The 49301-nt window shown below is 40.5% G+C and carries 41 protein-coding genes, 3 tRNA genes and 1 other RNA gene; 33 read left to right on the top strand and 12 right to left on the bottom strand.

The window, feature by feature from the left end:
* Nucleotides 1-97 precede the first annotated feature (97 nt).
* The 3 genes from uxuA to uxaC are packed head-to-tail and all read left to right on the top strand — an operon-like array spanning nt 98 to nt 4185.
* Nucleotides 98-1180, top strand: coding sequence for a mannonate dehydratase (gene uxuA, locus ACZYT3_RS09575; protein WP_294560617.1), 1083 nt, complete (start codon nt 98-100; stop codon nt 1178-1180).
* Nucleotides 1167-2780 (top strand): mannitol dehydrogenase family protein, encoded by a 1614-nt coding sequence (locus tag ACZYT3_RS09570; RefSeq protein ID WP_464088483.1) that lies wholly within the window; start codon nt 1167-1169, stop codon nt 2778-2780. Before uxuA ends, ACZYT3_RS09570 begins: the two co-directional genes overlap by 14 nt.
* A gap of 4 nt (nt 2781-2784) precedes the next feature.
* The gene (gene uxaC / locus ACZYT3_RS09565) at nt 2785-4185 is read left to right on the top strand and encodes a glucuronate isomerase (protein ID WP_464088482.1); all 1401 of its coding nucleotides are present in this window, start codon (nt 2785-2787) and stop codon (nt 4183-4185) included.
* A gap of 146 nt (nt 4186-4331) precedes the next feature.
* Here the strand turns inward: uxaC and ACZYT3_RS09560 are convergent, their stop codons facing one another.
* Nucleotides 4332-6932, bottom strand: a complete 2601-nt coding sequence (locus ACZYT3_RS09560) for a transglycosylase domain-containing protein (protein ID WP_464088481.1) — start codon at nt 6930-6932, stop codon at nt 4332-4334.
* Entirely contained in the window at nt 6922-7527 is a 606-nt protein-coding gene (gene recU / locus ACZYT3_RS09555; RefSeq protein WP_294562508.1) for a Holliday junction resolvase RecU, read from the bottom strand. Before recU ends, ACZYT3_RS09560 begins: the two co-directional genes overlap by 11 nt.
* A gap of 111 nt (nt 7528-7638) precedes the next feature.
* On the opposite strand from recU, the gene gpsB reads away from it, so the two are divergent.
* From gpsB to ACZYT3_RS09510, 9 genes are all read left to right on the top strand, one after another.
* On the top strand, nt 7639-7953 hold the full coding sequence (gene gpsB, locus ACZYT3_RS09550) for a cell division regulator GpsB (protein WP_294562506.1): 315 nt from the start codon (nt 7639-7641) through the stop codon (nt 7951-7953).
* Between the two features lie 3 nt (nt 7954-7956).
* An RNA gene (gene rnpB, locus ACZYT3_RS09545) (RNase P RNA component class B) lies at nt 7957-8286 on the top strand.
* Between the two features lie 228 nt (nt 8287-8514).
* Complete coding sequence (locus tag ACZYT3_RS09540; RefSeq protein WP_464088480.1) at nt 8515-9426, top strand: helix-turn-helix domain-containing protein; 912 nt, start codon at nt 8515-8517, stop codon at nt 9424-9426.
* The gene (gene pgsA, locus ACZYT3_RS09535; RefSeq protein ID WP_464088479.1) at nt 9410-10003 is read left to right on the top strand and encodes a CDP-diacylglycerol--glycerol-3-phosphate 3-phosphatidyltransferase; all 594 of its coding nucleotides are present in this window, start codon (nt 9410-9412) and stop codon (nt 10001-10003) included. The genes ACZYT3_RS09540 and pgsA overlap by 17 nt, the downstream gene beginning before the upstream one ends.
* Complete coding sequence (locus ACZYT3_RS09530) at nt 10003-10479, top strand: CinA family protein (protein WP_294562501.1); 477 nt, start codon at nt 10003-10005, stop codon at nt 10477-10479. The genes pgsA and ACZYT3_RS09530 overlap by 1 nt, the downstream gene beginning before the upstream one ends.
* Nucleotides 10480-10501: 22 nt before the next feature.
* Nucleotides 10502-11503: a recombinase RecA gene (recA, locus tag ACZYT3_RS09525; RefSeq protein WP_294562500.1), complete on the top strand. Its 1002-nt coding sequence runs from the start codon at nt 10502-10504 to the stop codon at nt 11501-11503.
* Between the two features lie 2 nt (nt 11504-11505).
* Nucleotides 11506-11925, top strand: coding sequence for a hypothetical protein (locus tag ACZYT3_RS09520; RefSeq protein WP_464088478.1), 420 nt, complete (start codon nt 11506-11508; stop codon nt 11923-11925).
* A 25-nt stretch (nt 11926-11950) separates the two neighbouring features.
* Entirely contained in the window at nt 11951-12832 is an 882-nt protein-coding gene (locus tag ACZYT3_RS09515; RefSeq protein WP_464088477.1) for a DUF1848 domain-containing protein, read from the top strand.
* A 1-nt stretch (nt 12833) separates the two neighbouring features.
* The gene (locus tag ACZYT3_RS09510) at nt 12834-14060 is read left to right on the top strand and encodes a 5-formyltetrahydrofolate cyclo-ligase (protein ID WP_464088476.1); all 1227 of its coding nucleotides are present in this window, start codon (nt 12834-12836) and stop codon (nt 14058-14060) included.
* A gap of 192 nt (nt 14061-14252) precedes the next feature.
* Here the strand turns inward: ACZYT3_RS09510 and ACZYT3_RS09505 are convergent, their stop codons facing one another.
* Nucleotides 14253-14648, bottom strand: coding sequence for a hypothetical protein (locus tag ACZYT3_RS09505; protein ID WP_464088475.1), 396 nt, complete (start codon nt 14646-14648; stop codon nt 14253-14255).
* The gene (locus ACZYT3_RS09500; protein ID WP_464088474.1) at nt 14632-14925 is read right to left on the bottom strand and encodes a hypothetical protein; all 294 of its coding nucleotides are present in this window, start codon (nt 14923-14925) and stop codon (nt 14632-14634) included. Before ACZYT3_RS09500 ends, ACZYT3_RS09505 begins: the two co-directional genes overlap by 17 nt.
* 943 nt (nt 14926-15868) lie before the next feature.
* Here ACZYT3_RS09500 and ACZYT3_RS09495 point away from each other — a divergent pair.
* On the top strand, nt 15869-20194 hold the full coding sequence (locus ACZYT3_RS09495) for a hypothetical protein (protein WP_464088473.1): 4326 nt from the start codon (nt 15869-15871) through the stop codon (nt 20192-20194).
* A 674-nt stretch (nt 20195-20868) separates the two neighbouring features.
* On the opposite strand, the gene ACZYT3_RS09490 is transcribed toward ACZYT3_RS09495, so the two are convergent.
* The 3 genes from ACZYT3_RS09490 to ACZYT3_RS09480 all read right to left on the bottom strand — a co-directional run bounded on the left by ACZYT3_RS09490 (nt 20869) and on the right by ACZYT3_RS09480 (nt 21111).
* A tRNA-Gly gene (locus ACZYT3_RS09490) sits at nt 20869-20942 on the bottom strand.
* Nucleotides 20943-20951: 9 nt separating this feature from the next.
* Nucleotides 20952-21027 (bottom strand) — tRNA-Thr (locus ACZYT3_RS09485).
* An 8-nt stretch (nt 21028-21035) separates the two neighbouring features.
* Nucleotides 21036-21111, bottom strand: a tRNA-Val gene (locus ACZYT3_RS09480).
* 104 nt (nt 21112-21215) lie between these two features.
* Here ACZYT3_RS09480 and ACZYT3_RS09475 point away from each other — a divergent pair.
* From ACZYT3_RS09475 to alr, 4 genes are all read left to right on the top strand, one after another.
* Nucleotides 21216-21941 carry a carbon-nitrogen hydrolase family protein gene (locus ACZYT3_RS09475; protein WP_464088472.1) on the top strand — a complete coding sequence of 242 codons (726 nt, stop codon included), beginning with the start codon at nt 21216-21218 and terminating at the stop codon, nt 21939-21941.
* A 254-nt stretch (nt 21942-22195) separates the two neighbouring features.
* Nucleotides 22196-23554 carry a UDP-N-acetylmuramoyl-tripeptide--D-alanyl-D-alanine ligase gene (locus tag ACZYT3_RS09470; protein ID WP_464088471.1) on the top strand — a complete coding sequence of 453 codons (1359 nt, stop codon included), beginning with the start codon at nt 22196-22198 and terminating at the stop codon, nt 23552-23554.
* Between the two features lie 7 nt (nt 23555-23561).
* Nucleotides 23562-24620, top strand: a complete 1059-nt coding sequence (locus ACZYT3_RS09465) for a D-alanine--D-alanine ligase family protein (protein ID WP_464088470.1) — start codon at nt 23562-23564, stop codon at nt 24618-24620.
* 3 nt (nt 24621-24623) lie between these two features.
* Nucleotides 24624-25778 carry an alanine racemase gene (alr, locus tag ACZYT3_RS09460; RefSeq protein WP_464088469.1) on the top strand — a complete coding sequence of 385 codons (1155 nt, stop codon included), beginning with the start codon at nt 24624-24626 and terminating at the stop codon, nt 25776-25778.
* Nucleotides 25779-25803: 25 nt separating this feature from the next.
* Here the strand turns inward: alr and ACZYT3_RS09455 are convergent, their stop codons facing one another.
* Both ACZYT3_RS09455 and ACZYT3_RS09450 read right to left on the bottom strand, forming a co-directional pair.
* Entirely contained in the window at nt 25804-26025 is a 222-nt protein-coding gene (locus tag ACZYT3_RS09455) for a hypothetical protein (RefSeq protein WP_294562968.1), read from the bottom strand.
* 34 nt (nt 26026-26059) lie between these two features.
* Nucleotides 26060-27973 carry a BglG family transcription antiterminator gene (locus ACZYT3_RS09450; RefSeq protein ID WP_464088468.1) on the bottom strand — a complete coding sequence of 638 codons (1914 nt, stop codon included), beginning with the start codon at nt 27971-27973 and terminating at the stop codon, nt 26060-26062.
* Nucleotides 27974-28113: 140 nt separating this feature from the next.
* Between ACZYT3_RS09450 and ACZYT3_RS09445 the strand changes: the two genes are divergently transcribed.
* The 8 genes from ACZYT3_RS09445 (at nt 28114) to ACZYT3_RS09410 (ending at nt 35638) form a co-directional block, all read left to right on the top strand.
* The gene (locus ACZYT3_RS09445; RefSeq protein ID WP_464088467.1) at nt 28114-29514 is read left to right on the top strand and encodes a glycoside hydrolase family 1 protein; all 1401 of its coding nucleotides are present in this window, start codon (nt 28114-28116) and stop codon (nt 29512-29514) included.
* Complete coding sequence (locus ACZYT3_RS09440; protein ID WP_464088466.1) at nt 29511-29810, top strand: PTS sugar transporter subunit IIB; 300 nt, start codon at nt 29511-29513, stop codon at nt 29808-29810. Before ACZYT3_RS09445 ends, ACZYT3_RS09440 begins: the two co-directional genes overlap by 4 nt.
* An 11-nt stretch (nt 29811-29821) precedes the next feature.
* Complete coding sequence (locus ACZYT3_RS09435) at nt 29822-31105, top strand: PTS sugar transporter subunit IIC (RefSeq protein WP_464088465.1); 1284 nt, start codon at nt 29822-29824, stop codon at nt 31103-31105.
* Nucleotides 31106-31162: 57 nt separating this feature from the next.
* Entirely contained in the window at nt 31163-31510 is a 348-nt protein-coding gene (locus ACZYT3_RS09430; RefSeq protein WP_294562963.1) for a PTS lactose/cellobiose transporter subunit IIA, read from the top strand.
* A complete protein-coding gene (locus ACZYT3_RS09425) occupies nt 31491-32105 on the top strand; it encodes a YczE/YyaS/YitT family protein (RefSeq protein ID WP_294562962.1) in 615 nt (204 codons plus the stop codon). Before ACZYT3_RS09430 ends, ACZYT3_RS09425 begins: the two co-directional genes overlap by 20 nt.
* Nucleotides 32096-33508: a glycoside hydrolase family 1 protein gene (locus ACZYT3_RS09420; RefSeq protein ID WP_294562961.1), complete on the top strand. Its 1413-nt coding sequence runs from the start codon at nt 32096-32098 to the stop codon at nt 33506-33508. The genes ACZYT3_RS09425 and ACZYT3_RS09420 overlap by 10 nt, the downstream gene beginning before the upstream one ends.
* A 184-nt stretch (nt 33509-33692) precedes the next feature.
* Nucleotides 33693-34271: a TetR/AcrR family transcriptional regulator gene (locus ACZYT3_RS09415; protein ID WP_464088464.1), complete on the top strand. Its 579-nt coding sequence runs from the start codon at nt 33693-33695 to the stop codon at nt 34269-34271.
* Complete coding sequence (locus ACZYT3_RS09410; protein ID WP_464088463.1) at nt 34268-35638, top strand: MATE family efflux transporter; 1371 nt, start codon at nt 34268-34270, stop codon at nt 35636-35638. The genes ACZYT3_RS09415 and ACZYT3_RS09410 overlap by 4 nt, the downstream gene beginning before the upstream one ends.
* 62 nt (nt 35639-35700) lie before the next feature.
* Here the strand turns inward: ACZYT3_RS09410 and ACZYT3_RS09405 are convergent, their stop codons facing one another.
* Nucleotides 35701-37002 (bottom strand): alpha-amylase family glycosyl hydrolase, encoded by a 1302-nt coding sequence (locus ACZYT3_RS09405; RefSeq protein WP_464088462.1) that lies wholly within the window; start codon nt 37000-37002, stop codon nt 35701-35703.
* Between the two features lie 110 nt (nt 37003-37112).
* On the opposite strand from ACZYT3_RS09405, the gene polA reads away from it, so the two are divergent.
* From polA to nagB, 8 genes are all read left to right on the top strand, one after another.
* Nucleotides 37113-39692 carry a DNA polymerase I gene (gene polA / locus ACZYT3_RS09400; RefSeq protein ID WP_464088461.1) on the top strand — a complete coding sequence of 860 codons (2580 nt, stop codon included), beginning with the start codon at nt 37113-37115 and terminating at the stop codon, nt 39690-39692.
* Nucleotides 39692-40519: a DNA-formamidopyrimidine glycosylase gene (mutM, locus tag ACZYT3_RS09395; protein ID WP_464088460.1), complete on the top strand. Its 828-nt coding sequence runs from the start codon at nt 39692-39694 to the stop codon at nt 40517-40519. The genes polA and mutM overlap by 1 nt, the downstream gene beginning before the upstream one ends.
* Complete coding sequence (gene coaE, locus ACZYT3_RS09390) at nt 40480-41091, top strand: dephospho-CoA kinase (protein WP_294562955.1); 612 nt, start codon at nt 40480-40482, stop codon at nt 41089-41091. Before mutM ends, coaE begins: the two co-directional genes overlap by 40 nt.
* Nucleotides 41084-42247, top strand: coding sequence for a DnaD domain protein (locus ACZYT3_RS09385; RefSeq protein ID WP_464088459.1), 1164 nt, complete (start codon nt 41084-41086; stop codon nt 42245-42247). The genes coaE and ACZYT3_RS09385 overlap by 8 nt, the downstream gene beginning before the upstream one ends.
* Nucleotides 42247-43155 carry an ATP-binding protein gene (locus ACZYT3_RS09380; RefSeq protein ID WP_464088458.1) on the top strand — a complete coding sequence of 303 codons (909 nt, stop codon included), beginning with the start codon at nt 42247-42249 and terminating at the stop codon, nt 43153-43155. Before ACZYT3_RS09385 ends, ACZYT3_RS09380 begins: the two co-directional genes overlap by 1 nt.
* 59 nt (nt 43156-43214) lie before the next feature.
* Entirely contained in the window at nt 43215-44177 is a 963-nt protein-coding gene (pfkA, locus tag ACZYT3_RS09375) for a 6-phosphofructokinase (protein WP_294562952.1), read from the top strand.
* 18 nt (nt 44178-44195) lie between these two features.
* On the top strand, nt 44196-45611 hold the full coding sequence (pyk, locus tag ACZYT3_RS09370; RefSeq protein WP_294562951.1) for a pyruvate kinase: 1416 nt from the start codon (nt 44196-44198) through the stop codon (nt 45609-45611).
* A gap of 145 nt (nt 45612-45756) precedes the next feature.
* The gene (gene nagB, locus ACZYT3_RS09365) at nt 45757-46479 is read left to right on the top strand and encodes a glucosamine-6-phosphate deaminase (RefSeq protein ID WP_294562950.1); all 723 of its coding nucleotides are present in this window, start codon (nt 45757-45759) and stop codon (nt 46477-46479) included.
* Nucleotides 46480-46566: 87 nt separating this feature from the next.
* On the opposite strand, the gene ACZYT3_RS09360 is transcribed toward nagB, so the two are convergent.
* On the bottom strand, nt 46567-48234 hold the full coding sequence (locus tag ACZYT3_RS09360; protein WP_464088457.1) for a diphosphate--fructose-6-phosphate 1-phosphotransferase: 1668 nt from the start codon (nt 48232-48234) through the stop codon (nt 46567-46569).
* A gap of 80 nt (nt 48235-48314) precedes the next feature.
* On the bottom strand, nt 48315-49202 hold the full coding sequence (locus ACZYT3_RS09355; RefSeq protein WP_464088456.1) for a hypothetical protein: 888 nt from the start codon (nt 49200-49202) through the stop codon (nt 48315-48317).
* Nucleotides 49203-49301: the final 99 nt, after the last annotated feature.

Genomic DNA, 49301 nt, shown 5'->3' with positions numbered 1-49301 from the left:
TTAAAAAATTACCAGTATAAATTTTCAAAAAAGAGGTAAATCTTGATTTAATAATGGTAATATTATGATAAAATTTATGTGAAAGAGAGGGTTTTATATGGAAATGACATTGAGATGGTATGGTTCAAAATTTGATACCGTTACCTTAAAACAAATCCGACAGATACCGGGAGTAACAGGTGTCATTACTACTTTATATGATAAGCAGCCGGGAGAGGTATGGAGCCGTGAAGAGATTGCTGCCATGAAAAAAGAAGTAGAGGAGAGCGGACTTCATGTTGCCGGCATTGAAAGCGTTAATGTGCATGATGCAATCAAAACGGGAGCGAAAGAACGTGACCGCTATATTGCCAATTATATCGAAACATTAGAAAATCTTGGAAAAGAGGATATTCATCTGGTATGTTACAATTTTATGCCTGTTTTCGATTGGACAAGAACGGAATTGGCTCGTGTAAGAGAAGACGGTTCAACTGTTTTAGCGTATTCACAGGATGCGGTCGATCGTCTTGATCCTGAGAAAATGTTTGAATCGATCGCTTCGGATACGAATGGCAGCGTGATGCCGGGCTGGGAACCGGAGAGAATGGCTCATGTGAAGGAGCTTTTTGCCATGTATAAGGATATTGATGATGAAAAGCTATTTGAGAATCTAAAGTATTTTCTTGAAAAGATCATGCCGGTGTGTGATCAGTATGATATCAATATGGCCATCCATCCGGATGATCCTGCATGGTCTGTTTTTGGATTGCCAAGGATCATCATCAATAAGGAAAATATTTTGAGAATGATGAAGATGGTCGATAATCCGCATAATGGGGTTACTTTCTGCAGTGGTTCTTATGGTACGAATCCTAAGAATGATCTTCCGGATATGATCCGTTCTTTGAAAGGAAGAATTCATTTTGCCCATGTGCGTAATCTGAAGTTTAATTCAGATCGTGATTTTGAAGAAGCGGCACATCTTTCAAGTGATGGCAGCTTTGATATGTATGAGATCATGAGGGCCTTATATGAAATTGGTTTTGATGGCCCGATCCGTCCGGATCATGGACGTATGATCTGGGATGAGGTAGCGATGCCGGGATATGGTTTGTATGATCGTGCATTAGGTGCTGCTTACCTGAATGGTTTGTGGGAAGCTATTGAAAAAGGAGCAACGAGATATGGAATTAAATAAGAAAGGCTTAAAAGAGCGTCAGCAGTGGTTAGATAAGGGATATCATCTGAGTGATTATGACCGTGAAGAGGTTGCTGCTTCTACAAGAAAAAAACCGCTGTGGATCCATTTTGGGGCCGGTAATATCTTTCGTGCTTTTCAGGCAAATATCGTTGAGAAGCTTTTGAATGAGAAGATACTTGACCGCGGATTGATCGTTGCGGAAGGCTTTGATTATGAAATCATTGAAAAGATGAATCGTCCTCATGATGATTATTCGATACTGGTAACGCTGAAGGCAGATGGTACGGTTGAAAAGAGCGTGATTGGAAGCGTTGTTGAAAGCTGTATCCTGGATTCTGATAATGAAGAAGAGTTTACACGTCTGAAGGAGATCTTCTCGAATCCTTCTTTACAGATGGCTTCTTTCACGATAACGGAAAAGGGATATTCTTTGGTAGATGGCAGCGGAAAGCTGCTTGACAGCGTTGAGAGAGATTTTAAAATGGGACCGGAAGCACCTTCTTCTTATATAGGAAAGATAGCTTCTTTGCTTTATACACGTTATCGCAATACGGAAAGAGGAATTGCCATGGTGAGCATGGATAATTGTTCACATAATGGTGATAAGCTATATGAGGCAATTCATACCTTTGCGAAAAAATGGGCAGAGAATGGTATGGCTGCGCCAGGCTTTGAATATTATGTCAAGAATAAAAATTGTGTTTCTTTCCCATGGACCATGATCGATAAGATCACACCAAGACCCGATGCTTCTGTGGAAAAGATTTTGAATGATGATGGCATTGAGGGATTAGATCCGATCATAACTTCTAAGAATACATATGTTGCGCCATTTGTGAATGCGGAAGAATGTGAATATCTGGTCGTAGAGGATGCTTTTCCTAACGGACGTCCTGAATTGGAAAAGGGTGGCGTCATGTTTAGTGATCGCGAAACGGTAGATAAGGTAGAAAAGATGAAGGTCTGTACCTGTTTAAATCCGCTTCATACGGCCTTGGCTGTTTTCGGCTGTCTTTTAGGATATAAGAAGATTTCTGAAGAAATGAAGGATGAGCAGTTAAGAAAGCTGGTTGAGAAGATCGGATATGATGAAGGATTGCCGGTAGTCGTCGATCCAAAAGTCATCGATCCGAAGGAATTTATTGATGCGGTCATCCATGTACGTTTTGTTAATCCGTTTATGCCGGATACGCCGCAGCGCATCGCAACAGATACCTCTCAGAAGCTGGCAATTCGTTTTGGGGAAACGATTAAGAAATATATGGCTTCGGATACGTTGAATGTTGACGATCTTACACTGATCCCATTAGTATTTGCCGGTTGGATTCGTTATTTAATGGGTGTGAATGATCAAGGTGAAAGCTTTGAAAGATCACCGGATCCGCTTTTAGAAACCCTGACACCGATCACATCAAAACTTTCATTGGGCATGGAGGATGATGTAGAAGACATCGTCGGTGATCTATTGCATAATGAGGCGATATACGGTGTGGATCTGTATCAGGCAGGACTTGCTGATAAGGTGGTTGGCTATCTGAAAGAAATGTGTGCCGGCACAGGTGCTGTAAGAGCTGTGTTGATAAAATATACGAGGTAAAGCTATGAAGAAATTTATGGATGAAGATTTTCTGCTTCATAGTGAAACGGCAAAAAGACTGTATCATGAGACAGCCTCTAAGATGCCAATTATTGATTATCATTGTCATATCGATCCTAAAGAGATCTATGAAGACCGCCGGTTTGATAATATCACACAGGTATGGCTGGGCGGCGATCATTATAAATGGCGTCAGATGCGTTCCAATGGCATTAGTGAAAGATATATTACCGGTGATGCCACTGATTATGAGAAGTTTCAAAAATGGGCAGAAACATTGGAAAAGGCAATTGGCAACCCCTTGTATCACTGGTCACATTTAGAATTAAAACGTTATTTTAATTATGAAGGTCATCTTTGCAGCGATACGGCACAAGAGGTCTGGGAGATCTGTAATCAGCGTCTGCATGATAAAGACATGACGGTGCGAGGCATTATTTCTCAATCAAACGTAGAAATCATCTGTACAACAGATGATCCTATTGATGATTTAAAATGGCATGAGCTGCTTGCTTCAGATGATTCCTTTGATACCAAAGTGCTGCCGGCATGGCGCCCGGATAAGGCCATCAATATTGAGAAAGAAGATTTCGTGGATTATCTGTCAAAGCTGTCTGCTGTCAGTCAGATAAAAATCAACAGCTTCCCATCACTGATCGATGCATTAAGGGAAAGAATGGATTATTTTGATAAACATGGCTGTAAGGTAAGCGATCATGGTTTAGACTATGTATGTTATGTTGAGGCAGGCAAAGAAGAGCTGGAAGAGATCTTTCAGAAACGCTTATCAGGTCATCAGCTTTCTTCACATGAAATCGATGCTTATAAAACAGCTTGCATGTGTGCTTTTGCGAAAGAATATCATAAGCGTGGCTGGGTCATGCAATTGCATTACGGTGCAGCACGGAATCTGAATCAGAAAATGTTTAGAAAATTAGGTCCGGATACAGGTTTTGATGCGATTTCTACTTATGCATCATCTCCGCAGCTGGCAGCCTATCTCAATCATCTTGCTTTTCATGACTGTCTTCCAAAAACAATACTTTATTCGTTGAATCCATCTGACAATGCCATGATCGGATCAGTGATCGGCTGTTTTCAGGATGAAAGTGCGATCGGCAAGATCCAACAGGGAAGTGCATGGTGGTTTAATGATCATAAAGCAGGAATGATCGAACAGATGACTTCTTTAGCGGATTTGGGTTTACTGGGGAATTTTATCGGTATGCTGACAGATTCAAGAAGCTTTTTGTCATATACAAGACATGAATATTTCCGTAGAATCTTATGTGATCTTATTGGTACATGGGTAGAAAATGGCGAATATCCAGATGATGAAAAAGCACTTGAAAAGATCATAAGAGGAATTTGTTACGAAAACTGTAAACAATATTTTGAATTTTAATGATCGGATCTTGAGATAAAATATATCTGAAAAATCGAAACTTTCACATAAGTTTCGATTTTTTATCGTACTTTGAAATGAGGAGGAAGATGATATTCTGTATGGAACCTAAATAAAATACAGGAATCATTCGATTCCTGTATTCTTTAATCATTATCTTCATCTGTTGGATCTGTTGGCTGTTCAGGTGTTTCCGGTGTTTCAGGTGTTTGATTCTTACCCAATTTACTTGTTTCACTGGAAGAGAGGGTCACACAGACTTGGTTGGATTTAGAATTATCATTCTGATATCCATAATATCCGCAAACCCTTGCTTCTACACCCGGTGTAATGTTAAAGGTATTGCTTCCCGTATCTGTGGTAAAGTTGGTAACACCAAGACTTGTACCGTTTTGGAAGACTTCTACTTTATAAACAATTGGACCATAGACAGCCTTTTTATCAAATACCTTTGTACCTGTATAATTCGGATAGCCTTCTACACCATGATACAAACCGTCAAAGGCATTCAGTGCATCACTATCAGGATATGGTGTGAACATGAAATCAACGGTCTTTGCATTTTCGTTTACAACTGCTGTAAATGAGTTCAAGGATGAAATTTCGTCCGGTGTCAAGGTCTTAAGAGTTGCGAATTGACTCAAGACCTTACCTGTCGATATCATGGAAGCCGGCGTACCATCCGGTACAGCATAATGACCGTTATCAAAGGCTCCCTTGATATGGGTAATATTGACAATGCCGCTCGGCTGGACAAAATCATCCGGATAATTGTTGGCATGAACCGTATCAAAAATGAGCTTATTGATCTTCGTCGGTATATTTGCATTCATTTGCGCATCCGTCAGATAACCATATGGAACACCATTTCCATCATTTTCATACCCTTGCCATGTCGCAATGGAATACTTACTTGTATAGGAAACCGTCCATTTATCTTTCGCGGCGCGTGTTGGGATACCATATTTAGCCCCTAAATCTCCCCAGTCACTCGTACCTGTCTTGGTGGCTACCTGATAGCTGCTTCTCATAAGTCCTTGGAAAGAGCTAGGGTAATTGCTGACAGCCTGTACTAATATTTCAGTCATCAGATAAGAAGCCTGTGGAGAGAATACCTGACGGGAAACGACTTCATGAACATAATCTTCATGTTCGCTATTTAAGAATTCAATACGGGTAATTGCATATGGTTCTGTATAAACCCCGCCATTGGCCAAAGCCGCATAGGCCGCTGCCATTTGAAGCGGTGTAGCCACCATGGAACTGCCACCAATGGCCATTCCTAATTCTAGGGTTTCTTTTCCATCCAAGATCTTCTGGAAGGTAGTTAATCCCAGATTGACCATAATTTCGGCGACACGATTTTGTCCGATGGTATTGACAACCTCACTTAAGGCTGTGATTGCCGGAATGTTCCATGACCGGGCAATCGCTTCAAGGATTGTTACATCACCATGGAAGGCACCACCGGCATTTTGCGGTGTATAACCATTAAAGTTGCGAGGTACATCGGCAATGATCTGATCCGTTGACCAGCCTAGATATTCAAACGCTAATGTATAATCTAACAATGGTTTGATACTTGATCCAGTCTGATGTTCCATCTCATATCCGTGGTTCTTTCTTATATCTCCAGTATAATTCAAGCCACCGGCGATTGCGGCAATTGATCCATCAGTGACATCGATCAAGGCGCTGCCGGCCTGCATTCCTAATGGTGCATTCTCGAAGAAGCCATATTCACCGTTCATGATGGCTTCATAGAGCTGCTGGGTTTTAAGATCAAAGGTCGTATAAATGACCATATTACCTTGATAAATATCAATACCTAATTCTTCATCACAATAATCACGAACATAATCAATAACGCTTTGCAGCGGATCACCTTCAAAATTGGTTGTACCATTCAGCTGGAAAGCCAATTTTGTATTGATTGCCAGGTCATATTCTTCCTGACTGATATAACCGTGCTGAAGCATGAGCCCTAAGGCTGTATTGCGTCTTTCAACGGCGTTATCATAATTTAAATAAGGATTATAGGCGTTCGGTGCATTGATGACACCCGCCAGGAAAGCCGCTTCTGAAAGGGTCACTTCACTAATATCTTTTCCAAAATAATATTGTGCACCTTTCTGGACACCTCTGGCAACACCGCCAAAATTGATATAATTCAGATAGCGCATCAAGATATCTTCTTTGCTTAAAGAGCTTTCCGCTTCTAATGCAAGAAAGATCTCCTGTACTTTCGCAAAAAGTTTTTCAATGGTATTCTGTGAATCATCCGTTGTGTGATGCGTCACATCGATCATCTGCATCGTAAGTGTCGAACCACCTTGACCAAAGCTGAGCGTTTTTATATTTTCAAGCAAAGCTTTTAAGAAACGCGGTAAATCGAAACCATTATGTTTGAAGAAACGGGAGTCCTCGACTGCCAAGAAAGCATCGATAACCACCTGAGGTACCTGGTCATAGGTAGTGTTCTCTCTGAGACCATCACCGCTGGAAAGCTGAATGGCAGGGACAGATTCACCATTCTCATCGTTCATCATGATCGTTGTCGGTTCATCGCCATGTAGCAGGGATTCATTGAATTCATCTTTTTCTGCCAATATCTGATTCAATGTCAGATAACCAAATAAGCTGGCAACAACAATACATGCGAGTACGAGAACACCGATCGTATCGATGATCTTTCTTTTCCGAGATTTATTTGGTGTATTTTGCTGCCTTATTTTTTTATTTGCCATTGTTGCAACCTCCTTGGAAATACATTTCATCTACTGCATCTAAATATTTTAAGCGGGGAATATAGCTTTCCTGGATCAGCTTTCCCACTTCCTTAACTTTTTTATAAGACAACGATTTCTGATTTTCGTCTTCGTAGGCATCAATCATGACCTGCCCGTCGATCAGATATGTTTCGTTGTAGCTTGTAAAACGCAGGATGACAAATGAGATCCCGCCATGATGGATCACCCGCTTCATGTGCTGGATCTGATGAGGATGGATCAGCTGAAAGGGAAAGCCTCCTTTATTTTTGGTTTGCTTTGCCTCAAAGTCAATCGCCTTGCCACGATAGACACCGTTATAATCTGTCGTGGAAGGTACTTTATAATAGGCTTCGCTGATCCGGGCATGAGCACGATTGGGATAATCGACCTTGACCACTTGAATGGGGGTCGGTTTCTTATGGATACATGCGCGATCCGTTTCCAGATAAAATTCATTTGTTTCATTGATATCATTCTCCAGACTCATTCCACGTCCGCTGTGTGAGAGGTTTTTGGAAGAGGCAGTGGAGAGTGATGTTGTTGGATTCTGTTTTGTCGGATAACCAATCATTTCATCACCTATCTACCATTATACAAAATTTTTATATTGAAATCCAGTTATGTTTCAAATTGACTTGCAATTTATGAGAAAATTTGAGAAACTAATAAAGGTGGTGAAGTTATGCAGACATTTGAATTAACTGTTCAGGAAATATTGGACAAGCAGTTTAATATTGATTTTAAAGGGTATAACGCGCAGGAAGTCGATGAATTTCTTGATCGTGTCATCCATGATTATCAGCAGTATGATGAAAAAATCAAGGAATGTACAGATACGCTTTTAAAATATGAGAATACGATCGAGAGCTTGAAGAACCAGATCAGCGATCTGCAGGCCCGCTTAAATATGCAAGGCGAGGTATCGACGAATGCATCAAATTTAGATGTATTGAGAAGGCTCTCTCGTCTGGAAGCAGAAGTATTTAAAAACAAATAACCGATATTAGGGCAATCGCTGGCGTCAGCTAGAGGAAAGTCCATGCTCGCACATTCTGAGATGAATGTAGTGTTTATGCTGAACGAAGTCATAAGTTCAGGTAGAGAAATCTAACGGCCGGTCGACACCTAAGGGAAACTATGGTCAAGACCGCGAAGGTGCCACAGAAACGAGCTGGGCGGAAACGCTCAGGTGGAACGGGTAAACCCCATAAGCGAGAAACCCAAATTTGGTAGGGGAATCGCTGCAAGTGAAATGAAACAAGCAGCGGACACGAAAGTGTAGATAAATGGTTGCCACTTCTTTATGAAGGACAGAACATGGCTTATATAATGTCGGTCATCGGCCTCGCATCAGCGAGGCTTTATTATAACTGATAAGAAAAAAATCACAAAAAAAATTATCATTTTATATAAAAATATGATATAATAAACTGCAAGTTATAAGAAATTATAACGATGCGTGATAAAAAATGAATATCATCTGCAAATCTGTCTTGTTCGTTGAAATGTCCAAGGTGTCATGTTATAATATTGTGGAATAAAAAGGTGATTGTAGACTATGAAAGAAATCGGAGAATTTTTAAAACAAAAAAGACTAGAAAAAGGAATCACGATCGATCAGGTAGCAGAAAAGACAAGAATGCCTGCTGCCAGGATCAAAGCCATTGAAGAAGGAAATCTGGATGCTTTTAAGGATGATCTTTCCTATCTCCAGTTTTTCATTCAGTCTTACTGCAATGCGATTGGTATTGATTATCATGAAGTGAAGCAACAGCTGAGTGACAGTATCAACAGCTATACGATGTCATTTCAGGCAGACCAGCTGCGTGCCCAAAATGAATCAGAAAAGAATATTCGCGAGAAATCAACACAGCGGGTCAATGAATATAAAAAGCGCAATCCGGCAAAGAAGGTAGAGCGCAAGATTGATTTTTCATTGATCAGTTTTGTTGCGGTCATTGCATTGATCGTTATCTGTCTGGTAACGGTCGGTGGTTATTATCTTTCACGACAGTTATTCTCGGGAAATGATGAGCCGATCGCTGATGTGACGCCTCCTGAAGATACAAATGATGACAAGCCACAGATAGATCAGCCTGAGGAACCGGTAGAAGTGAAGGAAATCGAAGTAATTCCTGGTGAGCAGGTCGGTGATTATGTCATTGAAAATGCGGAGGAAAAATTTACTTTGAGAATTGAATTTGCTTCAAATTCATGGTTTCGGGCCATATTGGATGGTACAGAGCTTACCACGCCTGAGGCAAGGGTATATGATGCCGGTACAACACTTGAAATGGAGCTTGATCCGGTGAATAATAGGGAATTGAATCTGCGCTTTGGTTATTTTGCCGGAATGAAGCTGTATGTAGATGATAAAGAAGTTGAAATTGATGAATCAATAGCGAATATACCGGGCGTTCAAGAAATAAATTTTACGATTGGAGGAAATACAAGTGAACCTGCCGAATAAGCTTTCCTGTTTTAGAATGGCGCTTGTGCCTTTGATCGTTCTTGTATGGATCTTTCCATATGCTCAGCTGAATATTGCAATGCCACAGTTTACTTTTGGAATCGTAAGCCTTTCATTGAAAAATATTTTAGTATTGATCTTGTTCTGTGTTGCATCTTTCACAGATTATCTGGATGGACAGATTGCCCGAAAAAATCATCTGATTACTTCATTCGGAAAGTTTATCGATCCGATTGCCGATAAGATGCTGGTAAATACGATGCTGATCATGTTTGTGTGCTACGGCATGGTACCGATTGTGCCGGTCATCGTCATGATCTGGCGCGATACGATCGTGGACGGTATGAGAATGAGCACGGCAAGCAAAGGGGTCGTGGTAGCTGCCGGAATGCTTGGAAAGATCAAGACGGTCAGTCAGATGATCACGATCATTTTAGTGCTTTTAAATAATTTGCCATTTGAGCTTTGGAGATTTCCGATGGCTGAGTTTATGCTCTGGTTTTCGATGCTGGTTTCAGTGGCCAGTGGATTTAGTTATTTTATGCAAATGAAAAAATATATTTTGGAATCAATGTAATGGAAGAATTTGTAGAGCTTTTAAAAAAGAAACATATTACGATTGCTACCTGTGAATCTTGTACCGGCGGGCTGTTAGCGGCCATGCTGTGTGATTTCAGCGGTATCAGTGCTGTCTATAAAGGAAGCATTGTGACCTACAGCAATGAAATTAAAGAGAAGATCGTGGGTGTCGATCCGAAAATAATTGCGGAAAAGGGTGTTGTCAGTGAAGAGGTTGCCCGCGAAATGGCTCTTCATACACAAAAGCTGATGGATGTCGATCTGTGTATTTCATATACGGGTAATGCCGGACCTGATGTGTGTGACAATAAACCGGTAGGCTGTGTTTACTGCGGGGTAGCCTTTAAGGATGAAGTTTTCTGCTTCGAATATATGCTTAAGGGAAGTCGAAATGAGATTCGTCATCGTGTTATTGAAGAAAGTATAAAAAAAATTAAAGAAATTTTGGGAAATATGACAAAAGAATGCATATAAAAGAGTAGGAGGTTTCAAAAATATGGATAAAGATAAGGAAAAAGATAAATCCGAAGCGCTGTTGAAAGATACCATTGCGCAAATTGAAAAACAATACGGAAAAGGTTCGATCATGAAGCTGGGAGATCGTGCCAGCGTAGATGTCGATGCCATCAGCTCAGGATCATTAAAGATCGATCAGGCACTGGGTATTGGCGGTTTTCCAAAAGGAAGGATCATTGAGATCTACGGTCCGGAATCAAGCGGTAAGACCACTCTTGCTCTTCATGCAATTGCGGAAGTTCAGAAAAAAGGCGGAAGAGCTGCTTTTATTGATGCGGAAAATGCGATCGATCCTGTTTACGCACAGAATTTAGGCGTCCAGATCGATGATCTGATATTATCCCAGCCGGATTCGGGTGAGCAGGCATTGGAGATCACAGAGCTTTTGATCAAATCAGGAGCGATCGATCTGGTCGTTATCGACTCAGTGGCAGCACTGGTACCGCAGGCGGAATTAGATGGAGAGATGAGCGATGCTCATGTCGGTCTGCAGGCTCGTCTGATGTCTAAAGCGATGCGAAAGCTTGCCGGTGTGATGAATCGAAGCGAATGTACGGCGATCTTCATCAATCAGCTTCGTGAAAAAGTAGGAATCATGTTTGGTAATCCGGAAACGACGCCGGGCGGAAGAGCTTTGAAATTTTATGCTTCGGTTCGTTTGGATATTCGAAAATCAGAAGCGATTAAAAATGGTACTGAAATCGTCGGCAATAAGGTAAATGTCAAGGTCGTTAAGAATAAGGTGGCACCACCGTTCAAGACAGCTGTCGTAGAGATCATGTATGGCCAGGGAATCAGTTATGTTGCGGAGCTTTTAGATTTGGCTGTCGATTATGATATCATTCAAAAGAGCGGGGCATGGTTCTCATATAAGGGAGAAAAGATCGCTCAGGGAAGAGATGCTGCCAAGAACTATTTGAAGAATAATCCGGATGTCTTTAATGAAGTAGATGCCCTTGTAAAGGAAAAGCTGACGGCTTAGTTATGAAATTTTTCAAGAAAAAGCCTAAACCGGATGTCATGGGATTTATCTGTTGTGAAACATCTTTAAATAGAGGTCATTACATCGTGGATCAATATCATGACGAAAAGCTTTATTACCCGACCTATCTCTATTCAACCGCAATGATTTTCTATAATCTGGAGAAAAAGTATTCGAAGGAATTGATCGAACAGATACGAAGACATTGTGATCGTTTCTTTTTGAAGAAAAATAAGGCTTATTCTGAGGAACAAATTCTTTCTGACAGAAATAAGGTCATGCATTCAGTCATGAATCATCAACATATTGAAGATTATCTTACATTAACGGGTCTGAAAGATGAAAATGGTGAATTGGCTGATCTTTTGGATGGATGGATGAATGTAAATCTCTTGTTAAGTGAAGATATAAAGTCTATGTAAGTAGACTTTTTTCTTAGGAGGTAAGATGATATTAAATGTAAGCGGACGCTGTGATATCGTAGCTTTTTATACAGAATGGTTCATGAAGCGCTATGAAGAAGGCTTTGTCGATGTACGCAATCCTTTTTACCCATCTTTTGTCAGCCGTATTTATTTTGACAATGTCGATGCCATCATGTTTTGTACCAAAAATCCATGGCCGATCCTGCCTTATCTTTCCAAAATAAAACAGCCATTGTTATTTCACGTAACCCTGACTCCTTATAAAAAAGATATTGAACCTATTGTCATAGATAAGAAAAAGATCATTGATGGAATCAAAGAGCTTTCTAAGAAAATGCCGAAAGAATATATCTATGTACGTTATGATCCTGTTTTTATCAGTGATGCTTATACGATTGATTATCATATTCGGGCTTTTGAGAGAATGTGTTGTTTGCTTGATGGATATGTCAGTCATATCATTATTTCCTTTTTAGATGAGTATAAAAATGTCCAGAGAAACAGGCATTTATTAAGGGACAGGGCTTTACGTGAAGAAGATTATCAGATAATTGGCCGTTCATTTGCGCAAAGTGCTGCTTTACATGGCATGAGCGTACAGACGTGTGCAGAAGAGCGTGATTTGTGTGAATTTGGATTTATTCATTCAGATTGTTTGTCGAAAGAGTTAGCGTTTCAGCTGACGCATAAGAAATATAAACGTTGGAATGCCCGCGGGAAAAAATGTAATTGTGTGGAAATGGCAGATATTGGTGTTTATAACTGTTGTTCCCATATGTGTCGTTATTGTTATGCTAATTTTGATGAATCAGCGGTAATGAAAAATATGAGCAGGCATGATGATGACTCAACGATGCTGGTGGGATATTTAAAAGATGATGATATGATAAAGGAAAGAAAATGATATGAAACAGCAGCTTAGAGAAAAATACAAGCAACTTCGAAAAAATATTCCTAATAAAACGATCCAATCATCAAAGATCGCTGATAAGATCAGAAATCATACCTCCTATCAGCAATCCGATCATATTGCCTTCTATTATTCATGCGGAAGTGAGGTAGATACCAAAGCGATGATTCAAAAGGCGTTGCTGGATCATAAGCATGTATATCTTCCTAAAGTCATCAATAAGGAAGAAATGGAATTTTATGAGATCAAATCGCTTGATGAGATCATACATCGTAATGCTTTGGGTATTTTGGAACCTGAAGCAAGTGTGAGGGCAGAAAAGATCGAAGTAATGATCATACCCGGTCTTTGTTTTGATGAAAAAGGGAATCGTCTTGGATATGGCGGTGGATATTATGATCGTTATCTTCAGGATAAAGAAATTTATAAAATAGGCATTTGTTTTGATGAACAGCTTAGTGATGAAGCAATTGAAATAAATGAATATGATATTCAGATGGATGAAGTGATAACTATGAAGGGTAATTTTAGAAAAGAAAATGTCATTGAAGAAGTGAAGCAGGGGGTTGCTCAGTTATTGGCAAAGGATGATTCGGGGCATGGAATGGATCATATCGAACACGTTTTAGAGCTGTCTTTGAGGTTTTGTGAAAAAGAGAAGGCGGATAAAGAAATTACGGCTTTGATTGCTTTGTTGCATGATGTCGATGATTATAAGCTGTTTGGCATGGAAAATGCACAGAAGCTGACAAACGCTAAAAGGATCATGTCTGAAGCAAAAATCAGTCACGAAACACAGACGAGAGTTTTAGAATCATTGGCTCGCATCGGATACAGCAAAGCCTTAAAGGGAATAAGACCTTTGACGATTGAAGGTAAGATCGTATCTGATGCAGATATGTGTGATGCGATAGGAACAAGGGGAATCTTACGGGCCTATACTTATAGCATGAAAAAAGGAAAGCCATTCTTTAACAAAGAAATCTTTCCTGCAGAAGATATGGATGCCGACCGATATACCCAAAAATGTGCGGACAGCAGCTGTAATCATTTTTTCGAAAAATTATTAAAATTAAAAGGAATGATGATGACTGAAGCCGGAAAAGAAGAGGCTAAACATCGTCATGAAATCATGGTATCTTTTCTTTATCATTTCTTTGAGGAAGAAAATGTACCTGAATGGAAGGAATATTTAGATCATTATTTAGAAAAAAGCATATAAAAAACACAGATACAGATTGATATCTGTGATTTTCATGAGCTTGGTTTATTTTTATAAACAAAATATATGTAAAAGAGATAGCATACATGATACATTTGTTGCCATCTCTTTTTATATAAAACCTATATTTTACCTACTCTTTTATTAGTATTGGCATTTATCTTTGCTTTCATAAAGCTCAATGAGCCTCTATTATTTGTTTATCCCTATAAATTGAGGTGTCTGGCTTATTCTGGAATAATTTACAGCATGATCTCCATCTATCAGCAATAAATGATCTTCATAAAAAACAATTATGATAGAATTATCTTCAAAATCAGCTTTATATACATTCCTTTCATTTAACCGCTCAACGCTTCCTTCTTTATAAAATCCCTGCTGTTGATACCAATAGGCATTTTTTTCTTGATCCACAACAAAATACTGTGCATGAATAAGTGTATTTTCTTCGGTAATGAAAGTCCCAAGTATCTGTTTTTCTGTTTGGAACATACTTATTTGTTGGTGTAATTTTAGAATTGTAAAGTTGTAGGTTACAAACAAAATGAATGCAAAGATAAATATCATCATTTTATACTTTTTTTTCATACTGATTCTGACTATACAATACTTTAATCATCTCGCAAAAAATACTCAGTATAGTAGGTAATGTGACGATCATATGTTTTTTCCACAAATAAACAATGTCTTGTTTCAGGAAATTATTAGTTTTATTCTTATCTGAAATGATTTCAGGACTATTTGAAGTAATGGTCATATTTTCAGATACAAGACAGTTTTCAATCCATGCAGATAGTGAATTTTCTTCAAAAATTTTTATTTTATATGCAGTAGATATGGAAAGAATCATTTTTTCATTTCTCATTTTCCCTCTCCTTCTTATTTTATATGAGTTTATAGTTAACTGGCTATATCAAAAAAATAAAGAAAACTTATTGTCATCATTAATTTCTTAAATTATATATTGTACATTTATCTTACCTCTGCCAGACGATCTTTCATTAGATTTGTACATTTCGTACATGTATTTTTAGTTTCCTCGTAATGGTAGTCATCCGTTACAGGAAACGTAAGATATTAATTTTAACACTTCTTTCATATTTTTCCCTTTCATGCATTTCTTTTCATTCACATATTAACTGAAAATAACTAAAATAACAGTCTTTAATTATAATGATTTATATGATAAAATCTGATTTCAAGACAGTATAAAATATAATTTATATCTTTCACATGAAAAGTATGTTATCTTTATTTCTTTTATGACTTAATAATATTTATGACGATCAGAATCCTATGAAAAGAAACCAGCTTTTTTGGTTCACATTTACAAAAAAATCAATCATTTCTGATTGATTCCTTTATAAGATCGTGATCCTCGTGGCATTGCTTATGAAATCAAAACGCATCGTCAGCTCTTAACTACCAGTCGAAAAAGAAGAAAGGTATATCGGTGTATGGGGATGGCGACAAGGCTTTTTTTACCTCTAAATGACTACATGAAAGGATGGACTGTTTGGGTGAAAGATTATCGTTCAGGCATTCCGCTTTTCCTCAAAAAAGATTGATAACTGCCTGAATTTATGATATGCTTCTATCTGTAAAATTATGTCTGAAGGGTTGACAGGGATGACGACAGGTGCGACAAACCTAACAACACACAGCACAGGCTAACTCTGCCTTTTTTCCTTGTCAAACTAAATATATAAAAAAATCAGGAGGCATAATCTGCTCAATTTAGCGTGGGTAAGATTCGCCTTTTCGTTTTTTATTAAATTTTTAAAATCAGACGAAAGGACTGGAGAAAGATGAAGATTAAAAGAAGTTTTTTAAGCCTGCTGCTCTGCGCTTCCATGGTGTTATCCATTTGCCCGCAGATGGTATTGGCAGCAAATGCACCGGACACAGGACTGTGCGAACATGTACAGGAGATGATTAACGCTCTGCCTGTTCTTACGGACATGGAGAGAATGAATGACGATGACCTTCAGGCAGCCATAGAACAGTATTCAGCGGCATATGAAGCCTATAAGCTTCTTTCTGCTGAGCAGAAGGGGCAGATTACTGGCGCGGAGGTTCTGGATGAATTTGTGATGCTGATGAACGCCAGTGTGCCACTGACTGGCAATATCTCTTATCTTGACTATGACAACGGCAATTGGTCAACTTGCGAAGTAGCAGAATACACCGAAATCAATACCGATAATATGCCAACTACATGGACAGAGGGCTGGTACGTTGTGAATGGAAATGTTACCATTTCCGATGTGGTCACCGTATCTGGCGCTGTTTCTTTAATCCTGACGGACAGCAGTATCCTGACCTGTTCTCAGGGTATCGTTGTATCTGGTGATAACAGCCTTACCATCTATGGTCAAAACGGCGGTACTGGAACACTGAATGCCACTGGACGGGCTGGATATCCGGGCATAGGCGAGGGTGTAGACGAAGTCGGTACTATTGTTATTAATGGCGGTGTGATAAATGCCACCGGTAGTCCATATAAGTATAGTGGTGGATTGGGATCCGGTATTGGGGGAACGTCAAACATCTATTCTGCATTGACAACCGGAGGTACTGTTATTATCAATGGTGGAACAGTAACCGCAACTGGATCCTCCAAGTGGGATGGACTTTATAGAACTGTACAGGGGATTTATGCGGAATCTTTTACAACAGGAACCAATGGGAATGCTGTTATAAAAACCAACGGCATTTCGGATGTATCGCATAGAGAAAGCTGGAGCGGTATTATTTATGAAGGAAATGCCATAGGAGTTTATGGCAATCAGACGCTTTCGACAGACTTGACAGTGGAGAAAGGATATACGCTGGAGATTTCAAGCGGAGCAAAGCTGACTGTTCCGACCGGCATTACACTCACCAATAACGGAACGCTCCTTGTAGTCGGTACATTGGTTAGCGCAGGAACTCTTGAAAATAATGATACGCTGACCGTAGAAAGCACAGGTTCGGTAAACGGTACAGGAAAACTCATCAACACAAAAAATGTGGAAATAAGCGGCTCGGTTAGTTGCAGCTCTATTAATAGCAGCAGTCTGATAGAAATTAATGAGAACGGAAAGCTTATCTGCAACGGGGGCATGAATACTGGAATCATCTACAACAAAGGAGCCCTTATAAATAACGGCACCATTTCAGGCGAAGGTGGAGTTATCTTCTCTACATCGGACGTGAATGGCGCTGACAGTCAGTTAATAAAAGATTCTTATTATCTCAATGAGCAGGGTGAAATTGCATATATTTCAGGCGACTGCGCCCTCGTCCCTGCAACCGCAACTGCTTCTACATGGCAGAAAGTGGACGGGAAGACCACATGGTACATTGCCATTGGCAATGTCACGATTGATAACGGCGTCACTCTGAGTGATGATATTAATCTGTTGTTGATGGATGGGGCAACGTTGACGGTGAAAGGTAGAAATGAAAATGGTGGTATCAATGCAAATGGCCATATTTTAAATATTTATGCTCAATCTAATGGCTCTCAGATGGGAACGTTGGTTGCCTCTGGGGGGCATTACAATTGGATGGCAATCGGTGGAAGTGATTCTAATGTAAATATCTATGGCGGATTGATTGAAGCAGGTTTCATAGAAGACTCTTATTCTGGAATTGGAGCTGGCATTTATCGAAAAAGTGGAAAAATCACTATTTTGCGTGGTTTGATAAGGACAAAAAGTATTGGTAATGGTAATACGGTTGGAACTGATACGGGTGGACTGTATGCACCGGAAGGAAGCAATGCTATCGTGTACACCAATCAGACCGATGCCGGCAATGCGTCTTCCACCTTCCATGGCATCTTATTTTTGCAGAACGCAGGAACCGTCTACGGTAATCAGGAGCTGGCCATGGATCTCACGATAGAAGAAGGGGAAGTCCTGACCGTTCCGGCTGACACTACATGGATCATTCCGGAAGAGGTAACGCTGACAGTCAAAGGTGAGCTTATTGTTGAAGGAATCTTGGAAAATAACGGAACTGTTCAAAACAGCGGTACAATTACCAACAATGGAGAGGTTCGTATAAATGCCGGCAGCACTTATACTGGTACAGATCCTGCTAACAAGGGACTTTCTTACCAGATCTGCTGGGATATTGACGGTAACGGAGCGGCTGACGATACGACGTATGTATTGAGCGGAGAAACGCCAACCCACACCGACGGCAGCAAAGAGCCGACGGTAGATACTGTCTATACTTTTATTGGCTGGTCTCCGGCTATTACAGCAGCAAGCGAGCCGGCTGCCTATACAGCGCAGTTTTCTGACAGCACGAGAACCTATACGGTGACACTTCCAACAAGCCCTGTAGGCTATACTGTTTCGAGCGATAATGGGACAACGCTTAACTACAATTCGGTATTTACTTTTAAGGTCAATCTTGCGGAAGGATATTCGGCAACGGACAGCTTTGCGGTGAAAGCTAACGGCACAACCCTGACACAGAGCACGGATGGTACTTACAGCGTGACAATTCAGTCGGATACAGCAATCACAGTGGACGGCGTTGCGGATATCACTGCGCCTGATGGTGATATCAAGATTAAGGAAAACTCTGTCAAGAAATTTATCAATGCAGTTTCCTTTGGATTGTTCTTTAAAGAGAACGTGGATGTAACGATAAACGCAAGTGATGCGGGAAGCGGCGTAAAATCCATCGAGTATTTCCGCAGCGAAGTGATTCTTTCCGAAGATGAGGTTGCGGCAATCACTGGCTGGACGACTTATACGGAACCGATAGCTGAGATGGCGCGGGATACAGAAAAGTTTATTTACTATGTGAAGGTGACGGACAATGCGGACAATGTGACCTGCTTCGCCTCTGACGGAGCGACCTTTGACCTGACAGATCCGGTGATTTCCGGCGTCACAAATGGGGAAACCTATTACACAACACAAAAAGTAACAGTAACAGAAACAAATCTTGAGAGCGTAACGGTAAACGGAAAACAGCTTTCTTTGGACAAAAACGGCGCGCTTACCCTTGCGGGCAATACAGATACCAGTTATACGATTGTAGTTGCCGATAAGGTGGGCAATGAAACGACCGTTACCGTTACTATGAAAACGACCGGCTCATTGGTGGAAGCCCTTGGCGATATTACGCAGGACAATGCAACTTCTGCTGACCATGAAACCGTGCAGGAATATTTGAACGATCTGAAAGAAAGGCTGACTGACGAAAACCTGACGGGTGAGGAAAAAACAATCCTTGAGGAGCTTGCAAACGACGCGCAGGATATTCTTGACCGGCTGGACGAGGCGGAGCAGGCGGGCTCCACCGAATCTATCAAGCAGGTGCAGGACATTACGACAGACAATGTAACGCTGGAGGACAAGAGTACGCTGGAGCAGGCAAAAGAAGATATTCAGCAGGCGCTTGATGAGTTTGGCGGCAACTACACCGATGAAGAAAATGTGATGTTTGAAGAAACACTGAAGCGGATTGAGGAAGCCCTTGAAGTCATTGCAAGGGTGGAAAACGCTGAAGCCGCGATTGAAGCCCTGCCGGATACGGTAAGCCCGGACGACACTGAAGCGGAAAAACAAATAGGCGCAGCGAAAGAACAGTATGACGCTCTCAGCGAGTATGAAAAATCCCTGATTCCGGTAGAAACAGAGAAAAAGCTGGAAAGTCTGCTGGTTGACCTTGGCGCTTATCGCATCATCGAAGGTCACGGCAGTACATGGATACCGAACAGCGATGGAGGCCTTACCTTTACGACAAATGGCGCATTCAGCAAGTTCGCTGGTATTGAGGTGGATGGCAAAATTGTAGATGCGGCTAACTATACGGCGGCAAGCGGCAGCACGGTCATCACCCTGAAGGCGGAGTATCTGAATACCCTTACGGCAGGTGAGCACACCATCACGGTGCTGTACACCAATGGCGAAGCGACTGGCACCTTTACGATTGCCGAGGAAACGTCTGTCCCGGCTGGCAGCGACCAGACGGATAATAAAGACAACTCTGATACAGGGAAAACAGACATCCCTCAGACTGGCGACAATAGCAGCATCACTCTCTGGATAGCAACACTGCTTATATCGGGTGCAGTCCTGACCGGCACAGCCCTTTATAGACGAAAGAGAAAATACAACAGATAATCTATGACAACGATGCGCCCCGTGGGTTCATTCCATGGGGTGCAATCTTTATGTATATACCACAGGAAGCCTGTGGTATTGTTTTCGTTTCATGTCACGTGTTTTGCGTTTTGGCTTTTGGCTTCTTCCCTCCGCAGTAACTGTCTGAGCTGGTCACGGACACTTTCTCTTTCATACGGTGCAGTCCTTTCCTTATCGGCTGGGCTGCGGCTCATATTGTGTATAGACTTCGGGCGAGGTGATAATCAGTTCCCTTGCTTCGATACATTTGACTCATAAGAGCAAGACACCTTTAATTTCTTGCTTTTGAATTTAATCTAGCAGATGGGATCATAGTAAGCAATATTTCCTTCATGACTGATCAGTGAAGCACGTCATCATTGGAATCTCACCGGCCCGCTTGATCGGATGACTCAGTTAACGTCAAGTATCATTATATCCCAGCCTGTCATCGCGTACACATATTGATCGCTATTATTTACAAAATAATAAGTCACAGTGTACGGTATTCTTGCTATTTGCTTTTGGAAAGTTCCATAACCCGTATTCAGTTGTCAAAGAGCATACTCTTTACAAGGACAACTAAACATGGGATATCGAACCGCTTCAAATAGTTCGGAAAAGATATAAAAATAAAGCTAATTCGCTGAACGAATTAGCTTATATCGCATAGATGGAGCGGGTGATGGGAATCGAACCCACGTAGTCAGCTTGGAAGGCTGAAGTTCTACCATTGAACTACACCCGCAAAAAAATATGGTGCCGACTAGAGGACTTGAACCCCCAACCTACTGATTACAAGTCAGTTGCTCTACCAGTTGAGCTAAGTCGGCAAAAAAAATGGTGGAGGTTAACGGGCTCGAACCGCTGACCCTCTGCTTGTAAGGCAGACGCTCTCCCAACTGAGCTAAACCTCCATGTATATTTAACCTAGTTTCCTAGGTGCTTTATTATATTAATTCAAAATGAAAGACTTGTCAATCATAAATTTAAATTTTATAATTATGAACGGGTGGTAATTATGAAAATTTCACTTTTATCTTATGAGTTTGTAAACAATGATGTAAGACACAATATCAGGGTCATTATCAATGCTATCAAGGAAGCAAGTGATAAAAAAATAGATATGATCATTTTTGGGGAATCGTTCCTTCAGGGATTTGATTCACTGAGCTGGAATTATGATAAGGATCAGGATAAAGCCGTTTTCCTTTCATCTTATGAATTAAGGTGTATTCGAAGCATCGCAAGTCGTTTTCAGGTTGCATGTGCTTTTGGGTATTTTGAGAATTTTAAAGGGCGTATTTTTTCATCTTATTTAGTGGTCGATAAAAACGGGAATGTTCTTTCAAACTATCGCAGACGTTCGATCGGCTGGAAAGAGTATAAAATATGTGATGAATATTATGGTGAAGGAAATTGCTTTGATGTGTTTGAGCTGGAGGGAAAACGCTTTGTAAGTGCCTTGTGTGGAGATCTTTGGGATGATGACCTGCTTGATGAGATCAGTAAGCTTGATGTAGATGTCATATTGTGGCCAGTTTATGTCAATTTCAGTGAAGAGAAGTGGATACAGGAAAAAGAAGCTTATTTAAATCGGATCAAGCATTTAAAACCGTATGTGCTTTTAGTAAATTCTTATACACAGATCCCTTTGTCTATAGGAGGAAGTTTTGTTTATAAGGATGGAAAGATCTTATTGGAAGGAAAAAGAGGACAAAGCGATAATATTACATTAGAGCTGTAAGTATTGAGAAAATAAAAAAAAACGATAAATTTTTGGGAATTTTACCTCTTGAGTGGATATATAATAGTAGGAGGTAGAAAGTATGATCATTATGCCTGTGTTTTTGATCAGTGCTAATATTGCGGCATTGGTCGCTGCTGTTTATCGAATGATTCGCAGCAAGTGAGAGAAAGGAATTTTTTCCTTTCTCTTTTGTTTTACGTTAGTGAAAAATGGTGTATAATAAGAAGGATTAAAATCAAGGGTGGTCGTTTATGCATAAAAGATGTAGCGAAATAGCAAAAATGCTGGGTGTTGAATGGGACAACAGTTATGAAGATAGAATGGTGAGCGGTGTTTGCTTTGATTCACGTCAGGTAAAAGAAAATGATTTATTTATTCCTTTGATCGGCGAAAAAGTGAATGGACATCGCTTTGGCCAGCAGGTTGCCGATGCGGGAGCGAGCTGTATTTTATGGAATGAAAATGAAAAAGATGTGCCTCAGGGCATTTGTGTGTTAAAAGTGAAGAATACGGCTGTTGCTTTTAGAGAGCTGGCGCGAAATTATCGAGATCTCTGTGGCTTTAAGATCGTAGGCATTACGGGCAGCAACGGAAAGACGAGTACAAAAGATCTTGTCGCAGGGGTATTGAGTGCCAGGTATCGGGTCCAAAAGACAAGCGGTAACTATAATGCGGAAATAGGTATCAATTATACGATCTGCAACTTCGATGAAAATATTGATGTGGGCGTTGTGGAAATCGGGATGGAAAGAATGCATGAGATCGAGCAGTTGTGTGAGATCGTTCGTCCGGATATCGGAATCATTACGAATGTCGGAACCGCCCATCTTGAGAATTTAGGCAGTCAGGAAAATATTGCGAAGGCAAAATGTGAGCTGATCGACAGCTTAAGTAAAGACAGCGTCTTTATATATAATGGTGATGATCTTTATTTGATGAAGGAGATCAAAAATCATGACTTGCCAAAGACGGTCCTGTCGTATGGAGAAAAAACATATAATGATTGTATTTTGACTTCATTTAATCAAAATGAGAAGGGCATTACTTTTTCGACCAATCTGCTTAGCGGTATCAGTACGCCTCTTTTAGGAAAGCATCAGGCCTTTAACGCAATGGCGGCACTTTTGGTAGCCAAGCAGCTTGGGCTGGATGATGAAGAGATCCGCAGGGGATTTACTCTTGTTGAACCGACAAAATGGCGGACACAGCTGGAAATTTTAGGCCCATGCAAGGTTCTGAATGATGTTTATAAATCAAATCCACAAAGTGCATTAGCGGCCTTAGAAACCTTTCAGGATCTCACAAGCGATGAAAAGATCATCGTATTTGGGGATATGTTTGATTTAGGAAAAAACAGTGCACAGCTTCATTATGATCTGGGCAAAAAAGTTGCTCAATATGATTGTGATCTCTTGTTATGCATTGGTGAGATGTCAAAGGAAATTCAAAAAGGAGCCAGTGAAGCAGGAGTCAATGCCAGATGGGTGGCTTCCGGTGAGGAGCTTGTGGATATTTTAAAGCCTTATCTGAAAAAAGAATGTATGATTCTGATGAAGGGCAGTCGCGGCATGCATCTGGATCAGGTGCTGGATGAATTAAAAGGAGCATAGAGAAGAAATGGAAAAGATACGTTTAGGTGTAATATTCGGTGGTAAAAGCAGTGAATACAGTGTTTCATTGCATTCGGTCAGCAGTATGCTGAGAAGTGTTAATCCCGAAAAATATGAGATCAGATGCATTGGTATTTCTCCTTCGGGAAGCTGGTATTATCTTACCCAGCCGGATTATGATAAGATCGAGCATGACCGCTGGCTGGACGACACCTGTGTCGAAATGTGCTTAAGCATGGGTGAAAAAAGAGGAATCGTTCTTTTGGACGGCCGCAATACGTTTATCGATCTGGATGTGGTATTTCCGGTACTGCATGGGAAAAACGGTGAGGATGGTACGCTTCAGGGATATCTGGAATTGGCACAGATTCCTTATGTTGGCTGTCATGTCTTATCAAGCAGCTGTGTCATGGATAAGGAATTTACCCACATCTTATGTGAAAGTGCAAATATACCTTGTACGCCTTATAAGTGCATCTATAAAAATGAATATAAAAATGAAAAAGAAATATATGAGGATGCTGTTTCAAAGCTGGGTGATGTTTTATTCATCAAACCTTGCAATGCAGGAAGCAGTTATGGGATCAGCAAGGTACGCAGCTTTGAGGAATTTAAAGCCGGCATGGAGGAAGCTTTCCGTCATGACAGCAAGGTATTGATCGAAAAGAGCATTGATGGCTTTGAAATCGGTTGTGCGGTATTAGGAAATGATGAACTGGTTGTCGGTGAATGTGATGAAATCGAAACGCATAAGGATTTCTTTGATTTTGCCGCTAAATATGAGCTTGATCAGACAGAGATCCACTGTCCTGCAAGAATCAGTAAAAAACAGAGCGATATTGCCAAGGAACTGGCGAAAAAAGCCTATCGCGTCATGAATTGTGAGGGCTTTGCCCGTGTCGATATGTTTGTTTGCAAGAATGGCGATATCGTCTTAAACGAATTAAATACGATTCCGGGACTGACTGCGACGAGCCGTTATCCAAGCATGATCTCTCATGCAGGGTATAGCTTCAGCGCCCTGATCGATCGTTTGATTCAGTTGGTATTGGAGAAAAGAGGATAAATCATGCTTCAGTCAAAAACAAGATCGTGGGTCACGATCGATCGCAATGCGCTCTTACATAATGTTGAAGAAATAAAAAAGCTTCTTCATAAGGAAAGTGAGATCATGGCCGTTGTAAAAGCAAATGCCTATGGACATGGTGACGGCGTCATCGCAAAGTTGTTGGAAAACAACGGTATTCATACGTTTGCTGTCAGCAGCGTCGATGAGGCACTGAATCTAAGAAGGGTCGGTGTCAGTGGTGATATTCTGATACTGGGTTATACACCACCCGTTCACTTTCATTATCTGATCGAAGAAAACCTGCTTCAGAATTTTCTGAGTCTTGATTATGCGAAAAAATTAAATGAATTTGCATCTGCCTATGGTGTGATGATCCGCGGCCATATCAAGGTAGATACCGGTATGGGCCGTCTGGGCATTCGCTATACGGATGATGAGGATGGTTATGAGGAGATTAAGGCTGTTTATCAATTGGATCATCTTGCAGTTGAAGGTATCTTTTCTCATTTCTCCGTGGCAGATGAATTGGATGATGAGAATTTGAAATATACGGCACATCAGATCGAATTGTTCGAAAAGGTTCTTGGACGCTTAAAAGAGGAAGGCATCAAGCCGGGCAAGACGCATATTCAAAACAGCTATGGAATCTTAAATTATCAGCTGCATTATGATTATGTGCGTCCGGGGCTATTGATATTGGGCGTGACCAGTGATGATGCGATAGAGATCCGCTCCAATCCTGATTTCATACCTGCACTCAGCTGGTATGCGAATGTAAGTTATGTGAAAACTGTTCAGCCAAATTCAAGCATTTCTTATGGCAGACATTACATCGCTAAAAGCGAACGCAAAATTGCGACCGTAAGCGTAGGATATGCCGATGGCGTGCCAAGAGAAGCCTCTAATTCCGGCATGGAAGTATTGGTACATGGAAAGCGATGTACGATCGTTGGCAATATCTGCATGGATCAGATGATGATTGATGTCAGCAATGTTGATGATGTCTGTGAAGGAGATGTGGTCACGCTGGTAGGCAGGGATGGTGATGAGCAGGTCAAAATTGATGAGTGGAGCCGCAAGGTACCTACGATCAATAATGATATGCTGTGCCGGATCAGTGCCCGAGTACCGAGATTTTATTCAAGATTAAAATAAGCAAAAGAGTCCGTGACGGACTCTTTTATTTGTTTATGCTGATAAATAAGGCAGCAAATTCTTCATGTGATTTGATGATCTTTTTAGCGGCAGCCTTGGCTTGTGCAAAATCATCACTGTCGCAGTCAAACTCTGCATTGATACCTCTTTTTACACCGGTATAGGTAAAGGTGATCCCATCCTGTGTCTGTTTGTCCAGTGCCTGGATCACATCATCAATTTTTGTCGTGCCTACTTTAATTTTCATGTTATCCTTCCTTTCTCGGCATCAGCCGTTTCAGCTAAATTAACAGATATCTCTTCAGATCATTCATATTCTGAATCTTATCAATATTTTCAAAAATCGTATTGCTTCTATATAAAGCCTCGGTAATTCCTTCATACAATTTTCTGAAATCCCTGGCAGCCTCATGATTGATCAGGATCAGAAAGATGAGATGGATCTTTTCATGATTCCAAATAACGCCTTCATGATTGACCATGATATACAGTTTGGTCGTATTGGCATTTTGAATATTGGAATGTGGAATCGCAAATTTCCCATAGAAAGAGGTACTGGAGCTTCTTTCTCTTTCAAGTACCTGCTCATAAAAGTTTTCATTGACATCGCCATGCCCATAGGCATGATCGACCAGATAACGAATGGCCTGATACTTATCCATCTTTTCATTTACTGAAAAGAAGCAGTTATCAGAAATATAACGATCAAACATGTGTGAAAATTTCTCACGTGATCTTTTCTCTAAATAATCATGGATACCTTCCGAGATCTTCTGCATATCCGCATCCGTACAAAAAGGTGAGATATAACAGATCTTGGAATGCTTTTCTGTAAACTGTACGGTAGAAATCACAAAATAATCTTTAAAATTACGATACGGGACATCGCTGATACGGTGATAAAAGCCCATGATCTGTACTTTTTCCTTCAACATGGTCGTCAGCTTTTGCGCAATCGTCGAGCCTATGTTACGATAATTTTCCGCAATGATCACGATCGGTGCGATCGCAGCATCCGAAACAGCCTGTTCGATAGCATAACCGATATGAATGGCTATCAGATTGATCTCACTTGCGGGAATCTGAATATTAAAGATATTAGAGATCTTTGATGCGATACTGACAGCTATTTCATAGATATAAGGACTTGTATGCTTAAGGGAAACATTGGTCGGTGTAAAATTCTGGGAATAGGAACAGCGACGTATCAGCTCGTTGACATGGATACAGAAAACATTCAAAAAGCTTTCATAATCGATCGAAGTCAGATAATAATAATCAAATACTTCTTTAAGAAGCTTCCTTATCTTATTGACAAAGCTGTCTGACAGAAAATGAGCCGCCGGCGTTTCATAACGATTTCCCTTTGGCTGTATAAAGCCATATAAGCACATATCCAATTCCTGAATGACATGGGTCGGATTGATGAATTGGATCATATAAGAAGAAGCCATCATATCAATGATCGCATGGGCAATTCTGATTTCCGGAAATCTTTCCAATTCTCGATTTCTTTTTGAAGGTGTGTCAGGCATTTCTTTGATAAAAGGGTTGCGGCTTAAGATTACTAAAATATTGATAAGAAAATTCAATTCATAATATTTCGGTACATAATAATTTTCTTTTTCAACGATTTCAATTACTTTCTCCGTTACTTCTTCTACTTCGATATTTGGAAAATAAGAAGAAAAATTATTCATATCATCAAAAAATGATTCTGTTTCCTGATGGATCATCTTAGCCAGCAGCATTCTTTTGTTTGCTTCTTTACCTTCAATCATATAACAATTATGTTGACGAACGATCTGTAAGGAATAGTCTTTGAGGGTTTCGTTGATATCACTGATATATTTCTGTAAAGAGCTTTCCGAGATATAGAATCTTTCAATGAGCTTATCCTGTCTGATCTTTGTTCTGGAGGTCAAGAGATATTTTAAAATTTCATTATTGTTTTCTTTGATATTCTGATAGCCCATTAAAAGATCTTCAGCTTCATTTTGCTTTTCTTTATTGATGAAATAGCCGCGGTTGTCAGACAAGATCAGCTGAGCGCTGGCATTGATGCTTTTTATATCATTGATCAGTGTTCTGCGGGTAATGGATAATGAGCTGAGCAGGATATTCGAGGTAATATGGGTATTGGCCTGTAAGATTGCAGATAATATCTTATATTGTCGATGTGTCAGCTCTGTCATCAAAATCACCCCACTATATATATTAAACTCTTTTATTAAAAATTAATTATAAAAATTTCACAGTGGTGTGAAATATGTGATGTGAGTCCCCCTTCTCTTTTTTATAAAATAATAGGTATGTAAAAGAAAGGAGGTTTTTTATGAGTGAAAGAAAATTTTTATGGGGATCGGCAACAGCCAGCTACCAATGTGAAGGGGCATGGAATGTCGATGATAAGGCAGAATCCATGTGGGATCGGTATCTTCATGAAAATGATCTGGAAAATGGTGATGTTGCCTCAGATCATTATCATCACTATAAAGAAGATATTCGCATGATGGCTGAGGGTGGTCAAAATGCCTATCGCTTTTCAATCTCATGGCCAAGAGTCATCAAGAATAAAGAGGGCGATGTAAATCCAAAAGGAATTGCATTTTACAGCGATCTGATCGATGAATGTTTAAAAAATGGCATTGAGCCTTATGTTACCTGTTATCACTGGGACTTGCCGCAGTATTGGCAGGATGAAGGCGGATGGCTGAATAAGGATGTTGCCTATGCTTTTAAGCATTACTGTGAGGTTCTTTTTAAGGCCTTTCGTGGCCGAGTGAAATATTGGTCAACCTTTAATGAACCAAAATGGTTTATCTTCAGCGGTTATATGTCGGGGAATTATCCGCCATGTCATGTAAATCAGGTTCAAGAGGTCATCGAATGCTGTTACAACGTGATGCTTGCCAATTCCTTGGCTATTCAGGCATTTAAAGAAATGAAGATCGAAGGAGAGATCGGTATGGTCGCTTCTTATCAGACGATCTATGCCGATCAGGATGATGAAGCCAGCCGGCAGGCTATCCGCAATGCGGATAACTACTGCAACAACTGGCAGGTGGAAACCGCATGCATAGGAGCTTTTCCAAGTGATATGGTCGAAAAGCTGAAGAATCAGGGATATGATCTGTCTTTTGCGAAAAAAGAGGAACTGAAGATCATTCATGATCATACGGTTGATTTTATCGGATTGAATTATTATTCACCGCAGTATGTCATGCCATATCAGGGTGGTGAAACGATCGTCAAGGTGAATAACCAGGGTAAAAATTATAAAGGAAATCTGCATACTGTCGTAAAAGACTGGTTTGAGATCGATGATGAACTGATGAAACGATTGCCGCATAATCCATGGGGCATGGTCATTTATCCACAGGGATTGTATGATGCGATCAAAAGATGTTCCAAATACCATGTACCGATGTATATCACGGAAAATGGTTTAGGTATGTATGAGGATATTCATCAGGAAGGTATTCATGATCGTGAGCGTATTGATTATATCAAAGAGCATGTACGCTGCCTGTTGAAGGCAAAAGAAGACGGATATGATGTCAATGGTTATTTTGTCTGGTCGCCTTTTGATTTATATTCATGGAAAAACGGCTGTGAAAAGCGTTATGGACTGGTAGCGGTAGATTTTGAAAATAATTGTCAGCGAATACCAAAGGATTCTTATTACTGGTATCGTGATGAGATCAAAAAGAATTGGGAGGATTTAAAAAAATGATCAACGTAATATTAGTGTGCAATGCAGGCATGTCAACGTCTTTGCTGAAAGCACGCATGAATGAGCTCGATGAAGGAAAATATTGTGTCGAGGCTTACAGCGAACAGGAGTATGCAAAGCATGCCGATCATGCGGATGTGATTTTAGTGGGGCCGCAGGTTCGCTATCTGATCGACAATATCAAGGCTAAGACAGGAAATAAGATTCCTGTGGAAAGCATAGATCCATTGGCATATGGAAGGATGAATGCCGCCAAGATCCTTCAGCAGGTGGATTCCATCGTAGGTAAAAAGTAAAGGAGAAGAGTATGGAAAAATTTATTAACTGGCTTGAAAAGACGATGCTGCCGGTTGCAAACAAGATTGCCAAGCAGCGCCATTTAATGGCTATCAGGGATACGTTTATGACGATCTTACCGCCTATTTTCTTTGGAGGTATCATCGCTGTCATCAATTCAGCACCGGCGGTTGAAGGGACAACCAATGGCTTTATGATCGCATGGGCGAATTTTGCCAGTGAGAATGCGGTAATCTTGAGCTGGCTGAATACGGTGACATTGGGGTTCTTATCTTTCTATGTGTGCATCGGTATCACTTATTATCTGTGCAAGCATTATGAAATTACACCATTTATGCCAATCGTCATTGCCATTGCCGGTTTTATGATGCTGACAGCTGAACCGGTTGAATTATCTTTTGGAAATGTATTGGGACAATTGACTTATTTTGACGGCAAGGGCATGCTGGTTGCGATCTTTGTATCTATTGCAACCGTAGAAGCTTATCGCTTCTTGACAGAACATCATGTCGGTGAGATCAAGATGCCGGACAGCGTGCCTCCTGCACTGACCACTTCTTTTGGATCACTTGTTACTTGTATCATTATCTTGGCTGTGGATTCATTGCTCTTTATCGTTTGTTACAAGACACAGGGCGTTGGCTTTGCACATACGATCATCAATGTTCTTTCACCGGCTATTGAAGCTACAGATAACATCGGTACCGCGATCCTTGTCGCAATCTTATTGAATCTTGGATGGTTCTTCGGTATCCATGATGCGATCTGGAACGGTTTCTTATCACCGATCGAATATGGTACTTTGTCGATGAATGCGGCTGCTAAGGCTGCCGGAACAGCATTGCCTGCTGTATTTACCGTATCTTTCTGGTGCTACTTTGGTATCATTGGCGGACTTGGCAACTGCCTGGCATTAGGTATCCTTTGTCTGTTATCCAAGAGAAAAGATATCAAAACGGTAGGTAAACTGGGAATCGTACCGGCATTCTTCGGTATTTCTGAACCGATTACCTTTGGTTTACCGATCATGTTGAATCCGATCTTATTCGTACCATGCATTCTGACAAGTGTTGTCAATGTAACGGTCAGCTATCTTTTGATGTCAAGCAATATCATCGGACGTACTTATGCAATGCTTTCTTATAATATGCCGTCGATCTTTGGATCTTATTTTGCTACCGGAGATTTCAAGGCTGTTATTTTGATCATCGTGCTGATTCTTATTGATATGCTGATCTATTATCCATTCTTCAAGGCCCATGAAAAAGCGACGGAGGATATAGCTGAAGAATAAACCGTAAATCGGGGGCCTTATCTTATATGTGATAAGGCTTCGAATAGGAGGAAAATTATGGAAGATGAAAAACAGGTCGAATCGTTTACGTTGATCTTGCATTCGGGAAATGCGAAATCAAGCGCCATGGAAGCGATCCGTGCTGCGAATCAGGGAAATTATGAATTAGCTGAAAACAAGCTTCAGGAAGCAAATGAGGAGCTTACGATTGCCCATCAGATGCAGACCGATCTATTAACAAAGATGTCCCGTGGTGAAGAAGTCAAGGTCGATATTCTTATGGTACATGCACAGGATCATCTGAGCTCAGCGATCCTGATCAATGATTTAGCGAAACAGCTGATTGCCATGGAAAAAGAAATTCAGGAATTAAAGGCTGTGATTCATGAGCAAAGAAAAGCTTAAGAAATATGTCATTTTTGTACTGGGATCTTTCATCATGGGCATTGGCATCGGTCTTTGTAATTATGCCGATCTCGGTGTTGATCCGATGTCCGTGCTGGTTTTAGGATTGTATCAGCGGCTGCATGTCAGCTTTGGAACGATGAATTTATTGATTTCACTGGTACAGCTGGTGATTGCCTGTCTTTTAGATAAGAAGAATGTAACGATGGCGACTCTTTTGGCAATGATCTTTGTATCGGTAGGCATTGATACTTTTGGACTTTTGCACCTTTCGGATAACCTGTCAGTTTTTCTGCTTGATTATCTTTGGTTATTGGGCGGCATCTGTATTTACTGCTTTGGCATTGCCTTAAGCCAGCTGCCGCATTGCGGCTATACTTCTTATGATGGAGTGATCTTTGGACTGAAAAGATATACAGGCTTTTCTTATCATACCATTCGATGGGGCGTTGATCTTTTATTTCTGATATCCGGTATTCTTTTGAAAGGAACAGCGGGTATCGGATCTTTACTGATCCTTTTGCTTGCCGGACGACTGGTAGAGATATTTCATGAATGGTTAGAAAAAAATGTAGGAGGAAATCTATGGCTTTAAGAAAAGATTTTATGTGGGGTTCAGCAACCGCTTCTTATCAGTGTGAAGGTGCATGGAATGTGGATGATAAGGCTGAATCCATGTGGGATCGCTATCTCCATGAGGGACATTATGAAAATGGTGATGTTGCATCGGATCATTATCATCGCTATGAAGAAGATATCCGTATGATGGCTGAGGGTGGTCAGAATACTTATCGTCTATCACTTTCATGGCCGCGGATCATTAAAAACAGAGAAGGTGACATCAATCCGAAAGGCATTGCTTTTTATAGAAATCTTTTACAGTGCTGCAAGGATCATCATATCATACCGTTTGTCACCTTGTATCACTGGGACTTACCACAATATTGGGAAGATCTCGGTGGCTGGCTCAATGAAGATACCTGCTATGCTTATGAACATTATGCAAAGGTATGCTTTGAGAATTTCAGCGATCTGGTTGATCATTGGGTTACCTTTAATGAACCAAAGTGGTGTACCGCTTCCGGTTATCTGGTCGGCAATTATCCGCCGGGTCATCATGATGTGCAAGAGATGATCACGGCTGCCTATCATATCATGTATGCAAGTGCACTGGGTGTAAAAGAATTTAAAGAGGGTCATTATCCGGGACAGATCGGTATCGTCCATTCGTTTTCACCAGTCAATGGTATCGATGATACGTTAAAGACACGCATTGCCATGCGCTTTGCGGATAATTATTCCAATAACTGGGTCTTGGATACGGCTGCCAAGGGAGAAATTCCATTTGATCTTTTATGCGTATTGTCACAAAAATATGATCTCTCTTTTATCAAAGATGAGCATTTACCGATCATCAAGGAAAATACCGTACAGTTTTTAGGTTTGAATTATTATTCACATACCCTTGTAAAACCTTATACGGATGGTGAAACGACATTTACGGTCAATAATTCCGGTAAAAACAGCAAGGTAAAAAATACGGTAAATATCAAAGGCTGGTTTGAACAGATCACAGATAATCCTGATGCCATTTATACGGAATGGGGAACGGAAATTTATCCGCAAGGATTAGAAAAAGGTCTGATCGAAGCCTATGGTAAATATCATTTGCCAATCTTCATCACCGAAAACGGTGTCGGTGTCCGAGAGGATGTCAGTGTTGAGCGTGTTCATGATGATTATCGTATTTCTTTTATGAATGATCATATCAATGCGATCATGAATGCAGTTGATAAAGGCGTAGATGTTCGCGGTTATTATGCATGGAGCAGCTTTGATCTGTATTCATGGAAAAATGGCTGTGAGAAGCGTTATGGATTAGTGGCCGTTGATTTTGAACATGATCTGGCACGTAAGCCTAAAGACAGCTATTACTGGTATAAAGAGATCATTGAAAGCAATGGTGAAAAAATCAAACGCAAGCAATGGTTTAAATAAGAAAGGTGCAGATATTCTGCACTTTTTATTTAGAAAGAATAGTATCGGCTTTTAAAAATTGGTTATTTCTATGGTTGTCTGTTTATGGATTTATTCATATATTCGTATTGTATTTAATCTTTCTTGACAAACTAATGATATTAGTTTTATCATAAAACTAATGATACGAGTTAGGAGTGATAATATGCCAAGACAAGGATTGAGTAAAGAAAGCGTTGTTCAGGCAGCTGTTGATTTAATTGAAGAAAAAGGTGTTTCTCAGTTTTCAATGGGAAAGCTTGCTCAACGGTTAAAGATCAAACCTGCTTCTCTTTATAATCATGTGGAAAGCATAGATAAGCTGATGAAACTTGTGGGAGAAGAGGCTATTTATCAGCTGGTACGGTTGGAAAATCAGGCGATTGCCGGGAAAAAGAAAAATGAGGCTCTTTTTGCCTTAGCTGAAGCATATCGCAGTTTTTCGAGAAATCATTATCAGCTTTATCAGGTAATAATGGCTTTTCCAAAAGAAAATGACCTGGTTTTGAAACAGGAAGCCGGGGAGATCATTTCACCTTTTTTAAAAGTTCTTGCTGATTATGGGCTGACAGAAAATCAGCAATTTCACTGGCAGCGGGTACTTCGGGCGATGATGAGCGGATTTGCTTTTCATGAACAGGCGGGTGGTTTTTCTTACTTTCCGGCGGACCAAGACGAAAGCTTTTATATTGCCATGCAATGTATCGCAAATGGTCTGTGTCAAACAGGTGGTGAGAAACGATGAAAACAAAGGAAGAAATTCTGTTTCAAGAAACTCCTGTAGGACGTGCACTGCTTTCTTTGGTCGTTCCTACGGTCATCAGCCAGATCATTACTGTCATTTATAACATGGCGGACACATTTTTTATTGGTCAGATCGGAGACCCTAATCAGGTGGCGGCAGTTTCATTGTGTATGCCTATGTTTGTCTTTCTTACAGGATTGGCAAATCTGTTTGGTATAGGTGGCTCAAGTTTAATTGCTCGCAGTCTGGGAACAAATGACCACGATAAAACAAAGCGGGCGGCCGCATTCAGTATTTGGACAGCTGTCGTAGTATCTTTGCTTTATGGTATCGGGTTATTGATGATGCGCTCTGTCATACTCCCTGTTGTGGGAGCAAATGCGGAAACTTATGACTTTTGTTGCCAATACATCTTTTGGACGATTACCATAGGTGCTGTTCCGACAGTGTTGAATCAATTGCTGGCGCATCTGGTGCGTGCAGAAGGGCATTCTGCTCAGGCAAGTTTTGGTGTAGCTCTGGGTGGTGGTTTGAATATTATCTTGGATCCAGTTTTTATTTTTCCATTGGGATTGGAAATTGCCGGAGCTGCTATTGCTACGATGGTATCTAATTTAATTGCGACATTTTACTTTATTTTTCTTCTTTCTCGTAAAGAAAATACAACTGATATTTCTTTCTATCCAAAATTCTATACATGGAAAGAGAACATACCTAAAGAGGTCTTGCTCGTTGGAATTCCCAGCTGTCTGATGACATTGATGGGAGTTTTGTCCAATATTACGATTAATCGGCTGATGTCCGGTTATTCAAATGCTGCAGTAGCAGGTATTGGTGTCGCAAAAAAAGTAGATATGCTTTCTTTTGCCATTGCGACCGGTATGTCCCAAGGGGCACTGCCTTTAATTGGATATAATTATGCTGCTAAAAATTATAAGCGTATGAAAGCTGCTCTTAAAGTAGATTTTCTCATTAGTTTTATTGTAGCTTTGATTGGATCAATTTTTCTTTTCACCTGTGCGAGCCCTATCGTAAAAGCATTTATCAACGACGAAGAAACAGTGTATTATGGTCAAATGTTTCAGCGAATCATCTGTATCACGGGTCCTTGTATTTCGGTGACGATGCTGACAATCACCTCATTTCAATCTGTTGGGAAAAAGATAGAACCGATGATTTTGTCTTTGCTTCGCAAAGGTGGATTGGACATTCCATTTATGTTTCTTTTGAATAATTTGAAGGGGGTGAATGGTATCGTGTGGGCAACACCGATTGCAGATTTAGGGGCCATGGTAGTAGCTGTCGTCTTATTTGTTCCATTTTGGCAGAGATTATCGGATCAGAAATCGAATAGAAATATCGTATAGCGTTCATTATGAGTGGTAGAAAAAAGCTTTTGTTTTGGTACTGGAGCTTTATATTTATGTTATCATCTTCTTTTTAAGATCATATTATCATGTGCTTCAATATGTAACATGTTTTGTATTTGAATGATTTTATCATTTAAAAGATCGTGATAGCTTCCTGCCGGGATTTTTACTTCTGATGGATGATCGGCACAGTTGAGGGCGATGAAGCAGTCATTTCTTTGAAAGACGAACTGTTCATTGGTCAGATAGATTTGCTTGTAGTGAAGATCATGAAAGCTTTCTTCGTTTTGTTTGATCTCTCCTAATTTCTGAATGTGAAAGAGCAGATCATTTTGTTTGATATCACTAAGACAAACCTCTGGCCGCAAAGCCTCATCACTGGTTTTCGAACGCTTACCGGTGATGCCCCACTCACTGCCGTAATAAAGGCTGGGGATGCCGCACATCGTATAAAGCAGGGTCATGACGTTTTTCAGATCACGCGGATCATGAAGGACTGAGGCAATGCGATCGACATCGTGATTATCGACAAAGTTGTAGAGATAGAGATTTTTATAGATGCCATAGTCACCGTGCTGGCGATTATAAGCATAGGCAATTTCAAAATAATTTTTGGTGTTATGGGAAGAATAGATGCCTTTGTAGCATTCATAATTTGTCACTGAGTCAAGCATTTCCGCATTGGCCCATTGATTATAATCACCATGGATCACTTCGCCCATCAGCCAGAAATCTTTTTTCTTTGCGTGGGTGAAACTTTTTAATTGTTTAAAAAAATGTGGCGGAATACAGTTGGCTGCATCAAGGCGCAAACCGTCGATATCGAATTCATCGATCCACATATTAACGGCCTGAAGCAAGTGATCACAGACATTTTGATTATATAAATTCAGTTTGACAAGCTCATAGTGACCTTCCCAGCTGTCATAGCTGAAAGGATCGTGGTATGGGGTGGTACCGTCAAAACGCAAATTTGAAAACCAATCCTTATAAGGTGACTCCCATTTTTTCTCACAGACATCCTCAAAAGCCCAGAAGTTTCGTCCTACATGGTTAAAAACACCGTCAAGGACAATTTTGATCTGATTTTCATGCAGCTTTTGACAAAGCTGTTTAAAATCTTCATTGCTTCCCAGACGGGGATCGATCTGATTATAGTCGATCGTATCATAGCCATGGCTTGAGGAAGCAAAAAGAGGTCCGATATATAAGGCGTTGACATGGAGGGAGTGCAGATGATCGATCCATGCTTCAAGATGACGGATGCGGTGAACGGTTTGATAGGTCTGATGCTTTTCACAGCCGAAAAAGCCAAGGGGATAGATATGGTAAAAGATAGCGTTTTGTGTCCAATGATTCATAGAAATACCTCCGTTTTCATTATACCATATGTTTTCATTGGAAAGTTTTTATATCGCAATGTTTTTATGTTCGCTTTTGTGGTAAAATAAATGAAAGCGAGGAGTTTTTTATGTCAAAAATATTATTGGTAGATGGAAATGCAATGCTTTTTAGAGCGTATTATGCAAGCAAATATGTAAGAAGGATGACAACATCCAATGGAATCCCGACCAATGCGGTCTATGGTTTTATCAGCATGTTTAAAAAGGCGGTCGAGCTTTTACAGCCGCAGTATGTCTGTGTGGCTTGGGATGCAGGAAAACCGACCTTCCGTCATCAGGCCTATGATGCCTATAAGGGAACAAGAAAGGAATTGGATGAGGATCTGATCGTACAGATGCCGATCATCCGCGAATATCTGGATTGTGCGCATATCTTTCGTTATGAGCAGGAAGGCATTGAGGCTGATGATATCATCGGTACGCTTTCAAAGATGTATTCTGATCATGAAACCGTTATTTTATCGAGTGATCGGGATCTTTTACAGCTGATCGATGATTCGACCTCTGTCTTATTGATGAAAAAAGGAATCAGTGAGATGCATCTGGTCGATGAAAAGGAGTGTCTGGAAAGCTTTGGGGTGACGCCTTCACAGATCATTGATCTGAAGGGTCTGATGGGGGATGCAAGCGATAATATACCGGGAGTCAAAGGTGTTGGAGAAAAGACGGCCCTGCAGCTTTTGAAAAATTATGGAAGCGTAGAGGGCGTTTATGAGCATATTGATGAGATCAAGGGAAAGCTAAAGGAAAAGCTGACTGAAAACAAGGAAACTGCTGAGTTGTCCTTATATCTGGCAACGATCGTCCGTGATGCACAGCTGGATATGGCATTAGAGGATTGTCTGTTTCAGATCGATGATGCCGGACAGAATGAATTTTTGCGTAAGTATGAGATGAAATCGTTGCTTGTGGAAGTGAAGAAGGATGAGGAGGTTCATGAAAAAAATGAACGTCGTTTTGAGGTGGTCGATTCTTTTTCGATTCTGAAGGATGGTGTAAGTCTTGCTTTGGATGTCGACCAGCAGGAATATGATCATGCCAATATTTATGGTATTGCCTTTTCTGATGGCCATATCGTGGAATATATGCCATGGGATCAGTTTTTGAAGGATGAGGATGCCAAAGCTTTTCTTGCGGGAAACGCTTCTAAATATGTTTATGATGTGAAAAGGCTCTATCATCTTTTTGATCGTGAAGGTGTCCGTGTCCAAATTGATTTTGACTGTATGATCGCTGCGTTTTTGATCGATAATAATATTAATTCTTATGAGGCTTTTATTGAGAAATACCAGTTTGATACGGAAAATCCTGATGAGATCTATGGTAAAGGCAGCAAGATAAAATTGGCGGATGAAACGAGCCGTCATGAATATATGTGCTCTTTTTGCGGACATCTTTATGAAACAGGTGCTCAGCTGAAAGAGGATCTGGTGAAGAATGGCTGTGAAAGCTTGTTTAAGGATATTGAGATGCCATTGTCCTATGTCTTATTTGAAATGGAGAAGAACGGGGTTTGTGTCAATCAGGGCATCCTTGATGAGATCGCTAAGAAAAATCTTGTTAAGATCGATGAATGTACGAAGCATATTTATGAGTTGGCAGGACATGAATTTAATGTCAATTCGCCGAAGCAGTTAGCGGTCGTCTTGTATGATGAACTGGGTTTGAAGGCCGGAAAGAAGCGTAGTACGGCGGTCGATGTGTTAGAAAAGCTGCGCTTCCAGCATCCGATCATTGATGAGATCCTGAAGCAGCGTAAATATCAGAAGCTGTATTCAACCTATGCGGTAGGACTTGTCAAACATATTCAAAGCGATGGCAAGATCCATACGACCTTCCATCAGTGTCTGACGACGACCGGACGACTTTCAAGCAGTGATCCGAATTTACAGAATATCAGCGTACGTGATGAGGATGGCAAGGAAATCCGTAAGGCCTTTGTTGCCAGTGAGGGTTGTGTATTGGTGAGTGCTGATTATTCACAGATCGAATTGCGAATGCTGGCCCATATGGCCCATGTGGATAAAATGATCGATGCGTTTAAGCATAATGCGGATATCCATACGGAAACGGCGATGCATATTTTTCATGTGAAGAAGGAAGAAGTGACGTCGCTGATGCGCCGTCAGGCGAAGGCGGTCAACTTTGGGATCGTTTATGGAATGAGTGCCTTTGGGTTAAGTGAGCAGTTGAATATCTCACCGAAAGAAGCAAAGGATTTTATCGATCGTTATTTTGAAACATATCCGAATATTCAGAAATTTATGAATCAGTGTGTTGAGGAATGTGAACAAAAGGGTTATGTGACGACCTTGTTTAATCGTAAGCGTTATATTCCTGAAATCCATGATAAGAATTATATGGTACGTGAGTTTGGCAAGCGTGCGGCGATGAATGCCCCGATTCAGGGCAGCAGTGCTGATTTGATCAAGGTAGCCATGAATAATATTCATCAGAAAATGGAAGAAAAGGGATGTAAATCGAAGATGATCCTGCAGATTCATGATGAACTGATCTTTGATGTGCCACAGGATGAGGTTGAACTCATGAAGAAGCTTGTAAGTTATGAGATGGAACATGCCATGGAGCTGTCTGTTCCTTTAAAGGCCGAGGCAAGTGTTTCTCATAACTGGTATGAGGCAAAGTAATGCCTGAATTACCGGAAGTTGAAACGGTCCGCGCTACCTTAGAGGCACAGCTGCAAAGCAGGGTCATTGAGGATGTGAATGTTTTGTGGCGGAAGATCGTGGATCAGGAATTGGATGAATTTAAACGTATCTGTCATCAAAGGATCATTAAATATGATCGATACGGAAAATATTTACTTTTTAGATGTGAGGATGTCACTTTGATTGTGCATCTCCGCATGGAAGGAAAATTTTATATCTTAGAGGATGAAAAGCCTTATGATAAGCATGTGCATGTAATCTTTAAGCTGGATAACGGAAAGTATCTGCAGTATCACGATACTCGTAAATTTGGCCGCATGAAGGTCATTGACAATGATCAGGTGGAATATTACCTGCAATCAAAGAATTTGGGAAAAGATGCGATTGATGAAAGCGTCGATCCGCTTGATTTATATAAGAAGTGGCATATGAAAAAGATTCATTTGAAAAAGATGCTGCTGGATCAGAGTTTTTTAGCGGGCATCGGTAATATCTATGCCGATGAGATCTGTTTTTCATGCGGACTGGATCCGGTGAGCCGAGTCTATGATCTTTCCAAGAAAGATTTTGAAAATATCGTCTTTCATACGCAAAGGATCTTAAAGGGAGCGATTGCCAGTGGTGGTACGACGATCCGTTCTTATACGAGCTCTTTGGGGGTGAATGGCCTTTTTCAGCTGAAATTAAAGGTACATGCACAGAAAACCTGTCAGGTTTGTCACGGACCTGTCGAAAAATTTATATGTGATGGAAGGGGAACCTATCGATGTGTAAGATGTCAGAAGAAAAAAAGAAGGCGTGGATAGCGATCAGTGGTACGATGGCCAGCGGAAAGTCCAGCGTGCTTGCTTATTTGAAAGAGAAGGGCTATGCTGTTTATGATTGTGATGCGATCAATGCCTCTTTACAAAGAAAGGGTGAAGAGGGCTATGAGCGCATGGTCGAAGCGTTTGGTCATGAAATATTAAATAAAGACATGGAGCTTGATCGAAAGAAAGTGGCAAGTCTTGTATTTTCAAATGAGCATGAGCGAAAAAAGCTGGAGGGCATCATGCATCCTTTGATCTTGCGACGTTTAAAACAAATCAGGGAAACTTTAAATGAAACTGCATTCGTGGAGGTTCCTTTATTATATGAATTGGGATGGGAAAAGTATTTTGATTGTGACTGGCTGATCGTTGCGGATGAGAAAAAGCTGATAGAGAGATGTCAAAGATATCGCCAGATGGATGAAAAGACAACGCTTGCACGTATCCAGGCTCAGATGAGCGTTGAGGATAAGAAGAAAAGAGCCCGAGTGATCATTGAGAATAATGACGATCTCAAGAGCTTATATCAAAAGGTTGATGACCTTCTGGAAAGGAGCAGCCATGAGTGAGATCAAGTATCAGATCGAACAGATCAAATCGATCGATTCGGAAGAACTGGCAAGCTTTGCGATTCTTTATGCGCCTTTGATGAAGCCTCTTTCTTATCAGTTTTATCTGTTGATGAGCGCAATCTTAGAGAGCCATGGCAGGATCAAAAATGCACGTTTTTTCTGTGAAACGCTGCATTGTACACCTTTGGAGCTGACGCAGGCCAGGGAAGAGCTGGAACGCTTCATGCTTATAAGAACGTATCAAAGTGCGGATGAGAAAAGTCTGATCATCCAGCTGCGGCCGATCAAACGAGGCTTTAAGTTTTTGAATCATGAGGTCTTAGGACGGTATTATCTGATGAAGATGGGGTCAAAGGCCTATCAGTTTGCGCTTTTATGTTTTAAGGATCCTACGCTTTCACTGGAAGGTTATGAAGATATCAGCAAGCCGTTTCAGGCTTCGGATATGAGTGATTATTCGATGAAGGAGGAAAACGAGTTTCAGGTTTACCGGATTCAGCGGCAGGATAAAAAGGGTGGATTTGATATGGCTCGTTTCTTAAAGAAATGCAGCCGGCTCATTTTTCCCAACGATCAGCGAAATAAGGAAAATTTAAGTGTGATCGAGGAGATGGGAAGCTATTATCATGTAGCGATCGATGATATGATTACCTTTGTCGGTCAGGCAACGCCCAGTAAGACGATGCAGTTTAATCCTTTGCGATTTAAAGAACTGGTACGTAAGAAATATTTACCGCTGCAAAAGGAAAATGAAAATGAATATGATATCAATCCCGTACGTTTCCTTCAGAAAAAGCAAAATGGTGTCATGCCAAGCAATGCGGATGCACGGTTGCTTGAAAATCTGAGTCAGCAGTTTAAACTAAAGGATGAGGTCATCAATATCATGATCGAGCATATCTTAAACCAAAATGACAATCGTCTGGATAAGAACTATGTAGAAAAGATTGCCGGTACATGGGTCAGAAATGAGATTGATTCAGCTGAAAAGGCCTTTGAGGCCTGCCGTCCTAAAGAAAGGAAAACAATCACTAAAAAGAAAGCTGAACGAAAGCTGCCGCAGTGGTATATGCAGGAAGAAGAGGATTATGAGGCAGCCAGTGAGGAAGAAATTGCGGAATTTAAGAAGATGCTGGAGGAATTGGAGAAGTAATGGAAGAGGTCAAGTGGAATATTCAATTGAATGAACAGCAGGAAAAGACACGACAGGAAAATATTGCTTATTGTCTGCATGATGAAGATGTCTTACATTTTCTCAAAGAAAATGATTTGGATGAGAGCTTTATCAGGGAGCATTCCGCCAAGCTGAAGCAATGGGCAGAGAATAAGAAGGTCTGTGCAGGCTGCCAGGGTCTTGAAGAGTGCCGTTTCGATCATGGGAAAACGTTTGAGATCGTTATGGATGATGGCTTTTTAACGCAGGTTTACAGCAAGTGCCGGTATTTGAAGAAAGAGGAAGAAAAAAGTCAGTATCTGAAGAATTACCGTCTTTTCCATGGAAATAATGAGATGAAGCTCAGAGAGTTTTCGATGCTTGATATCAAGCGCAGCGATTCAAAGGAGCTTTTGGAGGTAAGCAAGCTTCTGATGGCGAGCGAGCATGAAAGAAAGGGAATTTATTTGCATGGCAAGCCGGGGATCGGCAAGACGTTTTTGATGAATTGTATGGCAAATCTGTATGTGAAAAAAGGAAAAAGCGTTGCCTTTGTCAATTCACCGACGCTGATCAGTGATCTTAAGAATGGTTTTGCGGTGAATGGTATGGTAGAAAATACTTTGAATATCTTGAAAAAGTGTGACGTATTGTTCCTTGATGATATTGGCGGTGAAAGTATCAGTGCGTGGAGCAGGGATGAGATCTTGATGCCTTTATTGAATGAGCGGATGGAGAAAAATATGAAAACGTATTTCACCAGCAATTACAGTTTTGATGAATTGGAAGAACATTTTAGTATTGATTCCAGAGGCAATATAGATAGGATCAAGGCCAATCGGCTCATGGAGAGGATTAAAGCGGTTTCAGCTGAAAAAAACCTGAAAGGTGTGAATCGTCGCTTGTAATTCGCTAGTAAATAGATGAAAATAATGGTAAAATAGCAACGTGCTAAGGAGATGAAGATATGGTAAAGCGGATCGGGGTTCTTACTTCCGGAGGCGATGCTCCGGGAATGAATGCAGCAATACGTGCGGTCGTACGTGTTGCCAATAGCGCCAATATTGAAGTCTACGGCATCTATGACGGATATCGGGGACTTGTTGAAGGGTATATCGAGCCATTGACACGTTCAGATGTGTCGGATATCATTGACCGTGGTGGTACGATACTGGGTTCGGCCCGTTTGCCCGAGTTTAAAGACGAAAAGGTTCAAAGCGCAGGTATCCACCAGTTGAATAAAAGAGGGATCGAGGCTCTTGTCGTCATTGGTGGAGATGGTTCTTATCGTGGAGCACTGGCTTTAAGTCAGGCGGGAATCAACTGTATCGGACTCCCGGGAACGATCGATAATGATATCCCTAGCACTGATTTTACGATTGGCTTTGATACAGCCTTACATACTGTTGTTGAAGCTGTCGATAAGCTGCGAGATACTTCCAGCTCTCATCATCGCTGCAGTGTCGTTGAAGTGATGGGCAACCGCTGCGGAGATTTAGCTTTGTGGGCCGGTATTGCCTGTGGGGCGGAAATCGTCGTAACTGCACAGACGGGATTTGAGGAAACGGAAGTTCTTGAAAGATTAAAGGAATTTGATGTCATAAAGAAAAAGCGTCATGCAATTGTCATCATTTCAGAGAAGATCACGGATGTGGATGCTTTTGCGAAAAAGGTATCCTTGAATACGGGCTTCTCGGGAAGGGCGACGGTACTCGGCCATGTGCAGCGGGGTGGAAGTCCTACGCCGCAGGATCGTGTATTAGCCAGCCGTATGGGGGAAAAAGCCGTTGAGCTTCTGATTCAGGGAATCGGAGGACAATGTGTGGGAATCAAGGATAATCAGATTATCTCTGTTCCTATCGAAGAGGCTTTGGATATTCCTCGTTCGAGCAGAAAGAAGTTGCAGCAGCTTTTCGACCGACTTGTTTAGTGAGGAGAAAACAAAAATATGGAAAGAAAAACAAAGATTGTTTGTACGATTGGACCTGCTACGGAATCAGAAGAAATGCTGATAAAGATGGCACAGACAGGAATGGATGTTTGCCGTCTGAATTTTTCACATGAAACACATGAAGAGCATTTAGTTCGTATCAACCGTATTCGTAAGGTTGCAAAAGAAACGGGACTGAAGTTTTCAATTCTTTTGGATACAAAGGGACCGGAAATCCGTACAGGAGTATTTAAAAATGGACAGGAAACATATGCAAAGGGTGATATCGTAACACTTTGCAAAGAGGAAATTGAAGGAACAAAAGAAAGATTCCAGATTCAGTGTCCGGAAGTATTTGATGATGTTGAAGAGGGTGGAACGATCCTGATCGATGACGGTAAGGTTCGTCTGACAATTCTTGAAAAGCATCCGGATGAACTGGTATGCCGCGTTGAAAATCCGGGTGTGATCAAAAACCGTAAGGGATGTAATGTTCCGGGCGTGAAGCTTTCGATGCCTTTTATCTCTAAGAAGGATGAAAGTGATATTCGTTTTGCATGCCGTCAGAATCTTGATTTCATTGCCGCAAGCTTTACAAGAAGAAAACAGGATATCCTGGATATTCGTAAGATCCTTCAGGAAGAAGGAAATGATCGTATTCAGATCATTGCCAAGATTGAAAACCAGGAAGGCTATGACAATTTAGATGATATCTTAAATGTTGCCGATGGTATCATGGTTGCCAGAGGTGATCTAGGTGTTGACGTTTCTGTTGAATTGGTTCCTATCTATCAGAAGATGATGATCAAGCGTGCCAATGAATACGGTAAACCGGTCATCACAGCTACTCATATGTTAGAGAGCATGCAGAATAATCCGCGTTCAACACGTGCTGAAGCAAGCGATGTTGCGAATGCCGTTTTGGATGGTACGGATGCGATCATGCTTTCAGGTGAAAGTGCAATCGGAAGTTATCCGTTGGAAGCTGTAAATACGATGGTACGTATCTCAACAGCAATGGAAGAGATCCTTCCTTATCGTGAAAGATTAGAAAAGGCTATTTCTACTTCCAGAAAGACGATTGAAGATGCGATCGGTATCGCTGCAGCTGATTCAGCTTTATCACTGGAAGCAGCCGCTATCATCTGCTTTACAAGCAGTGGAAATTCGGTTAAGCGTATTTCTAAATACCGTACGAAATCACCGATCATTGCCGTATGCTTTGAAAAAGATGTTGAAAGAAGCCTGGCATTGCAGTGGGGTGTTACAACTTATTTAAGCGATGTTCAGAATACACAGCTGAATGAGTGTGAATTAGCTCGTCGTATTGCCAAGGAGCATGGTATCAAGATCGGAGAAACGATCATTCTGGTTGCCGGTTATCCACAGGGTACAGGTGCTACAAATACGTTGAAAATCATTGAAGTACGATAAAACAAAAGTAAACAAAAAAATATGTTTGAATTTGAATTAAAAAATCAAAATCAAACATTTTTTTGTCTTAAATTAAAAAAATTAAAAAAAAATCATGTAATTCAGACAAATTATTTGCTATCCTAAAAGTATGGAGGTAGACAATATGAAAGTAATTGTAAAAGATAATTATGATGAAGCAAGCTTAGAAGCATTTAAGATCATGAAAGAAGTTGTTGTCAATAAACCTAATGCCGTTTTAGGATTAGCAACAGGATCAACACCGCTGGGATTGTATAAGAATATGATCGAGGATCATAAGAAAAACGGAACATCTTATAAAAATATTACAACCTTTAATCTGGATGAATATGTAGGTATTGATCGCAATCATCCGGAAAGCTATTATACATTCATGAATAAGAATCTGTTTAGCGGTCTGGACATTCCTGCAGAAAATGTACATCTGCCTTATGGTGATACGAAAGAAGACTGCGATGCTTATGAAAAGGCCATGGAACATGTCCAGGTCGATATCCAGCTTTTAGGAATCGGTGGTAACGGACATATCGGTTTCAATGAACCGGGAACATCTTTTGATGAAACGACGCATATCGTTGAGCTTCAGGAAAGAACAAGAAAAGACAATGCTCGTTTCTTTGATAATGATATCAATCAGGTACCTACGCATGCCATTACGATGGGTATTGCGACGATCATGAAAGCCAGCAAGGTCTTGCTGATTGCTACCGGCGAAAACAAAGCTGATGCAGTGAAGGCCATGATCGAAGGGCCAAGGGATACAAGCTGTCCGGCAAGTGCTTTACAGGCACACAAAGATGTGGTCGTTATTCTGGATAAGGCTGCTGCCAGCAAGCTTACAAAATAAATATTGAAAGGCTTATGAGCGATCATAAGTCTTTTTTTTTCGTTTGATCATGATAAAAGGTGATCAAGCGATCACCTTTGTTATGTTTTATTCTAAAGTACCTTTTTCTAAAGCCAATGTCTTAGTTGTGATGTCACATACTTCTGACGGTCCGTAATACTGAATAGCACCTGGATAAACGAAGCATGTATTTTCAGCCCATTCTTCACGGTGAGCTTCAAAATATTTGAATGGCTTGCCTTCCAGCTCTACAAGAGCTTTTTTGATAACCGGCTTATCTTCACCATGTCTTCTTTCGATATTCATCATCTTTGTGATCGGCATACCACCGGCTACCCATTCACTTGCCGGCTTAGAAAGATTGGATACTTTTGATAAATAACCGTTATAGCCATACTGGATCAGCATGAAAGCATTGTAACCTAACGAGTAGCAGTAATCAGCATCGAAGTTAGAAGGGAAGGCACATCTTCCTTCATAACCTAAGAAGTGATGTAAAGCACTGAATTTACCCTTATATGTACCGGCTTTTCTTCTTTCTTCCAATTTATCTTTTACTAAAGCTGAGAATAATTTTTCAGATTCGATCAAAGAAACCTGAACATTTCCATGAGGATCTCTTTCAAGGAACAACTGCTGCTGGATGCTTTCCGGAAGGATCGCAAATACTTCCATAGATTCCTTTGTCAGACCCTTTTCAATAAAGGCATATTTGTCAGCCCAAGCAGGCAGTGCATTGAAAGCCTCAGCCTTGCTTCCGGCAAGAAGCTCATTGATTTCCTGAATCAATACAGAAAATTCAGGGACAAACTCAACCACGCCTTCAGGAATGATCGCAACACCAAAGTTCATGCCCTTAGCAGCTCTTTTTTCAACAGAATCAGCAATGTAATCTGCAATCTGGGAAAGTGACATCTTCTTTTCCGCAACTTCTTCAGAGATCAGACAGATATTCGGCTGTGTTTCCAGAGCACATTCCAAAGCAACATGAGAAGCACTGCGTCCCATGACCTTGACAAAGTGCCAATATTTCTTAGCAGAATTGGCATCTCTTTCAATATTACCAATGATTTCACTATAAGTCTTTGTTGCTGTATCAAAACCAAATGAACATTCGATATCGTCATTCTTCAGATCGCCGTCAATCGTTTTAGGACAACCGATGACCTGAACACCTGTATCATGAGCAGCAAAGTATTCAGCAAGTACCGCAGCATTGGTATTTGAGTCATCACCACCGATGATGACGATGGCTGTAATTCCATGCTTCTTGCATACTTCCGCAACGATTGCAAACTGTTCATTTGTTTCCAGCTTGGTTCTTCCTGAACCGATGATATCAAAGCCACCCGTATTACGGTATTCATTGATATATTCATCATCAAAGATCAGATAATCATCTTCAATAAGTCCGATCGGACCAATTTTAAATCCATAAAGCACATTTTCAGGATTTGTCGCTTTTAAAGCGTCATAAAGACCGCAGATAACGTTATGTCCTCCCGGAGCCTGTCCGCCTGAAAGAATGACACCTACGACCTGTTTTTTGGCTTTGGAAGTATTTTCTCCTTTCGCAAACGTAATTTCCTTTTTTCCATACGTGTTCGGGAAAAGTGCCTTGATCTTATCCTGATCAGCAACGCTCTGCGTTTCTTCGCCTTCCTTCACACAAATATCCGCAATACCGTTTCGAAGCATTCCCGGAAGCTTTGGGGAATACTCATATCTTGCTTTTTGCAGTGATGAAATTTTCATGATTCCTCTCCTTTTCTAATTCACATACATTTAAATTTTATGATATTTCAAACAAAAAGTAAACTGTTTTTACACTTATTTTAAATAGGAGCCTTGGCCATATTTTCAATATTTGTTTTTGAAGGTTCTTGTGAATTTATCATTTCAGAGAGTGACTGTTTAAATTTATTTTCCATCTTTTTGTTTTCTTCCGGCAGATATTTGATCCTATATTTAAGATTAGCTATTTTGTTCTTTTTAACAGAATAGGAAGTCGGGCAGAAAATCAAACGATGCTCAGGTTCACCAAATTTACATTCCTGATCGATCATGAAATAAAAGAAATTCTTGCAGATATACTGATTGATATCCATATGCTTCTTTCTTAGATTGTCAAGATGATCGAGCCGATTGGTTGACGTTACAAAGGTTACAAATTCATCATTGGCAAATCTATCTCTGATTTCTAACAATGATAAAGGAAGCTTATTTTCATCAATAAAATAGCCATCAGTCGTAGGATCCAGCATGATCCATTTATTAAGCTGACGATCAAAGATCTCAACAACGACATGGTTATCATAATCATAAGGTGAATAAGGAAGAATCGAAACCCTTCTGGCATAAATCTGCAGTGCCAGACAGCATTCTTCTAAGATCTTTGATTTATTTAAACAATTGATACCATGTTCTTTATTATTTAAACTATATTCTAATAACTTCAAGGCATTGCATTCGATATGATTATCATACCAAGAATTGTGATGAAGTCTTGGAGCAAAATAATGAAGCAGGCGTTTTGCCTTTTGAAAATCACTGCCTTTTTCCACAATAGCTGTTAACTGATACTTTTCTTTCAATTCATGGAATTCGGGACAGGTAAAATCATAACTGATCGTTTCATGGTTTCCTTTTTCAAATTCCTGATAATTCAATAAGATACCGCTGTAAATATGTAATTTTTCTTCTGCAATTTCAATTTTATTCATAAATTTTCTCACTTTCTATCAAAATTATAATTCTGATGTATTTGAAATTCAAATATCATTATATGATTTAAAAAAGAATTTTTTGACAGATGAGGACAT

The organism is Traorella sp. mt218 (genome assembly GCF_055420025.1).
The sequence above is the reverse complement of the archived record's forward strand: the minus strand, read 5'-3'. Positions and strand labels throughout refer to the sequence as shown.

Coding starts and splice junctions, on each gene's coding strand:
- uxuA (WP_294560617.1), top strand. CDS start 98: ATGGAAATGACATTGAGATGGTATGGTTCAAAATTTGATACCGTTACC.
- ACZYT3_RS09570 (WP_464088483.1), top strand. CDS start 1,167: ATGGAATTAAATAAGAAAGGCTTAAAAGAGCGTCAGCAGTGGTTAGAT.
- uxaC (WP_464088482.1), top strand. CDS start 2,785: ATGAAGAAATTTATGGATGAAGATTTTCTGCTTCATAGTGAAACGGCA.
- ACZYT3_RS09560 (WP_464088481.1), bottom strand. CDS start 6,932: ATGGCAAATAAAAAAATAAGGCAGCAAAATACACCAAATAAATCTCGG.
- recU (WP_294562508.1), bottom strand. CDS start 7,527: ATGATTGGTTATCCGACAAAACAGAATCCAACAACATCACTCTCCACT.
- gpsB (WP_294562506.1), top strand. CDS start 7,639: ATGCAGACATTTGAATTAACTGTTCAGGAAATATTGGACAAGCAGTTT.
- ACZYT3_RS09540 (WP_464088480.1), top strand. CDS start 8,515: ATGAAAGAAATCGGAGAATTTTTAAAACAAAAAAGACTAGAAAAAGGA.
- ACZYT3_RS09530 (WP_294562501.1), top strand. CDS start 10,003: ATGGAAGAATTTGTAGAGCTTTTAAAAAAGAAACATATTACGATTGCT.
- recA (WP_294562500.1), top strand. CDS start 10,502: ATGGATAAAGATAAGGAAAAAGATAAATCCGAAGCGCTGTTGAAAGAT.
- ACZYT3_RS09520 (WP_464088478.1), top strand. CDS start 11,506: ATGAAATTTTTCAAGAAAAAGCCTAAACCGGATGTCATGGGATTTATC.
- ACZYT3_RS09515 (WP_464088477.1), top strand. CDS start 11,951: ATGATATTAAATGTAAGCGGACGCTGTGATATCGTAGCTTTTTATACA.
- ACZYT3_RS09510 (WP_464088476.1), top strand. CDS start 12,834: ATGAAACAGCAGCTTAGAGAAAAATACAAGCAACTTCGAAAAAATATT.
- ACZYT3_RS09505 (WP_464088475.1), bottom strand. CDS start 14,648: ATGAAAAAAAAGTATAAAATGATGATATTTATCTTTGCATTCATTTTG.
- ACZYT3_RS09500 (WP_464088474.1), bottom strand. CDS start 14,925: ATGAGAAATGAAAAAATGATTCTTTCCATATCTACTGCATATAAAATA.
- ACZYT3_RS09495 (WP_464088473.1), top strand. CDS start 15,869: ATGAAGATTAAAAGAAGTTTTTTAAGCCTGCTGCTCTGCGCTTCCATG.
- ACZYT3_RS09475 (WP_464088472.1), top strand. CDS start 21,216: ATGAAAATTTCACTTTTATCTTATGAGTTTGTAAACAATGATGTAAGA.
- ACZYT3_RS09470 (WP_464088471.1), top strand. CDS start 22,196: ATGCATAAAAGATGTAGCGAAATAGCAAAAATGCTGGGTGTTGAATGG.
- ACZYT3_RS09465 (WP_464088470.1), top strand. CDS start 23,562: ATGGAAAAGATACGTTTAGGTGTAATATTCGGTGGTAAAAGCAGTGAA.
- alr (WP_464088469.1), top strand. CDS start 24,624: ATGCTTCAGTCAAAAACAAGATCGTGGGTCACGATCGATCGCAATGCG.
- ACZYT3_RS09455 (WP_294562968.1), bottom strand. CDS start 26,025: ATGAAAATTAAAGTAGGCACGACAAAAATTGATGATGTGATCCAGGCA.
- ACZYT3_RS09450 (WP_464088468.1), bottom strand. CDS start 27,973: ATGACAGAGCTGACACATCGACAATATAAGATATTATCTGCAATCTTA.
- ACZYT3_RS09445 (WP_464088467.1), top strand. CDS start 28,114: ATGAGTGAAAGAAAATTTTTATGGGGATCGGCAACAGCCAGCTACCAA.
- ACZYT3_RS09440 (WP_464088466.1), top strand. CDS start 29,511: ATGATCAACGTAATATTAGTGTGCAATGCAGGCATGTCAACGTCTTTG.
- ACZYT3_RS09435 (WP_464088465.1), top strand. CDS start 29,822: ATGGAAAAATTTATTAACTGGCTTGAAAAGACGATGCTGCCGGTTGCA.
- ACZYT3_RS09430 (WP_294562963.1), top strand. CDS start 31,163: ATGGAAGATGAAAAACAGGTCGAATCGTTTACGTTGATCTTGCATTCG.
- ACZYT3_RS09425 (WP_294562962.1), top strand. CDS start 31,491: ATGAGCAAAGAAAAGCTTAAGAAATATGTCATTTTTGTACTGGGATCT.
- ACZYT3_RS09420 (WP_294562961.1), top strand. CDS start 32,096: ATGGCTTTAAGAAAAGATTTTATGTGGGGTTCAGCAACCGCTTCTTAT.
- ACZYT3_RS09415 (WP_464088464.1), top strand. CDS start 33,693: ATGCCAAGACAAGGATTGAGTAAAGAAAGCGTTGTTCAGGCAGCTGTT.
- ACZYT3_RS09410 (WP_464088463.1), top strand. CDS start 34,268: ATGAAAACAAAGGAAGAAATTCTGTTTCAAGAAACTCCTGTAGGACGT.
- ACZYT3_RS09405 (WP_464088462.1), bottom strand. CDS start 37,002: ATGAATCATTGGACACAAAACGCTATCTTTTACCATATCTATCCCCTT.
- polA (WP_464088461.1), top strand. CDS start 37,113: ATGTCAAAAATATTATTGGTAGATGGAAATGCAATGCTTTTTAGAGCG.
- mutM (WP_464088460.1), top strand. CDS start 39,692: ATGCCTGAATTACCGGAAGTTGAAACGGTCCGCGCTACCTTAGAGGCA.
- coaE (WP_294562955.1), top strand. CDS start 40,480: ATGTGTAAGATGTCAGAAGAAAAAAAGAAGGCGTGGATAGCGATCAGT.
- ACZYT3_RS09385 (WP_464088459.1), top strand. CDS start 41,084: ATGAGTGAGATCAAGTATCAGATCGAACAGATCAAATCGATCGATTCG.
- ACZYT3_RS09380 (WP_464088458.1), top strand. CDS start 42,247: ATGGAAGAGGTCAAGTGGAATATTCAATTGAATGAACAGCAGGAAAAG.
- pfkA (WP_294562952.1), top strand. CDS start 43,215: ATGGTAAAGCGGATCGGGGTTCTTACTTCCGGAGGCGATGCTCCGGGA.
- pyk (WP_294562951.1), top strand. CDS start 44,196: ATGGAAAGAAAAACAAAGATTGTTTGTACGATTGGACCTGCTACGGAA.
- nagB (WP_294562950.1), top strand. CDS start 45,757: ATGAAAGTAATTGTAAAAGATAATTATGATGAAGCAAGCTTAGAAGCA.
- ACZYT3_RS09360 (WP_464088457.1), bottom strand. CDS start 48,234: ATGAAAATTTCATCACTGCAAAAAGCAAGATATGAGTATTCCCCAAAG.
- ACZYT3_RS09355 (WP_464088456.1), bottom strand. CDS start 49,202: ATGAATAAAATTGAAATTGCAGAAGAAAAATTACATATTTACAGCGGT.